Annotated in this window: 45 protein-coding genes, 1 tRNA gene and 10 pseudogenes (2 of these 56 running past the window's edge); 31 read left to right on the top strand and 25 right to left on the bottom strand. The window is 40.6% G+C overall.

Translation table 11 applies throughout. The annotated features are described in order from the left end of the window. Positions 1-290: the 3' portion of a TetR/AcrR family transcriptional regulator gene (locus XDD1_RS18400; RefSeq protein ID WP_052705658.1), read on the top strand. The gene continues 223 nt to the left of window position 1, outside the view; the window shows 290 of its 513 coding nt (coding positions 224-513); the start codon falls outside the window, past its left edge; the stop codon is at positions 288-290. A gap of 11 nt (positions 291-301) precedes the next feature. Further along, positions 302-1,327 (top strand): bis-aminopropyl spermidine synthase family protein, encoded by a 1,026-nt coding sequence (locus tag XDD1_RS07685; RefSeq protein WP_052705657.1) that lies wholly within the window; start codon positions 302-304, stop codon positions 1,325-1,327. Here XDD1_RS07685 and XDD1_RS18810 read toward each other — a convergent pair. Next, positions 1,310-2,293, bottom strand: a pseudogene (locus XDD1_RS18810) (IS30 family transposase). The gene XDD1_RS07685 and the pseudogene XDD1_RS18810 sit on opposite strands and share 18 nt — an antisense overlap. 132 nt (positions 2,294-2,425) lie before the next feature. Between XDD1_RS18810 and speD the strand changes: the two are divergent. Further along, positions 2,426-2,908, top strand: a complete 483-nt coding sequence (speD, locus tag XDD1_RS19175; RefSeq protein WP_052705655.1) for an adenosylmethionine decarboxylase — start codon at positions 2,426-2,428, stop codon at positions 2,906-2,908. 116 nt (positions 2,909-3,024) lie between these two features. Here the strand turns inward: speD and XDD1_RS07665 are convergent, their stop codons facing one another. Then, positions 3,025-3,528 carry a GNAT family N-acetyltransferase gene (locus tag XDD1_RS07665; RefSeq protein ID WP_045970093.1) on the bottom strand — a complete coding sequence of 168 codons (504 nt, stop codon included), beginning with the start codon at positions 3,526-3,528 and terminating at the stop codon, positions 3,025-3,027. Between the two features lie 142 nt (positions 3,529-3,670). Between XDD1_RS07665 and XDD1_RS07660 the strand changes: the two genes are divergently transcribed. After that, positions 3,671-4,054: a nuclear transport factor 2 family protein gene (locus XDD1_RS07660; protein ID WP_045970091.1), complete on the top strand. Its 384-nt coding sequence runs from the start codon at positions 3,671-3,673 to the stop codon at positions 4,052-4,054. Between the two features lie 57 nt (positions 4,055-4,111). Here XDD1_RS07660 and cycA read toward each other — a convergent pair whose 3' ends face one another. From cycA to XDD1_RS07645, 4 genes and pseudogenes are all read right to left on the bottom strand, one after another. Next, on the bottom strand, positions 4,112-5,518 hold the full coding sequence (gene cycA, locus XDD1_RS07655; RefSeq protein WP_045970090.1) for a D-serine/D-alanine/glycine transporter: 1,407 nt from the start codon (positions 5,516-5,518) through the stop codon (positions 4,112-4,114). A 194-nt stretch (positions 5,519-5,712) separates the two neighbouring features. Then, positions 5,713-5,814: pseudogene (locus XDD1_RS20360) on the bottom strand (tyrosine-type recombinase/integrase); the annotation flags it as partial. Between the two features lie 426 nt (positions 5,815-6,240). Then, positions 6,241-7,410 carry a serine hydrolase domain-containing protein gene (locus tag XDD1_RS07650; RefSeq protein ID WP_045970088.1) on the bottom strand — a complete coding sequence of 390 codons (1,170 nt, stop codon included), beginning with the start codon at positions 7,408-7,410 and terminating at the stop codon, positions 6,241-6,243. 41 nt (positions 7,411-7,451) lie between these two features. Then, positions 7,452-8,327, bottom strand: a complete 876-nt coding sequence (locus XDD1_RS07645) for a LysR family transcriptional regulator (RefSeq protein ID WP_167541627.1) — start codon at positions 8,325-8,327, stop codon at positions 7,452-7,454. 267 nt (positions 8,328-8,594) lie between these two features. On the opposite strand from XDD1_RS07645, the pseudogene XDD1_RS19390 reads away from it, so the two are divergent. From XDD1_RS19390 to XDD1_RS07625, 6 genes and pseudogenes are all read left to right on the top strand, one after another. Continuing rightward, a pseudogene (locus XDD1_RS19390) lies at positions 8,595-8,810 on the top strand (transposase); the annotation flags it as partial. Positions 8,811-9,545: 735 nt separating this feature from the next. Continuing rightward, positions 9,546-9,905 (top strand): HAD family hydrolase, encoded by a 360-nt coding sequence (locus tag XDD1_RS19170; RefSeq protein WP_084720972.1) that lies wholly within the window; start codon positions 9,546-9,548, stop codon positions 9,903-9,905. Between the two features lie 51 nt (positions 9,906-9,956). Continuing rightward, positions 9,957-10,946, top strand: a complete 990-nt coding sequence (locus XDD1_RS07635) for an aldo/keto reductase (protein ID WP_045970085.1) — start codon at positions 9,957-9,959, stop codon at positions 10,944-10,946. A 38-nt stretch (positions 10,947-10,984) separates the two neighbouring features. Further along, complete coding sequence (locus XDD1_RS07630) at positions 10,985-11,254, top strand: thiolase family protein (RefSeq protein ID WP_045970083.1); 270 nt, start codon at positions 10,985-10,987, stop codon at positions 11,252-11,254. Next, positions 11,233-11,280 (top strand): annotated as a pseudogene (locus XDD1_RS20355) (hypothetical protein); the annotation flags it as partial. The gene XDD1_RS07630 and the pseudogene XDD1_RS20355, both read left to right, overlap by 22 nt. A 9-nt stretch (positions 11,281-11,289) precedes the next feature. Beyond that, positions 11,290-11,494, top strand: a pseudogene (locus XDD1_RS07625) (IS481 family transposase); the annotation flags it as partial. Positions 11,495-11,552: 58 nt separating this feature from the next. Here the strand turns inward: XDD1_RS07625 and XDD1_RS07620 are convergent. After that, positions 11,553-12,093, bottom strand: a pseudogene (locus XDD1_RS07620) (tyrosine-type recombinase/integrase); the annotation flags it as partial. 476 nt (positions 12,094-12,569) lie between these two features. Between XDD1_RS07620 and XDD1_RS07615 the strand changes: the two are divergent. Next, the gene (locus XDD1_RS07615) at positions 12,570-14,183 is read left to right on the top strand and encodes an SIR2 family protein (RefSeq protein WP_045970079.1); all 1,614 of its coding nucleotides are present in this window, start codon (positions 12,570-12,572) and stop codon (positions 14,181-14,183) included. Between the two features lie 95 nt (positions 14,184-14,278). Here XDD1_RS07615 and XDD1_RS07610 read toward each other — a convergent pair whose 3' ends face one another. The 10 genes and pseudogenes from XDD1_RS07610 to XDD1_RS07570 all read right to left on the bottom strand — a co-directional run bounded on the left by XDD1_RS07610 (position 14,279) and on the right by XDD1_RS07570 (position 22,575). Beyond that, entirely contained in the window at positions 14,279-14,539 is a 261-nt protein-coding gene (locus XDD1_RS07610) for a helix-turn-helix domain-containing protein (protein ID WP_045973392.1), read from the bottom strand. A 275-nt stretch (positions 14,540-14,814) separates the two neighbouring features. Then, positions 14,815-16,476: a terminase large subunit gene (locus XDD1_RS07605; protein WP_045970077.1), complete on the bottom strand. Its 1,662-nt coding sequence runs from the start codon at positions 16,474-16,476 to the stop codon at positions 14,815-14,817. Next, positions 16,473-16,826 carry a phage terminase small subunit P27 family gene (locus tag XDD1_RS07600; RefSeq protein WP_045970075.1) on the bottom strand — a complete coding sequence of 118 codons (354 nt, stop codon included), beginning with the start codon at positions 16,824-16,826 and terminating at the stop codon, positions 16,473-16,475. The genes XDD1_RS07605 and XDD1_RS07600 overlap by 4 nt, the downstream gene beginning before the upstream one ends. A 123-nt stretch (positions 16,827-16,949) precedes the next feature. Beyond that, a pseudogene (locus XDD1_RS19745) lies at positions 16,950-17,355 on the bottom strand (HNH endonuclease); the annotation flags it as partial. Next, a pseudogene (locus XDD1_RS19740) lies at positions 17,332-17,889 on the bottom strand (phage major capsid protein); the annotation flags it as partial. The pseudogenes XDD1_RS19745 and XDD1_RS19740, both read right to left, overlap by 24 nt. Positions 17,890-18,015: 126 nt before the next feature. Next, positions 18,016-18,411: a DUF1240 domain-containing protein gene (locus XDD1_RS07585; RefSeq protein ID WP_045970071.1), complete on the bottom strand. Its 396-nt coding sequence runs from the start codon at positions 18,409-18,411 to the stop codon at positions 18,016-18,018. Beyond that, entirely contained in the window at positions 18,408-19,373 is a 966-nt protein-coding gene (locus XDD1_RS07580; RefSeq protein WP_084720970.1) for a hypothetical protein, read from the bottom strand. Before XDD1_RS07580 ends, XDD1_RS07585 begins: the two co-directional genes overlap by 4 nt. A gap of 560 nt (positions 19,374-19,933) precedes the next feature. After that, positions 19,934-22,101, bottom strand: a pseudogene (locus XDD1_RS07575) (primase-like DNA-binding domain-containing protein). Between the two features lie 90 nt (positions 22,102-22,191). Next, positions 22,192-22,302, bottom strand: a pseudogene (locus XDD1_RS19890) (Arm DNA-binding domain-containing protein); the annotation flags it as partial. Positions 22,303-22,487: 185 nt separating this feature from the next. Next, positions 22,488-22,575: transfer RNA gene (locus XDD1_RS07570), tRNA-Ser, on the bottom strand. A gap of 182 nt (positions 22,576-22,757) precedes the next feature. Between XDD1_RS07570 and tusE the strand changes: the two genes are divergently transcribed. After that, positions 22,758-23,087: a sulfurtransferase TusE gene (tusE, locus tag XDD1_RS07565; RefSeq protein ID WP_045973389.1), complete on the top strand. Its 330-nt coding sequence runs from the start codon at positions 22,758-22,760 to the stop codon at positions 23,085-23,087. A gap of 15 nt (positions 23,088-23,102) precedes the next feature. Here the strand turns inward: tusE and yccX are convergent, their stop codons facing one another. Continuing rightward, positions 23,103-23,381 (bottom strand): acylphosphatase, encoded by a 279-nt coding sequence (yccX, locus tag XDD1_RS07560; RefSeq protein ID WP_045970069.1) that lies wholly within the window; start codon positions 23,379-23,381, stop codon positions 23,103-23,105. A gap of 231 nt (positions 23,382-23,612) precedes the next feature. Between yccX and hspQ the strand changes: the two genes are divergently transcribed. Continuing rightward, a complete protein-coding gene (gene hspQ, locus XDD1_RS07555) occupies positions 23,613-23,933 on the top strand; it encodes a heat shock protein HspQ (protein ID WP_187651412.1) in 321 nt (106 codons plus the stop codon). Between the two features lie 68 nt (positions 23,934-24,001). Here hspQ and XDD1_RS07550 read toward each other — a convergent pair whose 3' ends face one another. Then, positions 24,002-24,415, bottom strand: a complete 414-nt coding sequence (locus XDD1_RS07550) for a CoA-binding protein (protein ID WP_045970067.1) — start codon at positions 24,413-24,415, stop codon at positions 24,002-24,004. A 53-nt stretch (positions 24,416-24,468) separates the two neighbouring features. Next, positions 24,469-26,541 (bottom strand): DNA helicase IV, encoded by a 2,073-nt coding sequence (gene helD, locus XDD1_RS07545; RefSeq protein WP_045970064.1) that lies wholly within the window; start codon positions 26,539-26,541, stop codon positions 24,469-24,471. Positions 26,542-26,607: 66 nt separating this feature from the next. Between helD and yccS the strand changes: the two genes are divergently transcribed. Continuing rightward, positions 26,608-28,776 carry a YccS family putative transporter gene (yccS, locus tag XDD1_RS07540; protein WP_045970062.1) on the top strand — a complete coding sequence of 723 codons (2,169 nt, stop codon included), beginning with the start codon at positions 26,608-26,610 and terminating at the stop codon, positions 28,774-28,776. 128 nt (positions 28,777-28,904) lie between these two features. Here the strand turns inward: yccS and XDD1_RS07535 are convergent, their stop codons facing one another. Further along, positions 28,905-30,095, bottom strand: coding sequence for an Ig-like domain-containing protein (locus XDD1_RS07535; protein WP_045970060.1), 1,191 nt, complete (start codon positions 30,093-30,095; stop codon positions 28,905-28,907). Positions 30,096-30,528: 433 nt separating this feature from the next. Between XDD1_RS07535 and XDD1_RS07530 the strand changes: the two genes are divergently transcribed. Continuing rightward, positions 30,529-32,037, top strand: a complete 1,509-nt coding sequence (locus tag XDD1_RS07530; RefSeq protein ID WP_045970058.1) for a hypothetical protein — start codon at positions 30,529-30,531, stop codon at positions 32,035-32,037. Positions 32,038-32,333: 296 nt separating this feature from the next. Then, positions 32,334-33,068 (top strand): Thoeris anti-defense Tad2 family protein, encoded by a 735-nt coding sequence (locus XDD1_RS07525; RefSeq protein ID WP_045970056.1) that lies wholly within the window; start codon positions 32,334-32,336, stop codon positions 33,066-33,068. Between the two features lie 19 nt (positions 33,069-33,087). Here the strand turns inward: XDD1_RS07525 and XDD1_RS20350 are convergent, their stop codons facing one another. Then, on the bottom strand, positions 33,088-33,324 hold the full coding sequence (locus tag XDD1_RS20350; protein WP_197541008.1) for a hypothetical protein: 237 nt from the start codon (positions 33,322-33,324) through the stop codon (positions 33,088-33,090). 336 nt (positions 33,325-33,660) lie between these two features. Between XDD1_RS20350 and XDD1_RS07515 the strand changes: the two genes are divergently transcribed. Further along, complete coding sequence (locus XDD1_RS07515; RefSeq protein WP_045970052.1) at positions 33,661-35,193, top strand: hypothetical protein; 1,533 nt, start codon at positions 33,661-33,663, stop codon at positions 35,191-35,193. Positions 35,194-35,397: 204 nt separating this feature from the next. Here the strand turns inward: XDD1_RS07515 and XDD1_RS07510 are convergent, their stop codons facing one another. Continuing rightward, a complete protein-coding gene (locus XDD1_RS07510) occupies positions 35,398-40,125 on the bottom strand; it encodes an autotransporter outer membrane beta-barrel domain-containing protein (protein WP_045970050.1) in 4,728 nt (1,575 codons plus the stop codon). A 343-nt stretch (positions 40,126-40,468) separates the two neighbouring features. Continuing rightward, complete coding sequence (locus XDD1_RS07505) at positions 40,469-41,191, bottom strand: Ig-like domain-containing protein (protein WP_052705652.1); 723 nt, start codon at positions 41,189-41,191, stop codon at positions 40,469-40,471. 626 nt (positions 41,192-41,817) lie between these two features. Here XDD1_RS07505 and XDD1_RS18390 point away from each other — a divergent pair. The 12 genes from XDD1_RS18390 (at position 41,818) to XDD1_RS18790 (ending at position 55,622) form a co-directional block, all read left to right on the top strand. After that, positions 41,818-42,588, top strand: a complete 771-nt coding sequence (locus tag XDD1_RS18390) for a Thoeris anti-defense Tad2 family protein (protein WP_052705651.1) — start codon at positions 41,818-41,820, stop codon at positions 42,586-42,588. 190 nt (positions 42,589-42,778) lie between these two features. Further along, positions 42,779-44,347, top strand: a complete 1,569-nt coding sequence (locus XDD1_RS07495) for a hypothetical protein (RefSeq protein WP_045970048.1) — start codon at positions 42,779-42,781, stop codon at positions 44,345-44,347. 403 nt (positions 44,348-44,750) lie between these two features. Next, positions 44,751-45,779 carry a radical SAM protein gene (locus XDD1_RS07490; protein WP_045970046.1) on the top strand — a complete coding sequence of 343 codons (1,029 nt, stop codon included), beginning with the start codon at positions 44,751-44,753 and terminating at the stop codon, positions 45,777-45,779. Between the two features lie 4 nt (positions 45,780-45,783). Next, a complete protein-coding gene (locus tag XDD1_RS07485; RefSeq protein ID WP_045970044.1) occupies positions 45,784-47,127 on the top strand; it encodes an ATP-grasp domain-containing protein in 1,344 nt (447 codons plus the stop codon). A 4-nt stretch (positions 47,128-47,131) separates the two neighbouring features. Next, a complete protein-coding gene (locus XDD1_RS07480; RefSeq protein WP_045970042.1) occupies positions 47,132-48,343 on the top strand; it encodes an MFS transporter in 1,212 nt (403 codons plus the stop codon). Between the two features lie 34 nt (positions 48,344-48,377). Next, on the top strand, positions 48,378-49,526 hold the full coding sequence (locus XDD1_RS07475; protein ID WP_045970040.1) for a DegT/DnrJ/EryC1/StrS family aminotransferase: 1,149 nt from the start codon (positions 48,378-48,380) through the stop codon (positions 49,524-49,526). Next, complete coding sequence (locus tag XDD1_RS07470) at positions 49,523-50,380, top strand: hypothetical protein (protein WP_045970038.1); 858 nt, start codon at positions 49,523-49,525, stop codon at positions 50,378-50,380. The genes XDD1_RS07475 and XDD1_RS07470 overlap by 4 nt, the downstream gene beginning before the upstream one ends. A gap of 31 nt (positions 50,381-50,411) precedes the next feature. Beyond that, entirely contained in the window at positions 50,412-51,797 is a 1,386-nt protein-coding gene (locus XDD1_RS07465) for an AAA family ATPase (RefSeq protein ID WP_045970036.1), read from the top strand. After that, positions 51,794-52,636 (top strand): hypothetical protein, encoded by an 843-nt coding sequence (locus XDD1_RS07460; protein ID WP_045970034.1) that lies wholly within the window; start codon positions 51,794-51,796, stop codon positions 52,634-52,636. Before XDD1_RS07465 ends, XDD1_RS07460 begins: the two co-directional genes overlap by 4 nt. A 1-nt stretch (position 52,637) precedes the next feature. After that, entirely contained in the window at positions 52,638-53,738 is a 1,101-nt protein-coding gene (locus XDD1_RS18385) for a GNAT family N-acetyltransferase (protein WP_052705650.1), read from the top strand. A gap of 9 nt (positions 53,739-53,747) precedes the next feature. Further along, the gene (locus tag XDD1_RS07450) at positions 53,748-54,971 is read left to right on the top strand and encodes a hypothetical protein (protein ID WP_045970032.1); all 1,224 of its coding nucleotides are present in this window, start codon (positions 53,748-53,750) and stop codon (positions 54,969-54,971) included. Positions 54,972-55,094: 123 nt separating this feature from the next. Then, the gene (locus tag XDD1_RS18790; RefSeq protein WP_084720968.1) at positions 55,095-55,622 is read left to right on the top strand and encodes a nucleoside 2-deoxyribosyltransferase; all 528 of its coding nucleotides are present in this window, start codon (positions 55,095-55,097) and stop codon (positions 55,620-55,622) included. A 56-nt stretch (positions 55,623-55,678) separates the two neighbouring features. On the opposite strand, the gene XDD1_RS07440 is transcribed toward XDD1_RS18790, so the two are convergent. Further along, positions 55,679-56,305, bottom strand: a complete 627-nt coding sequence (locus tag XDD1_RS07440) for a TfoX/Sxy family DNA transformation protein (RefSeq protein ID WP_045970030.1) — start codon at positions 56,303-56,305, stop codon at positions 55,679-55,681. Positions 56,306-56,558: 253 nt separating this feature from the next. Between XDD1_RS07440 and sulA the strand changes: the two genes are divergently transcribed. Continuing rightward, complete coding sequence (gene sulA, locus XDD1_RS07435; RefSeq protein ID WP_045970029.1) at positions 56,559-57,152, top strand: SOS-induced cell division inhibitor SulA; 594 nt, start codon at positions 56,559-56,561, stop codon at positions 57,150-57,152. A 372-nt stretch (positions 57,153-57,524) separates the two neighbouring features. Next, positions 57,525-57,671, top strand: the beginning of a protein-coding gene (gene ompA / locus XDD1_RS07430) for a porin OmpA (RefSeq protein WP_045970027.1). Its footprint extends 978 nt past the window's final position; the window shows 147 of its 1,125 coding nt (coding positions 1-147); the start codon lies at positions 57,525-57,527; the stop codon falls past the right edge of the window.

The following is a 57,671-nucleotide window of genomic DNA, read 5'->3' as shown; positions in this document are numbered from 1 at the left end:
ATTTAGAAAATGAGAAAAAAGCCCTATTGAATATTCGCAATACTATTCGAGTCGCTGGATATGAGTTTATGATCCAAGAATCACAAAAAGATGATAGCCATATAGCACGTGAGATATATCATTCCAATATTCGCATCATTATACAATTGACGGGTCTTGACCAAAAGCAAGCAGAACAAATCTTTCTGATTCTGGAAGGGCTCACGGTAATGGCTCTAACCGGCATTCTAACCATTGAATTGATCGACACTCATTTTAATTACCTTACTGAATTGGCCTTAAAAAAATAAAAGAGAGTTTTATGAATAATATTCTGTACCTTATAAAAGATAATATGACATTAACTCACTCTATTGAAGTATTAGAGAAGTTACTGATACATTTGTATTTAGATAAAAACATATCAAACAAATCCTTATCATTAAAAATTGGATTACCCATTCCTATTGTATCCGCCTTTAAGAAAGAATTAATAAAGTTCAATTTTGCTGATAACAAAGGTACTTTTAAATTAAATTCCACAGGAATTACCTATATAAAAAATCAACTTGGATATGAGACTGTTAATATAACTCAATATGCTTCATTATTAATAGCTGAGAATATGAAAGAATTTGAGGCCGAACTCATAACATTATTGAAGCCCATATACGAATGTCGTCCACAAGTCAATGTCATGTTAGATCAAGCTCATGCAACGCTAGAAACGTCAATACGCAGGGTAATGTTATTACTTAAGAACCCCTGTATATTTAAACAAAAGGTGTTGTTTTTAGGTGATGATGATTTGACTTCTTTAGCACTAATGATGGCACTCAAAAAATTGGGGCACTGTAATTCACCACATGTTTCTGTGAAAGACATCGATAAAGAATTATTGGATTTTATAAAATCCATATCAGAACAAAATGATTTCGTTATTAATACTGAGTACATAGATCTAAAAAATCCCAATGGATATAAAAAGCAATTTGATATTATTTTAACTGATCCTCCCTATACTTTGAGCGGGCTAAAGTTATTCTTATCACGTGCAATTAGTTTTGCTAAAAATGAGAATAGTGAAATATTATTATCATTTGGACAAAAAAGACCGGAACAACATCGTGAAATACAACGATTATTCCACGAACAAAACTTGCTCGTCAAGAATATTTATCCACAATTCAACCAATATCATGGTGGCAGTATTATCGGCAATGTCAGCGATCTCTATGTACTTTCTGTAACAGAGAACACATATTCAACAATTCCAGAAAACAGTGCTTACTCCAATAAAATATATACTGGAGAACCTTGGATTCGCATATTAAGCGCAACACCGTAATGAACGAAGTAAATGAGTTGGGGTTCCTGTAAATAACTCATTCGGTGTTTTATAATCTCGTGTCTTACGTGGTCGATTATTTAGTCGGTTTGCCACAAGGTTAACCTCCCGCTCTGATACCTTATTAAAATCGGTTCCTTTTGGGAAGTAATCTCTGATTAATCCATTTATGTTCTCATTTATCCCTCTTTCCCAAGGGGAATACGGATGAGCAAAATAAATTTTTGTCTCTAAATTTTTACCGATCCGTTCGTGTTCGGCAAATTCGAGTCCGTTATCAAAGGTAATTGTTTTAACTTTATGTTTTATCATCGATAAATGTCTTGTCGCCGCTTTGGCAACACCTTCTGCTGTTTTATCTTCAAGTTTAATGATGATCGTAAATAACGATTTTCGTTCAACTAAAGTCAATAAGGCACTTTTACGATCTTTGCCAACGATAGTATCCCCTTCCCAATCCCCAATACGCTGCTTTTTATCAACAATTTTTGGGCGCTAATCAATACTGACTCTGTTTTTAATTTTTCCTCGGGCCTCTGGGTTCTCTAGCGTTACCAATACGGTTTTTCGCTATCCAAGAATTTGCCATAAAACACCCCCATTTATTTTATTCTTTAAAATCAACCAAAAAATTTTTTCTGATGAAAAAGGATTTTCCTTCCCCTTTGAAATAACCCACAAACTGTTCCCGGAATAAAATCTTGCCAAAATTAACTTTTTTTTCCCCTTTTTTATTCCCTGGGGGGGTTTTTTTACGGCTTTTACCTTAGAATGACGGCGTTCTAATGCTTTACGCTGAGCTTGTTCAGGTTCATATTTCTCGGCTTCCCGGTTTCGTCTCAATTCCCGGCTAATTGTTGATGGGGCCCGATTAAGCGACGTTGCAATAAAACGTTGTGTAAAACCGGCTTCTTTTAAGCCGAAAATCTGGTATCTTTCTGTTTCGGTCAGTTGCGTATAGGCCATAGTGCATTTTCCTTTGGCGAGAAAGATGCCTACTATAGCAACTGACCGCCTTTCTTAGAAATTGCACTTACTATGCGAATCCAAGAACTTAATCCTCGTGTGAAATTTTATCAATGCAAATCATGTCATCATATGCTGACCATTGGATATGGAAAAAACATATTAACAATAGAGAAATTGATAGAAACGGGCTGTGATCAATGTGATGGAACAAAATTTCAATATCGGGGGCAAGAAAAGATTCATGTACCGACGAATAAACAATTTGAGACCAGACAACTTGGTACTCACATTGTACTAGAGATGAAACATTGTGATAGCAATAAATTAAAATCTATCGCTACAATTGAATCAATTATGCTTGATGTTGCCCAAAAATGTAAACTAAATATTGTCACTCATCATTTCCATGAATTTAAACCTTGGGGAGTCAGTGGTGTGATAATATTAGCAGAATCACATTTCACAATACATACATGGCCTGAATATCACTATGCAGCGCTTGATTTATTTATCTGTAATAAATTTAATCAACAAAATACCCTTATAACACAATTACAAACTCAACTAAATTCACAAGAATACGAATGCAAGATATTACAACGAGGATTCTAGCGCTTAAATAAGGACAAATTTCTTTTAACACAATCTAAAAAAGGAAGCAATCAAACCGATGCTTCCCCAATCCAATTTGCGACTATAAGCGCTAAAAACCATAAGTTCTAAAAACATCATGCAAGCCGGCTATTGATTAAAGCCATTCCCATCACATCACAATATTGACCGTTTCTTAATGACTGCATGCGCCTTATCCCTTCAGCTTCAAAACCAAATTTTTTATACAGGGCAATCGCTTTTTCATTATCAGCAAAAACTTCTAATTCAATTCTGATACAACCTAACCAATTGAATGCATAATCAATTGCAAAAGCCATCATCTTTGAACCAATGCCTTTACCAAAATAAGCCGCATCAACACCAATACCTATCCCCACTGTATGTCTGCATCTTGGATTAGCACGGGTAAATAGCCCTATTGTGCCGACAACCTTGCCATTGACTTCAGCTACAAAATCAATATCTCCTTGCGTTTTATTTAGCTTTAAACGTTCCCGCCACATTTCATTCGAAGGGCATGGGCGTTGTAACGTATTCGAGTAAACATCAGGGTGACTAAAAATTCGTTGGTAATGCTCTGCATCTTCTGGCTCAGTTGCCCTAATTATAATTTCCATACAGACCTCTTTTCAGCTTGACCCTTTTATAACTACCTGATAAAAAAAATAAATGTAAATAGCGTATTAAATATTTGTTTAACGTAATCACTCAACCTATCAGTGATGTTAGTTTATACTTTTTATTTTCTCTGGAGTTTATATGGTTCAGGAAAGCGTAGCTATCTTTGCATTACTCAAAAATCTTGAAGTGAGCCTTCATGGTAAAAAAAGAAATAATGCCGATTGGCTAAACATGGTATTACACGATGATTTTCTGGAAATCAGTAAATCAGGTTATGTTTATACTAAAAAGGATGTATTCGATGTATTAACCACAGAAATAAAAACTAATTTCCAGATTTTCTCGAAAGAATTTTCTATGACCTTTTTTGATGGGAATATTGCATTGCTCACTTATCAATCTTATGAAATAGATCGAACTGGCAACCCATTTAATCAAGCACTTCGTTCATCAATTTGGCAATTATCTTTAACCGATCAATGGCAACTGAGATTCCATCAAGGTACACTCATGCCTGTTTAAAATAAAAGAATGGCCCAGTATTTGAGCCATTACAGATTAATTGACGGAATTTTTTACTTAGCGAGCAAGGCGGATTTTACGCTTTTTCACAATCTGAAACCCAATCATAAGAATGATAAACCAAATGGGTGTGGCGATTAACGCTTGACGCGTATCTGGCTGTAAGGAGAGCAATACCAAGACAAAAGCAAAGAAAGCCAGGCATACCCAAGACATTACAACACCAAATGGCATCTTATATACCGAGGCCTGATGCAGCTCTGGGCGACGTTTTCTATAGGCCAGATAGGAACATAAAATCATGCTCCAAATAAACATAAATAGAATTGCAGAAACGGTTGTCACGAGAGTAAAAACTCGCATCACATCGGGGATAAAATAGATCAAAATGACGCCAAAAGAGAGGCACAGACAAGTAAAGATCAACCCTGATGCAGGAACCGAACGACGGGAAAGACGGCTAAATTGCTTTGGCGCGTCGCCTTCTTTCGCCAGACCAAACAACATCCGGCTGGTAGAGAAAACTCCGCTGTTGGCCGAAGATGCCGCAGAAGTCAGAACCACAAAGTTAACAATGCTGGCGGCAGCGGGTAATCCGATCAAGACAAACAATTTCACAAAAGGGCTTTTATCCGCACTGATGGCTCGCCACGGCGTGACCGACATAATGACAATCAGCGCCAACACATAAAACGTGATAATGCGGATTGGAATAGCATTAATCGCTTTTGGTAAGGATTTCATTGGGTTTTTAGTTTCCGCTGCGGCAGTTCCTACTAACTCAATACCCACAAAAGCAAATATCGCTATCTGGAACCCGGCAAAGAAGCCGCTTAACCCCATAGGGAACACCCCCCCATCATTCCAGACATTAGAAATGGCGGCAACATGCCCTGCCGGTGATTGAAAATTCATGCCAATCAAGATGCCCCCGGTCACGATCAAGGCAATAATGGCAATGATTTTGATCATGGCAAACCAAAACTCCAGTTCCCCAAACAGTTTTACGGTCGCAAGATTCAGAGTTAACAATACCAGCACACAAAGAAGCGAAGTTCCCCATTCTGGAAAGCCGGGTGTCCAATATCCAACATAAGCCGTGATAGCAACAATATCTGCTATGCCTGTAATTACCCAACAGAACCAATAAGTCCAGCCCACAAAAAAACCAGCCCACGGCCCCAGTAAATCCGCAGAGAAATCACTAAACGACTTATAATGCAAATTAGAAAGTAATAACTCTCCCATTGCCCGCATAACGAAAAACAGCATAAAACCTATGATCATATAAACAAAAATGATCGACGGCCCCGCAAGAGAGATAGTTTTACCTGATCCCATAAACAGGCCAGTACCAATGGCACCACCAATTGCGATTAACTGTATATGTCGGTTGGTGAGACTTCGCTTCAGATGCGAATCTCCCGTTTCAGGAGTGTGAGTGGCTTGTATTTTTTCTTCCATAGTTGTATCCAATTTATTCTCACAGCATGGCCTTAATACCCTCAAGCTGTGTTTAATTGAACATTGTGACATAGACAACCGAGGTATTAACAGAAGGATTTCACATGAAAAATAGAGTGGGCATAGTTCAATCAATCAGTTAGGAATTTATTGTTCTTATTTTATCCAATTAGTAAAAAAGTGGAAATAATACATTGACGAACTTTCTTTAATTTCTCCGTTGCGCACCATTTTTCCATTCTGGACAGAACTTCCACCAGCTCCGGCGGTTTGATTTCCGTTATCGGTCGATGACCACCTGTCTTTGCGCTGTTTGTATGATGTGTTCAATGATTTTGGTCACCGTCATGGAGGTGATATTCTCACTTCAACAATAAACAGGTGACATTATGCAAAAAACGTTTTAGTTCAGAATGTAAACTGGAAGCAGCGCGACTGGTGCTGGAACAAAGTTAGGAAAACATCCATTAACATGCTGAAAAATAATAAAAAATTAAGGTTAGTGTGAAAACCCAGCGCCAGAAAGCCGGATGGTATGATAAGCAGGACTCGATCCTTTTTTCTATGATTTTGTGTTTTAGGAACAAAAATTTCGCAAATTTAGGATCGAGTTTCTTTGATACTCCTACCATTTTGAAAAGCTATTTAGTGGAATATGAAAGCTCCTTCAAGAAAGTATCCGATTTTTCTTGAGCACAACACATTTCAGACGAATGTAAGCCTCAACAGATATGACGATAAATCTCATCTCTTAAGTTAATGGTTAAATCCCCCATCATTCCTTCATAGGCGGTATTAGTCAGAAGAACTACAGTAAGTTCGGTAATTGGGTCAATAAACCATGAGTGTCCATATACTCCTCCCCACGACAAAGTTCCTTTTTTCTGAGGAGTATTAGCAATATCTGGATCAACTAATAATGCTCCACCATAACCGAATCCCCATCCGGGTCCTAATGACATCGATCGTGAACTTATATGGGGTTGGAAAATACTGTCTCTGATTTCTTTTTTGATAAATGAATTACTATTCCTTAATGATTCTAAAATGACAGTAATAGCATCAATATCACCATACATCCCTGCACCACCCGATAAATATTCTTTTTTATTATAAGCACGGGATGGTGAAAATTTAATAAAACCACCAGTGTTGTCTGGGGATGGAATGCACATACTGTCATTGATCTGGCTTAACTCTGAACGGTCGTTAAAGTAAGGAATTGCGAGTTCCACATCAGATGGGCAAACAAAACCTAACTCATTAATATTTAGAGGTAAAGAAACTAATTCGTTAATGGCATCTTCGAGATTTTTATTTGTGACTTTCTCTATTACTGCACCAACAACATCTAAGCCTAAGGAATAGTTCCAGTCTTTACCAGGGAGAAACTTCAAATCGGCTTTGCTGAGAAGTTTTAGATTATCCTCCAATGACAGTCCTGAACAGTCAAGACCATCGGAAATTTTCAGATTACTATATTGGGAATTACTGGGTTCTTGAAAAGAATAGCTAAGCCCAGATGAATGGGTAATTAACTGGTGTAAATTTATTTCAGGCTGATTTCCATTTCTATCCTTAGGCGTGAAATATGGAAGCCAATTAGTTACCGGATCTTCCAGCTTAACTTCATCTGCTACAACTAACCGGAGCAGTGCAGCAGTTACGATTGGTTTGCTTATTGAAGATAAGCGAAATTTTGTTTCTGTCTTCATCGGCGCATGGCTTTTAAGACAAGATAAGCCATGCGCTTTACGATAGATAATATTGCCTTTATACGAAACCGTTGCTACAGCACCTGCCAACTTTTTTCTTGTAATCGACTCTAAAAAAATAGAGTCTAATTTATTCGTTAAATCTATAACTGAAAGTGAGGGAGATAAGTATTTCATTTTAATGTCCGTAATTAAGATGGCGATTGTTAAATATGAGTTTAGTTATTTATACTGGCATGAGCTCGATGAATGTCATTTATAAGATTTTCATGAGTAAAATCGATGTCTGAACGATAGATCATCTGGATTTTAATATTTAACTCTTCCGACTCTTTTTCAATGAGGGGTATGTAAGCCAAATTAGACCTTTCATTAAGCGTAATTGAATGAGGAACAATTGAAAATCCTTCACCAGCTGATATTAAAGACAATAAAATGTGGTTGTCACCGGGATCTTGCTTTCTTTTCATATTAAAACCTCTTGAAAGAAAATAATATTCACACTTGTCGTAGTATTCTTTGTTTTCATTTCTCTGGAACCAAAATAGATGTTCATTTTTAAGGTCAATCAGGCTTATTTCTTCTTTTGATGATAAAATATGGCTCTTAGATATCGCTACATACATTCTCTCTGTAGCTAAATGCAGTAACTTATAATCGAATTCAGGTATTGGGGATGGTGTTCCTATTATTGCCAAATCAAGTTTCTTTTTAGATACCAAATCGCTTAATTTTTTTGAATAACCATAAGTAAATGAGACAGCGTCGCTACCCAGTTTATCAGTTAAAAATTTTCTAATCTGGTTGAAGATATTTGGAGAGAGTACAGAAGTGAAGCCTATATGCCAATTGCTCTTCTCTCCTAGTGAGAAAGCATCCATTTTCTTCTGTATTTCGAGAAATTGATCTCTAAGTAGAGGGACTTCTTTATAAAACGCTATGCCTCGCTTGGTCAGTTGCACTCCTGCTTTTGATCGTGTGAACAGTGGTCCCCCAAGGATATTTTCGAGTTCTTTAATCTGGCGACTCAGAGGGGGTTGGGTCATATGTAATCGTTCAGCTGCAACGCGAAAACTACCGCAGTTTGCTGCCATTAGAAAGTATTCCATTTGGCGAAAAGTTGGCATTCCTCTCATAACTATCCTTTGCGTGTTTACAAAAATGTACACCACTAAGGAGAAGCATAAACTTATTTAATAGAAATAGCTATAACTCACAAATATGATATTTTTATGAATGGAAATTTTTTCCATAGAAAAATACGTATATATCTGGCCTCCAGAAGGATGGCTAAATTTTTGGACTCTTGCTAATCTTGGCTGATTGTTGGATCACATTAGTAACATGAAATACAGGTACCGGCAGAGTGGGATAGGATAATGTTATTAAAGCGTTTTATTCTCGAAACCATTAATGGTCAATTGAAACTCATTTCTCAAATAGAGCATTCTCACCACTGAAGTATAAAAGGATTTCTGTTAACTGTTTTATGTGGATTGATTGCTTACTGCGTTAAAGAAAAGAAACCGTCACTGAAAATTTTCTACTCAGAAGAAGATTTCCCAGTGACGACTTAAACGGAATTCGGGTTATAGTAAGCAACGTAACCATCCGTTAGCAGATAACTAGTATAATCTCCTAAAAAGTCGGCTACACTGCGCCCGCTGCGATGCACCCACATATAGGACTGATCTGAACCGGGCGCTCCGTTTCGTTGAGCACTTGTACCACTGTTTCATCCGAAACTGCATTTCAGCCTGATTTAAAGGATAAGACCATTATTTGTCTTTCCAACAACTATGGCTGTGTGATTGCTCAGCTCCGCTGAAGAAAAATCTTACCTTAAAATGAACTCTCTTTTTTTGGCATTGAACGCATCATAAAAAAACAAGTCACCGTTTTTTCCGTCAAATTATCCGTTGTATGCGGATTTTTCAAATCGGTTTATGTCCATGATGGTCAAAATCGTAACGTGTTCAAAAACTAACCCCCTTATCTTAATGTTACACTATAATGATTGAATAATAAGATTACTCACAGTGCCAGATAATATGATGATACTTTTTTGGTATCACATGAATTTATTATTTTCATGATGAGAATATTTATAAATAATATCCAAAAGAATTAGTCTTTCTCGTTTTTTAATAAAATTTCAAAGGATATTTATATGCGTTGTATGAGTAAGGATAGAAAGATTACGAATGGCCCAAGATTATTAGAACAGATCGTCGAGCATACTATCGTGCCCATTAGCAGGATAGCTAATAAGTGGGGACGTCCACGAGATAACTCGATTCCTGTAATAAGCAATCCGGTTCACTTATCGTTGCATCAATCCATGTAGTTGCAGGCATATAATAAACCCTATATCAGAATATCTTAACGTTACAAACATCATTTGTTCTGAGCAAAAGGAAATAACGCATTATTTTACCGGTGGAATTAAGAAGCCTATGATCGGTAAAAATAAAAAAGATGCTGTATTAGCATTTATAAGAGATAAGAGTGGAATTAAACCTGAGGAGTGCTACGCCTATGGGGATCATATATCTGATATTGGAATGCTTGAGGTCGTAGGCCATCCAACAATTGTTGACCACAATAAGGATGATTCAGATCCTTTCGTCAAATTAGCAAAAGAACGAAATTGGAATATTATCACTCCATAATTAAGTTTTTAAAAAAGATTTATTAACCATAATTGAAATAAGGAATTATTTATGAAAACTCGCATCTTAGGTAATAAAGGCCCTAAAGTTTCATCTATTGGACTTGGGTGCATGGGTATGAGTGAATTTTATGGTGCTACAAATGATAAGGAATCAATTTCAACGATTCACCATGCTATTGATCTGGGTATTAACTTCTTAGATACAGCTGATATGTATGGACCTTATATTAATGAAGAACTAATCGGTAAGGCCATCAATAAAGTCCGTGACAAAATTGTTCTGGCAACTAAATTTGGCATTATTCGCGAGCCAAACAATGTAACAGGTCGAGGCGTTAATGGTTCAAAAAATTATGTAAAACAATCGGTTGAAGGAAGCCTTCGCAGGCTGAATACTGATTATATCGATCTGTATTATTTGCACCGAGTGGATCCGCAGACGCCTATTGAAGAAACAGTCAGCGCTATGGCCGAGCTTGTCAAAGAGGGTAAAATTGGGTGTATTGGTTTGTCTGAGGTGTCAGCATCAACCCTGCACCGCGCACACAAAATTTATCCCGTTACCGCAGTTCAAAGCGAATATTCTCTCTGGACTCGTAATCCTGAAGATGAAATTATTGCGGCATGCAATGAACTAAATGTGAGTCTAGTCTCCTACAGCCCACTTGGCCGTGGCTTCCTTACCGGTTCATTAACAAATATCAATCAGCTTTCTGAAGATGATTATCGTCATACCAGCCCTCGTTTCCAGGGAGATAACTTCAACAAAAACCTTGCACTGGTCAACATTGTCAAAACACTCTCTCACCAAGTTGGATGCACACCGGCACAACTTGCACTTGCTTGGGTTCTTTCCCGAGGCGAGAACATTGTCCCTATTCCGGGCACCAAGCGTAGGAAATATCTTGAGGAAAATGTGAAAGCGGTAGACATAAATCTTCCACAAGGCGTGTTTGATGAACTCTCCAGTGCATTTTCACAAAATATGGCTATTGGCAATCGCTATCCAGATGCGACTCAAAGCCTTCTAAATGGTTAAGGATAATTACCCTTTCAATATATATGTAAATCAATCAGATGTCTCATTCTGTCAAATTTACGTCACCAAAATCTGTAGTGGTGGTAGGTGCAGCACGTACTCCAATTGGAAGCTTCAACGGAAGTCTTTCAAAAGTACCGGCTCATTCATTGGGTGCTGCCGCTATTAAAGCTGCGATTAAGCAGGCTCAAATTAGTGAACATGAAGTAGACAAAGTTGGTCTTCCAGAAAAGACTACCGCATATTTAGTCAATCAGCTTGCGGTTCGGGCTTACGTGCGATCATACTGGGCGTACAACAAATCCTGACTGATCAATCATCAATTGTTGTTGCGGGGAAACAGGAATCTATGTCGATGCCCCCGCAAACAAATGGTATCTGTGAACGCTTCCATAAAACGATTTTACAAGCGTTTTATCAGGTGACGTTCCGCAAGAAACTTTACGGTGACATGGACAGGCTGCAAAATGTGCTGTGGGCGAACGCCAATGGAAACGTTACTGGATGGAAAACGCATCTGGACAGAAAAAAATCTGAACCAGATTTAACCTGACAGACACCTGTATAAATAACCTGTAACTGTCAGGTCAGGTCTGAGCTAGTACACGTTATAATTGCGTATTTCCAAACCTCCCCACAGTGCTGGCGAACTTTTTTTTAATTTTTTCGCTCCACGCTTTTCCATTCCCGAAAGAACATCAAGTAATTCTAAGGGTTTTATATCCGCTATTGGTCTATTGCCAATATAAGGAAAGACATCATTCTCAAAAGCACTCATCATGTCATCCCGGTATCCTACTGACCATCTGTCTTTGCGCTTTTCATACTATTCACGAGTAATTTTCTCGAAAGTATTCTCTGACATAATAATACTTTCTCGTTTCTGCCTTTTTCTATCCTCAGAAGGGTTAATGCCATCGGCAACCATTGAACGATATTCAGCAGTTCGTCTTCTCGCCTCAGCCAAAGACACCTCTGGGTAAGTACCCAAAGAGATCATCTTTTGTTTACCCTCAAAACGGTAACGGAATCGCCAGCCTCTAGATCCGTCCGGCTCCACCAATAACCAAAGCCCATTTCCATCAGACAGCGTATAAAACTTCGCTTCTGGCTTGGCTCGCTTAATTGCCATGTCTGTTAGCTTCATCATTTCCCCCGTGTGTATAGGAAAAACTATACACAATTTCATGTCGCTTTCAGTAGATGCTAGGAGATATTAGGATACTTAAGATTATTGTTGGAGGAGGGAGCGATATTAAATACATAACCATTTAATATTTAACTAATTATTTTAATTAAAAAGTTAACATACCCCCAATTGTACCCCGTATTATTTGTTACCTAAATTCACCTTTCTGTGAGTTGCCCCCCACACCAGTAAAAATTTTCTCTTAGTTTGTCGTGACAGTATCATCATAGTGTTCATTGTTACAATTTATGATGGATACCATGAAAAAGTAAACTATATTTTACTGAAATAATAAAATTGGTTATCATATTTGAACATCTACATACCTCACAAATTAAGTAAGCTCCGATCAAAACACTAGAAAAAGTTATTTAGTATGCTTTATTATATACAGTATACCAGTGATCGGCTAATTTTTATGAAAAGGGTTTCAAATGTCAGACTCTATTTTTAACTTCAAAAATTACCCAATAGTATTTATTGGGTCAGGAATGTCTAAAAGATACTTGGAAAATTCTCCAACATGGCCTGACTTGCTGGAAGAATATTGGAATAAAATTAATAATAATGACCAGGGATTTTATAACTATTTATCAGAAATAAAGAATAAATATAAAGAGGATAACAATGACTCTGACTTAAATCACAAAGTATATTCCGAAGCGGCTACTTTCATTGAAAAAAAATTCAATGAATTATTTAACTCAGGGAAAATATCATTGGAAGGATTAACTTCAAAAAGAGTTTTTGATGAAGATATATCACCATTTAAATATTCTTTATGCCAGAGATTTAAACAAAATGATTTAAACAAAAATCTTAAAAAAGATGAATTTGAATCATTTAAGAAATTTTTAAAAAATGCAAAAATGCTTATTACAACAAATTACGATTCATTTATTGAAACACTTTTATTAGAACAAAATGTTGAGCCTAAAATGTATATAGGCAATGAAGGATTTTTTGATGATACCATTGGGTGGAGTGAATTATATAAGATCCACGGAGATATAGAACATCCTAATTCAATAGTAATTAATGGTCATGACTATGAAACATATGATAATAAATCTATACTAATTAGTGCAAAAATATTATCGAGCATGATAAAAAGCTCTATAATATTTATTGGGTATTCATTAACAGATAGAAATATAAAAAAATTACTGACTGATTTTTCTTCTCAACTTCCAAAAGAAGATAAAAGAAAATCTGCTGAAAGAATTGTTTTTATTGAATTTAAAAAAGATGAAATGGATATTATAAAAACACATAGGACAGATGATAAATCACAAATAACATATACATCTATAGAAACTGATAATTATAAAAAAATATATGATGAAATAAGTAACATAAATGAAGGATTGCCACCATATGATATCCTTAGATATCAAAGAGTAATAAAACAACTTATTCTAAATGAAGGGGAAAAAGGTAATTTAGGTAGTCTATTGGTCACTCCTTCTGATTTGGATGAATTAGAAAGACATGCTAATTCTGGTAAAAATTTAGTAGTTGCATTAGGTGATAAACAACTTGTTTACATTAGAGTTAAAGAAGTTGAATATTTAGAAGATTATATTTTTGAAAAAAATGAAATACCTAACAAATCAGCTATTGAATTTCTTATAGACTACCCTCCTCATGCGAGAACCCCTTTCTCTAAATTAATAAAATCCTGTGAATTAAAAAATATAAATATTTCAAAAAGAGAAATTGAAAAAATAGCAAAAAGAATAAAAGAACATGGAAAAATAGACAAACTAATCAAATCCGTCCATTTAGATAAAAAATATTCAAAGACTAACTTCAACTCAATTGAAGCTATCAAATCCGAGAACTTACTAAAAAACAAAGAACTATTAATTATAATAAAGAATATAAAATCAATAAATAAAGTTGAATTGAAAAAATATATCCAAGAAGAAGCCTTTGCATTATTTAAAAATGAAAATTTAAAATCAGACTTAAGAAAACTATTTTTAGCTTTTGACCTATTAATGTATGGAGATGTAAGTTTAGATTTACTAACACAAGATAACTGAGCTTATCTTAAATAAAAAAACACTCTCTAAATATAAATTAGTGGGGTGATTAGTCCCCCACAAGAAAATATCTGTTTAACTCAGGTTACCATTAGTTAATCGGATTTTTTTCTAGCCTCTCGCTCAATAAGCTGACCATACATATCAAAATACCGACTAGGCCAAATTTCAGAAGGATGTACTCCGAGATAGTTAGCAACGATCCATTCCCCTTTAGGCCAAGGGCGTGATAACACATTTGCTAATGTAGAAGAACTAAGTCCAGCTTCGCGGGAGACTGCGGCAAGAGTTGTACCACGCTTGCGTAATGCAGCAATAATATCAGCTTGATGCCAGTCATTTCTAACGTTGTTCATTTCTGCTACCCCTTCCATTAATTAATCATTGATGGTGGTGATTCAAGCAGGGTTAGCAGACCGGGATCAACTTCCGGCGAGACGTGAGTCTCCCCCGCCTGAATCACCATTGAAAAGGCGATAACAGGCACACTGGCAAGAAACTATCCTTACCAGTGGTTGATCTCAAGGCTGCTAAACCTTGACCATTGGATTTTGCCAATGGCGGGATTACTTTAATGAATTGGTTTATCAAATTCAATAAGCGAATCAGTAAAACCGCTTAACTTTTTGCGTTATATCCCATTAAACGCCTTAAGGCGCTGCTTCTGTTCATCCGACAGACTGAAAGCAAAGTCCTCGTGTTCACTCTGCCAAGTGCCAAAACTCATCAGGAACGCAATCGCCGGATCAATCTTGTTTGCGGATTTCTTCTTGTTCGGCTTGATATTAGCGTTCGCGTCGGTTTCCATCACCACATTGGACATTGCCCATGCGAGAACCGGATCGCTGTTATGACGAATCACCTTGCGGTTAACGAATACCTCAGCCGATTTAGCCACCGGGCTAAAGCGTAGATAGGTTTGCGGGAACGGCTCAACATCCAGCCCGGCACCTTGTAGCTGAGTTCTTAGGTGCGTGGCGTTCCATGTATCAAAGCCGACCAGCTTGATATCAAACTGTTGGCTGTCTTTGAGGATATCATCGCGGATACGGTCATAATCAATGCAGTCGCCTTGTGTGGTGCGTATCCAGCCCGCTTGCGCCCATTGCCGATAAATAGCCCGGTTCTTATTGGCCGGATTCTGTAACTGCGCTTCGGGCAGGTAATGGCGGGTCAGGAGTAACAGTTCATTCTCCACGGGGAAGGTGTAGCAAATGCTGGTAATATCCCCCGTTGACGACAAGTCTAATCCGGCGTAACACTCCAGCCCCTTGAGGTCGTTTTCATCATAATCAGTCTGGCAGGCTTGCCAAGCCCCTTCGCCCATCCACGGGGTTTCACCCTGACACCAGATATTAAAGCGTTTGGTTAGCATCTCTGTCCATTGTGACGGTATACCACGGGCTTTCTGGATGGTGTCATGCAATGCCTCACTGTCTACTGAGACATTCAGATTGGGATTGGCCTTAATCCAAAGTGCTTCATTATCAATCTCGTGCTCGTCGTCCAGCTCGTAGATCAGGGCAAACAGCGATTCATTTTGTTCTTCGCCGTCCAGTATCTGACAGCAATAATCATAGTGCTGCTTACAGGCCGAAATAACATTACTGCCCGCCGTAGTAATGGCAAACAGGAGTCCTTCGGGACGGGCACCCATGCCTAACTCAAGGGCGGAGTACACCGCGTTATCGGGGTGTAGATGATATTCATCGACAATCGCCAGACTGGGATTGGTGCCCTCAATCGTCGAGGCTTTGGCGGCCAGTGGTTTTAACAGGCTGTTGCTCTTCGTGTAAGTCACTTTATGTTGCTGGATAGATACCCGCTTTTTCAGGGGCTTAGATAACAGGCTCATCTGGCGGGCATCATCAAACACGATACGCGCCTGATCCCGGCTGACGGCGGCGGTGTAAATATCCTGCTGTCCCGGTTCCATCACCAGAAACCAGTTCGCCAGTATCGCGGCCACGGTGGATTTCGCATTTTTGCGCGGCACCTGAATATAAGCACTGCGGTATTTCCTGCTCCCCGTCGCCTTTACCTTGAAGCCGAACAGGTTAGCAAAGGCGAATTGCTGCCATGGTTCAAGCACAATGGGCTGACCGCGCAAGTGGCCTTTAACGTGTGGACAGAGACGGGAGAAACCAATAAAACGCTCCACAACCTCGCTATCAAACACATAAAACGGGTTATTCAGGTCGTTATAGTAGCGTTTCACCGCCTGTTTCAGACGCTGACAGGCCGGAATGGTGCCATTTTGGATATCAAGGGCGTACTGTTCCCATGCGTTCATAAGCGATCTAACTCGTCCTCAGCCTCCGTTTCCACCGGGTTTCTGCGCCGTGACACCGGGTCAAAGCCCAGCAGGGAGGACATTTTAATCATGATTTTTTCTGCATCCGCCTTGGCTTTTAATGACGGGTTACTGGTCGCCGCGCCGCGTGAACCTTCCACCGCAAACCCGCGCCGTTCAATGTCTTCAATGGCTTTACGGTAGATCGCATAATTGACGCAATACAGCTCTAAGTTGTTCCAGTCTGCCGGGCTGAGGTCGTCACGCTCATTTAACAGTTTCGCTTTCGATTTCCATTGCTCGGCGGCAATAGTGTTTAAGTAAACGGGGGGTTTAGGTGCCCTTGCCATAATGTTTTGATTCCTATAAAAATTACTGCTATCTAAAAAAGTGCCGCGCATAAAAATTTGAGGACGGCGGTGGTGCCACGAAAGGGGGTATTTGTCATTTTTGACTCCCCCACCCCAATCATTTCATTCTGCAACTAACCAGTCCCGACACTTTGCCGCCCGTTCTTCCCGTTCCCGATACTCACCGTTCTTGCGCTTCTGCTTGGTTACTGGGTCTTGGGTAAACGTCTTACTGTTATGGCAGCGATGACATATTGACTGGTGATTGAAGTCAGGCCAGAACAGTACATCGCTGTCACCGTCTATCGGGATAATGTGGTCAACAATGGTTGCCGGGGTGTAAATATTGGCTTTCAGGCAAATCACACATAAGGGATTAGCCTTAAGGTACATCAAGCGATATTTACCCCATTGATTGCTATAACCGCGTTGGGTTCGGGTGCCTCGCTGCTTATCCTGCATACGCCGGGCTTCCCGTTTGTGCTCATCACATCGGCCGGATTTTTACCCGCTGTTTGCAGCCGGGATAGGCGTAAATCGGGAACAGTTTAATGCTGACTTCTTCCATCTTCGGCGTAGCTGTCTCACCGCGTGCCTTACCCTCTTCCCCGTGTGCCACCGCTGCCCCACCGACTGAAACCAACTGTTTGTATTCGTTGCTGCGCGTAGTCTTGAGGGTACAGATCCGGCGCATAACCGACTCATCCGCCAATTGCTGCATAATCTGCCTGTTTAGCTCAGGAATAACGGTATAGCCGCCCTCGGACGGCACACCCGTAGACAAAGTACGGGTTTCACCAGTCACGATATAGTGGCGCAGTTCGTCGTTGCTGAGTTTTTCACTGGTCGGCTGGATCTTCGCCTGATGGCGTTCTTCATCAGCAATTGACTCATAGCGGGCAATTTCGGCGTTCAGTGCATCGGACTGGCTGCGCAGTTCGTCGAACTGTTTAGCTTCATCTTCGGTCAATGAGCGTTTTTCAGTTTCGGCCTTGGTGAGCAGGGAGCGCATTTGTTCAGTGAAGGTTGCCTTTTGCTGGCGTAATTCGAGTAGCTTTTTCATGGTGTTTTGTGGTTGGTTTTTATATGCTTTAAACACTATTTAACATCATGATAAACAATAAAAAAGCCCCTGAAATTCAGAGGCTAAACTTGCGAAAACATGAGGACAGAATATTTACAAACTTTTTCATTTACACAGTGATAAATCTTTTACATAGGTGGTTGGTGACATCCACGATAATTTATCGCATGTCAGATAACCATCACTTTTTAACTTATAATCAACATAAAAAGAGATAGGAAAACCAATTATAAATGATGCAATCATCAACCTACTAAGATATTTAACAACTATCTTGTTAAATTTAGGTAGTCTATCAAAGATAAAGAAAAAAACAGAGCCTGATAACGAATATAATAATAGAGGTGAAGACATAACAACCATGACAACAGTGCCAGAAAATCTTATTTCATCTTTCATTAATATTAATGAAATAGCATCGTCAATAATGAAAGCAACTATAAATGTCATTAACAACAATAATATTAGCACACCTAATGCTTTAAGGTATTTACTATTCACCTGAACCTTCCTAATCCATTAAAAAAATGCCGTAAATCCGCTTCCGGTGTTCTTGGTTTTTTCTTCATTTCTTCTTTTATGAGTGCTATTAATTTTTCACTTATCCCATATTGCTTATCAAGAGCATCTAAAATATAAGCCACTGCAAAACCAGCAAGTAAAACTATTCCCGCAACAGCAATTATACTGCCACCTAAAGCGGCTGTAGCAATTAAAGCTGAACCGACAGCCCAAGAGGCTGTCGCGATAATAGCAGTTTTAGCCATATCCATGGTTACATTTCCAAGAAAATCGGCTAGCGTATATTCATCCTTAAAAATACTTTCTATTACTCGATATCCAATAGAAAAAATGATGGAGAATCTAACTCCTTGAACAACGCTTGCATTAAGGCCCTGCTGCCCAATTCCCATTCCAAGCATTTGGGGATTTTGGGCACGATATCGTGTCCCCATGATACGACCTCGAAGACCTGCATGCCCTGATATGTGAATATACCTTTCCCCATTTTTTCCTACATGTTCTGCCGCTGTAATGCCTAAGCTCTTAAATTCTCGAACAACATCATGGAATCCACGTGAATCATAGATATTTCCTGCGTAGGTAGATATGGGATCAGTGACAGAAAATACACGCGCCATAGGATTTTTTTTCTTGTTTCCTACGTCCATACCTCTTGCAAATGCTTCTTCATAACTTAGGTGTTTTTCGTTCATACCTCTTGCAAATGCTTCTCCATGATTTGGACTTTGTGGACGGCGGGGACTGATATCCTCAATAATGCTTTGAGCTTCTGATAATGTGAGAACAAAGTGATACTGGGTATTATCCCTCAATACTTTTTCTAGACCAATAGCATCAAAAAATTCATGTTGAGGCTTTAGCTGATTAATTCCCACATTCCCCCTTAAAACATCCCCCATATAGCCATCCCAAGTAGGATTATATTTCTTATGTGTCATTCCTCAATTCTCCATAATATTCGTCATGAATAATTTCATTAATTACTATTAAGGCATGTAACAATCAAGTGATTTGTGTCACGATTTCCATATAGCATCAATTAAACAGGATATAACAGCAATACTTATCTATTCCAGCATGAATAAAAGATCACCAGCAAAATTGTGATTAATCTCTCTGCTTAAATAAAATCAGATAATTACCTAATTTAAATTTCAGATAGTATCCTAATAAAAAAACAAATTGATATACTAAATTTATCTTCTTAGATTCCTCCGGCTTTTATTTACCTGCCAGAAGATACCCCCCTGAAAATCTTTTTCATCTCCTCAGTTATGCACCCTCTGCACAATCCCCTGAAAGCCTTGCTACATCTGGGTTTGATGCAATTAATATGATATTCACTGACTGTATCATCTGTTCACCCATTTTTTACCCTAATGAAGAGAATGTAGAGTTGATGTATAGTTAAAAAAACAACTATACATCTATTATTTCCTTTTAAATACAGTAAGATATTTGAGTTGGTGTATGGAATGCAGACTTAAAGGCAAAAGTTTTATACAGGTAATTTAAAGTCTCGACATTCAGGCACTGACGGTAGCCATTCTTCGGCCTCTTCCGATAACTCGACGTTATAAGAGTAACCTTTCTTGGTTCGCACTTTCCGATACTCTTTCCGGTATTCCAGCATAATCTTAGGGATGGATTCACCAAACTTAGTCAGTGTCAGCGGACGTTCAAAGCCGTGCGCCTCCATAAAAGAAAGATAAGCATGATATAAATACATTCTCGGCGCTCGTGGGCTAATATTTTTATTACCCATCTTCATTCCAGTTGTATCATTGACAGACACCAGATAACCGCAAAAGCGATACAACGGATCAGAATTGCTTTTCACTGTTAATGCTTCGTTAGAATCGCGTTGCGCCTGTAGCAGTTTCTTAGCCTTATTTTGGTCGGCAAATTCGTTTAATAAGTGGCGTATAATCACCGGCAGTTCCCGACTGATTTTCTCCGGCAATTGTGGATCTTTCTCGGATTCCTTGACCGGAATATTAAACGGAAATATCACCCGCCGCCTTGCAATGCCGCCATTGCGCTCGGTAAAGCTCATGGGTTCGTTATTGGTGGCTAATACCACGGCTTTAATAACCGTTGAAAATTGCTTCTCGTATTTTCCGTCAATTTCAATCAGGTCGCCGCCGGTAATGGCTTTAATGCCCGCACCTTCACCGACATATTTAACCTGATCGGGCAACGTAATTAAACTCTTACCGACAAATTGATAACGGCCTCTCGCTTCATCCAGCGCTTTCATATTACCACTGGCAGTATTGTGTTCTCCCGCTAATAAGGTCGCAATATACGTAAAGATGCTTTTACCGCTGCCGCCTTCGCCTGTCACTTCAATAAAGAGCTGCCAGTCATAACGGTTTGCCAGAATCATAAACAAGGCGGCTTTGATGCGATTCATCTTGTTTTCATTCTGCCCTGCTGCATGGGATAACCAGCGATAAAAGTCAGGAGCATGATCCGACAAGTTCTCACCGAGAACGGGCTGGGTAAACTCAATGCCATTATGGTTCATGAGCCAATGTTCAGGTTGATGGGGAGTAAATTTCTGTGTAGTTAGCTCATACACGCCATTGCTGAACCCGATTAAATCCGACTGTTGTTCGCCAATGACCGGAATTTGTAATTTCATGGCGCAGATAGCGTTATTGATCCCGTTTGGGCTGTACGGGGTGTCGTGCTGGTCGAAGATTGCCACCATTGCGCGACGCAGCTCGTTATCTGACACAGTTTCCCATGTCGTGCCGTTATAGTGATAAACTGCTTCGCTTTCAGCATGTACCGCGATTTTTTTGTAATGCTCAACCAATAATGCCCCGCGTTGACTGGCGGCCATTTGTGCCAGATGGGGACTTTTTTTCTTATTTTCGTGGATCACGGCTGCTTCTGCGTTCACTGCCTTTTTCTCCCCCACCTGATATAGCCCGTGACTGAATGCCTGCTTTGCTGCCTCAATGCCGTGGTGCTGGCGATAGTCGTCCCAATCGGCTTTATACTCCGTGGGCGGTAGCGTTACCCAGCCATTAATCGCTTTGGCGGTCTTCTCTGCCGCTATCTTGCCGACGTTCTTCTTGGGTTTGCCGTTTTTGCCCAGCGCTCCCGGTTCATGCCAATCGTTATCGGCCGCAAGAATGATCTTCGCGTCTGGCCACCGTTCCCTGACCTGTTCGGCCACGTTAGGTAAGTTACCTTCATCCAGTGCCGCCAGTACCACACCCTCATGTAACTGACTGACCGTTAAGGCTGTTGCGTAACCCTCGGTAATGATGCACGTATCCGGTGTGCCGGTTATCTCAGATACGGGGATAACACTCCCCTTTTTCTGAGTGCCTGCAACAAGGCGTTTTTCACCGTTCGGCTTAATGGTTTGCGCACCGGTGATAGTGCCGTTCAGTGTTTGGGTGATCAGCAATAAAATCCCCTCTTTCAATAACCGTTGTTTGGGGCATTGCAGCCCCTTTTTCGCCAGATAGCCGGATTGCCCAAATGTGGCTCGAACCAAGAGCCTGTTCACTTTCTCGATTATTGAGGGAGTCTCTGATTTGGGAGCCTCTTTTCTGGCGGGCTTGGTTCCGGTAAGGGCAGAGCCAGTGCCCCCGAAACTAACTTAGCGGCTGCAAAGACTGTGATCCCTTTAACCCTTGCCACCAAATCCAGCCCGTCACCGTGATTGGGCTGGTCACACTGGCGACAATGCCAGTCGCCATTACCGTGATCCGCAAAGAATTACAATCAAGAGGTATAGAATCTAATTCTTGAACTAACCAACAAATACAAGCCGCCACCATCGGATAGCTTAAAATCTTTATCTTGGGGTTTTACTGTTTCAACTTGCCGGGCTGTTAGTTTCATGAGTCTAGCATCCTCGCAACTGTGGGGTATTTTTTAAAGGGGTACAAAAATATACCCCTATATATACCCCCTGATTGGGATACATTGCAATAGATGCTAGTAGACGACTATAGAGTGTAATTTGGGGATTTTCGTTGATTTTACTAAGAAAATTAGACTTGAAGAGACGTTGGGAGAAGTGTAACTGGCGGAGGAGGAGAGATTCGAACTCTCGGATGGTTTCCCATCGGCGGTTTTCAAGACCGCTGCCTTCAGCCGCTCGGCCACCCCTCCGCGATGTCGAGCACTATAAACATCACTATTCACAATGTAAAGTATTTATCGGCTCAACTGCCGTTAATTTACTCACAATACGGTCTGTTGGTCTACTTATTCAGCATCTTGGGTAATCTTTCTTGGGAATAATGGTTATTTTTGCTAAATTGCGGCCATCGTTATTGGATGGTAAAAAAGTTATGTTGGTATTTGAAGGTCGTGAAATCGAAACGGACGCACAAGGTTATCTAAAAAATTACCGTGATTGGCAAGAAGCCATGGCGCCTGTTATTGCCGGGCAAGAGGCTATCACGCTAACCGAACAGCATTGGGAAGTGATACGTTTTGTACGTGAATTCTATGAAGAATTTAATACTTCACCCGCTATTCGTATGTTAGTCAAAGCGATCTCGCAAAAATATGGTGAGGAAAAAGGCAATAGCCGTTACCTTTATCGCCTATTTCCTAAAGGGCCGGCAAAACAAGCAACTAAAATTGCCGGCCTTCCGAAACCCGTTAAATGTATTTGATCGATTCATCCGTCATTAGTGACGGATGCTAAAATCACTCATCTCTTCTGCTTGACAAAGCTGAGATCTAAAATGTTCTATTTTGGCACTCGGTGGCCCGCCCTGCTCCAGCCAATGTGTTAACATTTTGATTTGCGCATCATTGCCACTCGCGACAATTTTAACACTTCCGTCATCCCTATTGCGGACATATCCCACCAGCTTGTTTTTCTTTGCCCAACGGTAAGTATGATAGCGGAACCCCACTCCCTGTACTCTTCCGTAGACATAAATAGTCACGCTGTATTTAGTCATCGTTACATTCCCCCCAGATAAGATGGTAAGCACTTTAAAAACGCTAATCCCACTTTTGATATTGTATTTTATATACGCAACAGCTAACCTGAAATTGTGAGGTGGCGGTCACATGTCATCTTGGCTTCAAAAATCATGCAGAAATTCCGGCTACCGCTACCGGATGTACGCTTGAAATTTACCTTACTGTCCCTATATAAGAGTCATTGCAAAGTTTCTTTGGAGGTGACTATGATGATCGCCAGCAAATTCGGTATCGGCCAGCAAGTACGACATAGGTTGCTGGGTTATTTGGGTGTTATTGTCGATATTGATGCAGAATATTCTTTAGAGCAACCGCAGGAAAATGATATTGCATCTAATGCGACTTTACGTTCTGCGCCGTGGTATCACGTTGTAATGGAAGATGATGATGGACAACCTATCCATACTTATTTGGCAGAAGCTCAATTGACTTACGAAACATCGGATGAGCATCCGGAGCAATCTTCTCTGGATGAGTTGGCCGAATCTATCCGCAGTCAATTGCAAGCTCCGCGACTACGAAATTAAGTGCTGTTATTACCATTATCCAAATCATAACAGTAAGGTGGTGAATCATTCACCCATCGCCGCCTTATTCACTTTTCCAGCCCCAAGCGTGGGATTTCAATTTTAGGACAACGATCCATCACAACGTCCAGTCCTGCGTTTTCTGCCAATACTTTGGCTTCTTCATTGATAACGCCTTGTTGTAACCAAAGCACTTTCGCGCCAATGGCGATAGCTTCCTGCGCAACGCCATAGACGGCTTCCGCATTGCGAAAGACATCAACCATATCAACAGGCTGTTGAATATCAGATAATTGGCTCACAACAGGCTGATTTAATAAAGTTTGTCCCGCCAGTTTAGGGCTGACAGGAATAACGTTATATCCCTGATCCAATAAATATTTCATCACCTTATAACTTGGGCGATGCGTTTTCTCGCTCGCTCCGACTAACGCAATGGTTTTAACTTTTCCCAGTATATCGGCCATATATTGCTCTTTCATTTAACCTCCCATATCCCCTGTGTCAGGTATCTTGTAACTTGCGTTTTTTACGCTTACGGTTTGCGTTGAATCGGAACGCCCAATTGCGCCAATTGATGAATAAAAATTGATGGATTTTTCGGCTCCTGCATTAACCAAACCTGCTTTTTTGCCCGCGTCAATGCGACGTATAAAAGACGACGTTCTTGTGCATCAGGGTAATCCTCAGGTGGCGGCAATAAAACCTGTTCCATCACGGAGCCTCTTTCTGGTGCCGGAAAACCATCTTCGCCCTGCTGCAATCCCAAAATAATGACATAATCCGCTTGCTGCCCTTTAGCGGCGTGAATGGTCATAAATTCAATTTTCAAATTTGGCCAGCGAGTCGGCGCTTTTTTCAATAATTCGGGTTTGAGATAGTGATAACGCGCCAATAATAAGATAGTTTCCTGCTTGGTAACATAACCACTCATTTTATTCAGCAATGTTTCCAACTGCTCTTGCGGTAAAATCACAACCGATTTTTTATTCCCTTTGGTCTGGCTATTGAGTGGTTTCTTTAATTGATAAGGATTTTGTTGGATAAATTGGTTAGCTATTTCTCCAATACGGTCATTGAAACGATAAGTTGTATCCAATATACATTTCACTCCGTTGCCAAAATAAGTTGAAAATACCGTCGTTAACGTTAATTCAGCCCCACTAAAACGATAGATTGCCTGATAATCATCTCCCACCGCAAAGAGATGGGTTCGCTTATTTTGTGCTTTCAATGCGGTTAATAATTTCATTCTCAAGGGGGAAATATCCTGAAATTCATCCACCAGAATATGTTTCCATGGGCTGATAAACCGATCTTTCTGTAAGATATTCACCGCTTGATGGACTAAACCAGCAAAATCGATTACCCCTTCCGATTTCAATGCGGATTTCCAGGCTTTCAGCAACGGTGCCATAAGCCGCAGATGTTTCTGCAATATATCGCTATAAGCAGCAGGCGCCTGTTCAATCATCTCTTTTTGACTGCCGCCTTGCATACGTATTAGCGCCAGCCAACGTTCCAGATGGACCGATAAGCGCGTCGTCAATGACTCATCATGCCAATATTCACCTTCGGGTAATGGCCAATCTAATTCTTCGCTCAACCATTCTCGCCAGCCTTTAGCCCGGGCTTTTTTTTCTTTGCACTGTTTTTGCCATTCCTGAATAAGAAAATCACGGCGTTTTTGGATATCAGTTTCCAGCTCGCTAATTTTCGGTGACTTATTGCTGCCTCGCTGAATAATATGCAATGCCAAGGTCTGAAATGTGTTGGCTTTTATTTCTTTTGTTGCCAAATGAGCCTGAATACGTTTATTCATTTTATCGGCGGCCTGACGATCAAAAGCCAGCAATAAAATTTGTTCAGGCAGGGCTTGTTGGCGTAACAATAACCATCCCGCGCGCGCCACCAACACAGCGGTTTTGCCACTGCCCGCCCCCGCCAAGATCAAAATATGTTGTTCACCATTCATCACGGCCTGACACTGGGAACGATTCAGTGGCGACGTTTTTGTTCCTATTGGTTGGAAAAATGTCTGGAAAAATTGTCCATGTTGCACCAGCATGCGATCTTCCCATTGCTGATTCAGGGTGTGAATTATTTTCCCCCCCTTCTCTAACCAATCCAGACAAATCTGATAATTGCCACGACAATGTTCAAATTGCGCAATTCGTTGTAATGGCAAAGGCAAAGCCTGAAAGGTTTCCTCGATTTGTTGCCGCACAGAAGCTAAATCTTCGCTTTTCAACCAACGGTTTTGTTGTTTGATTTTATCTATTTTATTGACTTGAGCCGCCAAAACACCCGCGCTGACATCACTCATCTCGCGGCTCCATTTTTGCCATTCCTTTAATAAGTCATGGTAAAAATGTTGTGTTTGCTGCCATTCCGTGCCGTGCAGACGAACCACTTTGCCTTCTGGTAATTCAAATTCCAGTTCCCCCCAAACAATCCCTCGCTTACACTGAATAGCAATTAATTGATTAAAGGGAATAAGGTACCGGTGTTTGTCACCGCTGACTTCAATACCCGCATTAAGCAAACGCACCCGATTATAAGGGTGTTGAGCAAAACGTTGGCCAATTTGTGTTGATTTTAGTTCCATTGTCGTGGCACCGTACCTGAAAATTATTGAACTACTTCATCACGTAAATGTTGTTAGGGGTATTTTGTGCGAACGGTTTTATCCAGCTCCCGCCATTTTCTGTATCACAGTCACATCCTTTATTATATCCGTATATTCATTGCACTAACAGGAACCACGCTTATTCCCTGGCTATTAGGAGAAGATCTTAAAATAACGATTCCGTTGCTGCTGGGAGTCGTTGCGGCCGCATTAACCGATCTGGATGACCGTCTGGTTGGACGCCTGCGCAACCTCATCATTACTTTAATTTCGTTCTTTGTTGCTTCCGCGTCTATTACCCTGCTGTTTCCATATCCGTGGCTTTTTATGCCCGGTTTAGCCCTGTCCACGTGCGGCTTTATCCTGCTTGGTGCCTTGGGACAACGTTACGCGACCATCGCTTTTGGGGCTTTGCTTATTGCCATTTATACCATGTTGGGTTCGTCAATCTTCCCTCTCTGGTATCAACAACCTTTATTACTGCTTACCGGAGCAATCTGGTATAACTTGCTGACATTAATCGGCCATCTATTATTTCCTATTCGTCCCTTGCAGGAAAATCTGGCACGCTGTTACCAGCAACTTTCAGCCTATCTCTATGCGAAAACCAGCCTGTTTGATCCCGACTCGGAGGCTGAGGAATATAAACACGCGGTGTTTGATGTTGCGATGGCGAACAGTGCGTTAGTCACCACGCTCAATCAGGCCAAGAGTTCGTTGTTAAGCCGCTTAAGGGGTGATAGGGGGCAACGGGGTACGCGCCATACGTTGCATTATTATTTTGTTGCCCAAGATATCCATGAACGCGCCAGTTCATCCCATATTCAGTATCAGAAACTGAGAGAAGTGTTGCGCCACAGCGATGTTATGTTCCGCGTTCAGCGGTTACTTTCCATGCAGGCGAGGGCATGTGAGCAAGTTTCACAATCGATTATCCTGCGTGAGCAATATCAACATAATCCACGGTTTGAAAACGCATTCAGCTATCTTGAAAGCTCTATTGAGCGTTTAAAAAGTAAGCAAGGCACGGATACTAAGATAATGGCATTGGATAATTTATTGAAAAACTTACGTGCCATTGATGCCCAATTAACCGGATTAGGTTCGGATCAAGATCTTCTTTCTCAAAATATCCCTGCAAAAGATAAACAAGAAGAGACCCAGTTATCCGAGGAAGCGCTCACTGGCTGGCGGGATATCGGGTTTAGGATCAAAAGTAACCTGACACCCAAATCGGCCCTGTTCCGCCATGCGATCCGCATGTCCGCCCTGCTGTGTACCGGCTATGCGATTATTCAGCTATTTGATTTACAGCACGGTTATTGGATTTTGCTAACCAGTTTATTTGTCTGCCAGCCAAACTATAGCGCCACCCGCCGCCGTCTGGCCCTGCGTGTTATTGGCACACTGGCGGGGATTTTAATTGGCCTGCCAATTCTCTTCTTTGTCCCTGCTATTGAAGGTCAATTAGTGTTGATTGTTATTTCCGGCCTGCTGTTCTTTGCCTTTCGTAATAGCCAATATGCCCATGCCACGCTATTTATCACGTTACTGGTATTACTGAGTTTCAATTTATTAGGCGAAGGGTTTGAAGTGGCATTGCCGAGAATTATCGATACCTTAATCGGTTGTGGCATTGCCTTACTGGCCGTCAGTTTCATCTGGCCGGATTGGAAGTTCCGTCAATTACCTCAGGTAATTACCCGGACAATGGGAGCCAATTGCCGCTATTTGGGTGCGATTTTAAGGCAATACCACCAAGGCAAAAGCAATAGCCTGAATTATCGCATCGCCCGCCGTGACGCCCATAATTGTGACGCTGAACTGGCATCCGTGATCTCAAATATGGCATCAGAGCCAAAAAACGATCGTATTTCCCAAGAAGCCGCTTTCCGTTTACTGTGCCTTAATCACACCATGTTAAGTTATATTTCTGCCTTAGGCGCCCATCGCGATAAACTCAATGATCCTGCCATTTTGGAAATCCTGAATCATGCCATCTGCTATGTTGAATCTGCCTTAAAACAAGGCCAGATAAATGATGATAGATGGCAAGCCGAGGTGAATCATTTACTGGAGAAAATCAATCTGGCACCTTCTGAAAGTCACAATAAAATTCAGTTGATATTGCAACAAATAGGATTACTGATTGAGCTGTTACCGGAATTGATTTGCTTGAAAAAACAGATTAGTGAGCAAGAGCCACATAAATAAACTTTCTTCAGGGGCGATCCCGCCCCTGATAAAATTGTTTCTTCAATAAATTAATAAATACCGTTGAAAAACATGATTAAATCAGTAAAAAAACAGGCTCAAAATTTTGGATTCTGTTTTTTTATTACTTAAATTTCTTCTTGCGTACAGAGGAGAGTATCACTATCTGTTGTGGATTTAGTTGACAGATCCTTAAGGCTAAACCCAACATAAGAAGTGCCACCATTACGATTATCAATCACCTTGACAACTTGCTCCGGAGACAATCCTGTACCATTTAACTGTGGCCAATCCCGCAGATTGGGATACTCTCTCAATAGCGGTCTAATCTGACTCGGCGGTGTGCCAGGTTCTGTCCACAAATCCGTCAACATCACTGACTTATACTTGAGGTTATTTACAGTATCAATCGCCTGCTTCTCGCATACTCTATTTGCGCCAGTGTCAGTCGAGTTTGGTATAGCGATAAAAGAGCGCTGCATATTCATTGTATAAGTGTAGGCAGCCATTGCCCCTGTGTGGATATTAGTTACAGTCGTTCTGATCTTTGATGGTTCTCCCCACGCGATTAGGTCGATTTTGAATTTCTTACCTTCGACTCCGTATTGATAGATAGCATTACTTCCTGAGAGTACCTCACTACTGGCTGTTTCAGTGCCGTAAGTAAAAAGAGGCTCTTCTTTCTTAAGCCGTATTTCTCCAAGTATACTATCTATCCTGTTATTAGGTTCCTGCTGACTTTCCGTAAAGAAGGCATCAACCCCTGAAATTCCTGCATCATACGGTATATCCCATTTCCCATTCACCTCTTCACCATAAAAACTGTACACATACAATCCAGCAGGCTGATCCTGTGGTATAAAGTTCACAGCAGTGTCAGCCATATTTTCTTGTTTGTCATCTTTCGTTACAACTTCTAGCTTGACCTTGACATTATTAACACCGACAAAACTGGCCAATTTTGCAGTTAAGTATCCATCTTTATCCGTGGTCAGGCTTTGATCGCCGAAAAACAGTTTACCTTCCCCTTGCAACTTGTCGTAAGCATAATTGTTGTCACTGGCATCAACCACGCTCCAAATCACCTTATCTTCATCAAAGGACAGATGGGGTATAGCTTTACCACTGGCAGCATCGGTCACTTTTACCCTATAGGCATAAGCCTGTTTTCCATCGCCATAAAGATCTTGACTAGCCGATGTGACTTCAATCTCTCCAAGATTAATGGCAGCAGAGACGTGCATTGATATCAATAGCAAAAACAAAAAACCGATGTAAGGCAACAATCGAATGAATCTATTATTAATATATGTGTTCATATAAAGCTCCTCGTGTAATATTTTATATTCCAGTACCCATAAGAATAAAAAATTAATCTTTCTGAGCACTTAAGACACATTAAACGACTTATTACCAACGAGGTAATGAATTTTTGTTATTGTGTGATAATAAAAAGTTATCGGTTGGTTAAAACAATAAACACAACATCCAACTCATCTCTTTTATTGATAATTAATTAAACAAAATACGAGTAAAAGAATTAATTCATATTAACTTTAGCATTTAATTGTTTTTTTATTAAAGGCATTGCCGTTATTAATTATACGTGAGATTCTGGCCGCGAATCATAAAAAGCAATATCCAATGGATATGTTAAGTGACAATACCATATAAGTAAATATATCGATCAGTTATAGTTTTTTCTAAACATAAATAATCCTAACAAACTCATATTTTGAAAGGAGTAATATCATGACTGCAAAAATTGAGACACTTCCTGCAACCAACGCTAGTATTATCAAAGGCCAACCCTTTAGTGTGGTTGTCACAGTGAGTGGTGAGACATCTTTTAGAGCGAATACAGAAATAGATATCGTTAGTTCAACCGGTGTACATTTGATAAAAAAATTCCCAGGTGTAGTTGTTAAAACTGATTTTATCCAACAAATGGTATTTCTTGCGGACGATACGACTAGTGATTACAAAATCTCGTTTGCTGCGAAAACAGCAAGCAAGCCAAATGGTTCGGTAGACTATAAACCTGTCGATAATCCCCATCTGGATCCAGCGACTTGCTTACTCACAGGTTCTTCGTCTTATCTGTACGACCCAAATCCCGTTAGCTTATCAGGTGCGGCTCCCACACCAAGCAATCCATTCATTCAAGTGTCAATCAATCCGAAGATCATTGGCGGGGGTCCAATTTCGGAATATTATGATATTCAGCTTCGTGCAACGGCACCTGTGCGGATATTCAGGATGGACGATTCTGAAATTTTATCTTATAAAACTGATCTTGAAAATCAGTACTACGATTATCTGATTGATAAGCCATCAACAGAAGCTGTTAATCTGAAAATATACGCCACTCAAGGAATCGATCAATTCGTCGGGCTTGAAACAATATTTAGCAAGATGGAGTTTAACCAAAAACAAACTATATTCATTGCTACTTCTCCAATTACTACATCCGCCGACTTTGCTCCGCCGAGCATTCAGGAAACCTATCAATCTTCTACTTTAACCAGGCCAGATAAGCCCAATTATTTCCATTTCATGGTTCCTCAGAATAATAACTTATCTCCCGGTAACTTCTTAATCGGATTTGTAACAAATGATGATGAAAATATTTATAAAAAAGAATTGATATTCAGTGAATTGGAGGCTGCTGAAGATTCATATTTTAAATTTAAAGTTGATTACAACGCTATGTATGACGGGCTCAACTTTATCAGCTATGTTACTCTTGACAACACGGGCAACCCCGTTGGATCCGAACCCAGCTATATAGATTATAAGAGCGGCGGCAATAATGGCCCTGATCCCGATGACCCAAACCGGACTCTGGTTGCTCCGGAGGTATATGATCAGTGGGGTCGATATATTGGTATACATCAGGCAGTCAATATCAACAGTGTCGGAAAGAAAGGAATTGAAGTCTGGCTGCCAGTCGCCACTCATGATCCAAATAAGCTCGCCGTGGGTGATTCCATTACGATTAAAGCCTATATTTCATACAGTGTTGATATGAGAAATCCAGTGCGTCAATTGCCCATCATTGCTATTTATAATTACGTTTTAAAACAGAATGATATAGATAATGGTTATTATAAGCATACCATTGAAGCCGATAAACTTATGGATTATGACACAGCAAAAGGAGCCTATGAAGGTTCTATTTCTATAGAATATAGTCGCCTTACCCAAAACCAGAAATCACAACTTTTCACCAGAGGATTCGACACATACGTACCTGAATAACCAAAGTATCTAACATGCTAATAATTACTGTTATTAGCATGTCTCCTTTTATCAGAAGCATGTAATACCCATTGCTCGAACAACATACGAGCAAGAGAAATATTATATTTTCTTGGATTCGCATAACATAATAAGTGCAACATTGTTAATCTGGAAGTAAACAGACGCTCACTCCCTTAAATTAGGCTTAATCGTCTATTTTAAGATAAATATATCTGACCTAAGTAATATTAACTAGCTGTTTATTAGTAGGATAAAATGACCTTGTACTTTAACCAATAACAAGTGAGGGATTTATGTCTAAAATTAATAAGCTAGATAACACTGACTTGAATTGTCCATTCAATCCAGACCAATACAAAAAAAAGGTTGATGTTGAAGTTGATGGCGTACCACCCATTGGTTCTCTTCCGTGGGCACTAATTCAGGTGTATTTAGGGAAGGTGGTGAGTCGTAGCAGCTGGGATGACTCAAACGAATATATACAGCTTACCACTAAAAGTGACGGCAGTGCCCCTGTCCATATTGAGAAGCATGATCAGCAGAGCTTTCCGTATGATTGGGAACCAACACCAGAAGACTTGATATCATGTGATTGGCAGTTGGTGAAGATAGAACCAAAGCCAGTTGGATGCATGCTGTCTTTTGATCTTAAGATAGGAACAGCCCAATATAATAGCGGCAGGGATCAAGATTGGGGATATGCCCAAGGCTCTTATGGTACTCTGACTAACTTCCAAAGCACTATAGGCATCCGAATTATCGAAATGTTCCGCTTATTTGACCCGCTCATTGATAATTCTCAGGAAATAGACCTGAGTGTTGACACCCAAAATCAACCGGACTTATATAGAAAGAATCTTGAAGTAATGGTTGATGGTTCAACTTATCATCTCGGTGCTAGCAGGAATAGTACTGCAAATACAATTACAACTGATTTCGTCTATGAGCTTGGTGACGCAAAAAAACTAGGTGACCTAATGAAACAAAACCTAGATAAAACATTGCGTTTTTGTTTCAACTGGAAATAACCCAAATCTACGCTCATATTCAAGCCCCGCGAGTTGCGAGGCTTTTTCGATCAACCAGCGTGACCAGATAAGCATTCTGACTGCATATCGTATCCCCTTCAAAATCGCCGACGCGCGCCCGTTTATCCGCAATAGCAGGACGTTGGCTGATATCCACCCGATTCGGAATGTGGCTCTTGCCTGCCTTACGTTTACCGCCTTTCCAGCGTGTTTTACCAATACGGGGCAATCGTTTGTAAAGAGAACCTATTGCCAACGAGGTAATGAATTTTTGTTATTGTGTGATAATAAAAAGTTATCTGTTGGTTAACACAATAAATACAATATCAAACTCATCTCTTTTATTGATAATTAATTAAACAAAATACGAGTAAGAGAATTAATTTATATTAACTTTAGCATTTAATTGTTTTTTTTATCAAAGGCATTGCCGTTATTAATTATACGTGCAATTCTGATTGCCAATCATAAAAATTAATATCCAATGGATATGTTAAGTGACAATGCCACATAAGTAAATATATCGATCAGTTATAGTTTTTTCTAAACATAAATAGTCCTAACAAACTTATATTTTGAAAGGAGTAATATCATGGCTGCAAAAATTGAGATACTTCCTGCAACCAACGCTAGTATTATCAAAGGACAACCATTTAGTGTGGTTGTCACAGTGAGTGGTGAGACATCTTTTAGTGCGAATACAGAAATAGATATTGTTAGTTCAACAGGTGTACATTTGATAAAGAAATTCCCGGGTGCAGTTGTTAGAAATAATTTTATCCAACAAATGGTATTTCTTGCGGACGATACTACTAGTGATTACAAAATCTCGTTTACTGCGAAAACAGCAAGCAAGCCAAATGGATCGGTAGACTATAAACCTGTCGACAATCCAGATCTAAAACCGGATACTTGTGTACTGAGAGTATCGTCGGCTTATCTATACGACCGAAATCCGGTAGACTTCTCTGGTAATCCCCCCACAACAAACAATCCATTCATTTCGGCGTCAATTAACCCGGTGATAAGAGGAGGTAGTCCAATTTCAAACTATGATATTCCGCTTCGTACAACAGGTCCCCTGCGAATATTCACAGAGGACATGGTTGAAATCCCACCTTATGAGATTGATCAAGAAAACCTGTATTATTATTACCTGCTCAATAAACCATCAACCACTGCTGTTAACTTAAAAATATACGCCACTAAAAATATCAGCCAATTCGTCAGTATTGATACGATATTCAGCAATATCGAATACAATCAAACACAAATCATATTTGCTAACACTAGTCCGATTGATATATCCAGCAACTTTGAGCCTCCAGCCATTGAGGAAACATATTCGTCCTCTACTTTAACAAAGCCGGATCAAGCGGATGAGTTCCATTTCATGGTTCTTAGCTACGAAGGAGCTAAATCCGGTGATTTCATCATCGGATTTGTGACGGACAATGACAAAGATATTTATAAAAAACAGTTGTGCGTTGGGCAGCTAGAGATTGAAGAAAACGGATATTATAAATTTAAAGCCTCTTATGACGACATGTACAATGGCGATAATTTTATCAGCTATATCGCTCTTAACCAAAAAGGCAACCCAGCAGGTTCCAAACTTAATTACATAAATTATGATAATGGTGACATGAATGGTCCAAGTGCTAATGACAAGCACCGAACTCTTCTTGCTCCGGAGGTATATGACCAGTGGGGACGATATATTAGCAAACATGAACCCATTAATATCTATAGCATCGGCACAAAAGGGCTTGAGGTTAGATTGCCATCCGACCCTCATGATCTGGAGCATACAATTACCTCAGGTGACATGATCACGATTAAAGTCTATATCTCACACTATGTCGATATCTACCCTCAAAAAGCACGTCCTTTGCCGATTGTGGTTGTTGAAAATCACATCGTGCAATCAGCAGAAATAACAAATGGCTATTATAAGGTTACCATCACGCCCGATAAACTGATGGGGTATGACTCAGCAGATGGTTATGATGTGGCAGTATTCACGATAGACTACAGCCGTCTTGCCCAGAACCAGAAATCGAAAATTTTCACCAGAAGCTTCGGTACAGTAGCACCAGGAGAAAGAGGAGATTCGGTAGAGTAATGCCCTGACCAGAATAGGTGACTGCTATTTGACGGTCACCTTCATTAAGATAATAGCGGCACAATCGAATACAATAATTTTTTTATCTGTCTAACTGGGTGGTCTCTCTATCACATCGGGTAACCGCCCGCTTTTTAATCAACAAAGATCTCTGAAATTCTTTACCGTGGGATAATACCCACGGTTTTTTAGTTAATTCCAGCATTACCAAGTCGCTTTTAGACCAATTTTTGCGCTTAGCTCGTAGCTGTCGGCAAAATTATTCAGGCTGGTATTAACTGAAGTCTGACCATAGACGAAAGAATTATTATCATTCCAACTGTAGGAACCACCGACACCGCTCTCCGCCCACGTGCGGTCATTCCCAGCGTGGAAGGTAACATCAGCAACATCAACCGTGTCATTACGCCCCAAAAGCTCCTGACGAATGTTGAAAAGACCGTAAAGATTTGCGGCTTTTCCATCCTTATTCTGCTCATCACGCCATTTTTGACGATAATCTATCGTCGTGCCTAAGCGAAGTTTCATGCTCTCGCTTTGGTCAAAGCGGATTTTGGTTCCAAACGTGTCATGGAAATCATTCATCTTGACAGAAGAGAAAGCGAGCTGCGCTTGCGGAGTCAGTGACCATTCCGGCGTCAAGTCAAATTGTTGTCCTGCTTCCAGGCTTAGCGCATATCCCAGCGCGGACTTATTATCTCCCAAATGCCGGCTGGCCGTCTTTGAATTCAGGTCATTGCCAAAGTAGGTCACCTGAGCCAATCCATCCAAATAAAATTGATTATTGCCGTGCCACGTGCTTGTCGTGCCTAGCGTATAACCATTTGCCCGAATATTACCTTCACCATGCACAGAACCTACATTAGCATTAACATTCGAATATTGCAGGAAACCACCGCCAGTGACTGAACCTTGGTTATTTTCATAAAAACGTTTGTCCATGCCAACCTGAGCACGGACCATGTTGTAGGTGATCGCATCCGCACCGGATGTCGAGACATGTGGCGACAATTTACCGTATGAGGCGGTCATTCGCCCCCATGCCCCATTGCTTGTACTCTCGTCTGTGCTGCCCTCGCCAGCACTGCTTCTGAACTCATCTTTGCCAAGTCTTTGCGCCTTACGCCCCTCGGTTCGGTCACGCAAAGTTTCTGGTGTATTCAACGTCTGCAACACCCGGCCATAAGCCTCATAAACGCTAACACCAGCATGATAAAGTCGCGGCGGTTCTGGTTTGGGCTTGGGTTCTGGTTTAGGATCTGGCTTGGGTTCCGGACTGGTCAGTGACGAACGCAGATACCAGCTTCCATCCGTATTGTCCGTGCCATTCTTATAAAGACGATAAGCATAGGCACCAGCGACAACGGCCGGCTCTCCCTTATAGCGATAGTCACCTGCCAAACTGAAAGTGCCGTCCGATGTCCCTTGCACTTCGACAACCTTGATACCTTCCTTCGTCGGTGCACCGTTCCCAGCAACATTTTTAATCGCGAGGTGAGTTGTACCAGATGTGCTGCCGTTCACCACAAGCCTGTCAGTCTTTGAGTTATCGCCTTCCAACACGGTCGATAAATTCACCATCCCGTTATTGCCGCTATAATTACCCGTGATCGTCAGTGTACGCCCTACGGCTTTGTCATCTCCGCCAGCCAAGACGGTGCCACTGTTATTCAACGCGGAAACTGTCGCATTAAATCCGCCCATATCCAGCGTACCGTGCTCCCCGACAGTATGGGATGAAACGGCGCTGAAAGCTCCCTCTGCCCCTTGGCGAAGCGTCCCCCCCTGTACTTCTGTCGTACCTGCATAGGTGTTCACGCCTGTCAGGAGGGTTGTTCCGCTACCGGCCTGCACCAATTGCCCTTGTCCTTTTAAGGAACCAGAAAATTTCATTTGATCGGCACGGTTGAAGACAAGTTTCCCTTCACTGCCTATGGCGACATCACCGGAAATACTGCCTTGGATGCCACCGTCACCAACCTGAAGGACACCCCGTGTCACTTTCGTGCCCCCCGTGTAGCCATTCTTACCTTTTAAAATTAACGTTCCGTAATCTGTGGTCTCAAGCGTTGCCGAACCCGTCAGGTCTGATTCAATCGTCGCAACCCAGCCCGCTTTTGACTTATTTCCCGTTCCAACGCGAATTTTGGCACTGCCTCCTTGATCATTTTCTAAGACCAGAGAAGCCCCCGTGATTTTGTAACCATCAGAGCTAAACTGCATACCATTTACCGTGACATTGCCGCCGCTATCATCTACCTGCACCGTTCCCGCTGTACCAGCGAAAATGGCAAACTGATCGGTATTTTTCCAACTGGCATTGAATTGCCCAGTTTTTGACGTCCAGTTATGATTTCCACCGACCTGCCAAACACCATCGCCACCATCAATGGTGCCATTGTTATATTTGCGGGGATCACCCCCATCCCAATAGTTCAGGAGCATCCCGCCCGTATTGGTGAGATAAACCTCCTTACCTCTATTCGTATCGAGAGAGAGCGAATCCGGTTTTCCACCCGTGAATGTCATTCCATTATTTTTTAAGGTGCCGCCATAATTGAAAATATCGTATTCACCCACAGCGAAACCACTAAGTTCTGTGACATTAAGCGTTCCTGCCAGTGTCAGATCGCCATGCACATTAAACAATGCAGACGCAGGGGCATTCTCCGCCCCAAGCGAAATATCCACATTTGCGCCACTGCTGAGGATCAGATCATGGCCAAATGTCAGAGCATTACCGCGTTTGCCGGTAAGATGACCGCCACTTTCAATCGTTGTCTTACCGCCAATGATGCCGGTACCATCAACAGTTCCCCCATTTTTAACATTGAGGGTCGACGCTGTTGTGCCTAGCTTACCGTCAACAGCAAGCGTTCCGCCTTCAACCGATGTTGATCCTGTGAAGGCCGAGGAATCCGAATTCAGCATTGTGATGCCGGAGCCAATCTTGTCGATATGACCATTTGCGGAAATAGCACCGTCAAAGCTGCGGGTTCCATTCGGATTGAACGTCAGGGTACCGCTGTTTAAAATAGCGCTCTTGGCAAGGTTTCCACCCGTGCCGCCATTGCCGAGTTGCAACGTGGCACCCTTGCCAATGGTCGTCTGGCCTGAATAGGTGCTGTCACCGGTCACGATGGCTTTCCCTCCGGTGACTTCCAACGTCCCCGCTCCGCTTATTTCACCACCAAGGGTAACCTCACTGTTAGCCGCACCGGCAACAATTACTGCGCCCTGATTATCAATGCCGGAAAGTGAGAGTTTGCCGATTGTGGTGCCATCGCCAAACCGCAGTTTGCCTGATGTCACGGTAATCGGTTTACCCGTAGCCACATTACCGGTCAGGGTCAAATCACCCGTTCCCTGTTGGCGAAGCGTGCCGATACCTTCAATATCAGCCGCAAAAGTGGTGGGAGCCGTGTGGTCAAAAGCCAGTACGCCATCCTGCCCGATGGTCACCTTGGCCGTTTTATCAATACTTCCCGTCGTCCCGTTATCGCCGAGTTGCAAGGTACCCGATTCGATTTTTGTCTCACCGGTATAAGTGTTAGCGCCTGTCAAAATGGTTGTGCCACTACCTATTTGATGAACAGAACCTGCTCCGTTTATATTGTGTTGATAGGTCGCCTTATCGCTACGGTTAAAATAGAGGTCTCCCTGATTATCAATGTCACCGGAAAGGCGGCCTGTTGTCTGCCCGTCCCCCAAACGTAACGCACTTCCCGATAATACTTTAACAGCCCCGACATCCATATCGTGAGTAAATGTCAGATCCAGAGATCCTTTACTTCCAATGATAACCTGTGAATCTTTGGTGCCGTGAACATCACCATTGAGGGTTGCCTTTGAGCCAGACATAGAAAGAGTGGCACCGCCAAGCTCCACATTGCCGTTAATCGTGCCGGCATTATCAATACCGTTGGTAATGGTTCCCTGATTATGGATAGAAAATTTATCTCCTTGTATCACGCCACCATCCAAATTCATTATGGTATCAACCACGCCTTTATCGTCGATATCAATGCCATTTTGCTTTCCATATATCGTAGAAGCGTTGGTAATCTGTTTAATTTTGGACGACTTGCCAGATGTATCTTGCCCAGTGACCTGAATAGCATCCTGATCAGCCGTGATCCCTTTACCCCCAGGCTGATTATTGAGCGTGTCGAGGTATCCGCCATTGGTAATAACAATGCCATGATTGGGTCCGGTCACAGTTCCATCATTATTAAAAATGCCGACCTGACCGCCACCTTGAATATAGATCGTTCCATCATCTGGAAAACTGTCCTCAGATGTCAGCGTCCCATGGTTATTAAGCGTGTTAAGTTCTGCCATTTGGACAGATATCCCATCAATCGATCCTCCCTTCCGATTAATGATGGTCTCTATTTTCCCTTTACCGCTATTCTGCATCCCATAACTGAGTAAGATTGACTGAACTGCGTCAGAAGCATTTTCTGGTTTGATGACGCCATCATTATCTAACGTTCCTATATGACCAGAAACCCATATGGCTCCTGAATTTCCACTTATGCTTCCATGATTAAGCAGCTTTCCAACGGAACCGCTATAAGTTACGGTAACGCCACCACTTCCTTGCAATATTCCATTATTCTCAATGCTATCGACTGAAATCACCGGATCCAGATCTTGGTTACTGCCAACATTAACCGCACTGTATTTCAAGTTGTAGCTATCTGAGTGATCCTTATCCACCCCTTGGGGGACATCAATAGATGCCCTTTTCTCGATAATCAGATTTTCGCCAGCTGATACGTTATAGGGTTGGGTCTGATTATCGCAAATAGTGGTCGTCGTACCTGAAGAGCCGCATGATGAAGCCGCTACTGCATGAACACTGATTCCTGGGAAAAATAAAGCCACTCTAAGGGCTATTGGCAATATCGCTTTTCGATATATTTTCATAAGTGGAACCCTAAACAACCTGAGTTTCGTTTAAAAAGGGAGTTAACGTGCCCAAGGCACAACCGACGTTTTTATCAACTAAAAACAAAATGGTGGAGACCAACAGGCTCTCATTTACTTTAGAAGAGCTTTACAGAAACGTCGACAATTCCAGCCCAATATGAGCACCAACAAGAGTAAGCTCAAGATGTGCGAATTCATTGGCGAAGACAAAAACAGGTAATGACATCAACGTGTTGATTTGTATGAGACTCCCTTACTCCGCAAGGAGTAAGGGAATAAGGGAGTGATCTACGATTTTGAGATATCCATATTTATCTGTAATCATTGATGCTGGGTTCAACTAATTTTTAGCACTAAAATAGACTTGAACCTTATCTCGCATTCCTATTGATGATACTAATATTGGAACAAGACCGTCAGTATCTGATGTCACACAAAAAACAACCTGCCCCTTCTGATCGGCAACACCAGAAGACGGAATAACACGAGCATGAGGGTCATTAGTGACAAAGTTTATTAACGCACCGGGTACCGGCTTATTTTCTCCATCTAAGGCCGTGATGAGTACCACATTCGGTGTGCGATTATCAGCCGGCATACCATTTGTCAAAAACTTTACCTCCAAATCGTTTATCATCGGCAGCGGTGGGGAATCTGACTTTTTAATTGTGACATGGGTACTTTCAGATTGAGTTATATTCCCTACCAAGTCGGTGACAGTATAGAAAACATCATAACTACCGATAGGAATAGTAGAAAAAGGGATGGATATTTGATACGTTGGATCCTCGATATTTTCATCTGCAATTAAAAATGGTGCTGATGATAGATAGGGATTTAGATGCACAATAATTTGGTACCCAACCCGAACTTTTTCATACCTTTGTATTTTGACGAACAATTCATCTTGGTCTAATTCAGATTCATCAATAACACCCTGATAGCTTTGTGGTAAATAAGGCGCAATAAGATCGTTTGTCTTTATAGACATATAATCACCTCTACAAATAATCCGCTTGATAAACATTAGAAAACCCTCTGGGAAAGTGAGTTTTCCAGCCATTACATTATTCTTTTCAACATGTAAAATTTATTGGTATTTACAAGCTAAGGTTACATCTCAAAAAATAAGTGTCAATAAATGCACATGAAAAGACATTTATATATTGTTTTATTTGATGACACTAATATAAGCATCATTCCTTACTCTGTTCTTGATTTAAAAATAGTATAACCTTTCGCCTTTTTTGCACATCAGTCTCGCTAAGTGTTGGCGTAAGCTCAGGTTGTGTTATTCTGCAGGCTACCTGTAACATTTACTGACATTCGCATAACATAATAAGTGCAATATTGTTAATCTGGAAGTAAACAGACTCTCATCCCCTTAAATTAGACTTAATCATCTATTTTAATATAGATAAATATTTTATTACTGTTTTCGAAAGTATAGCATTTGTTGTGCAGCCTACCCCGTACGGTTTTTTCATTAGCAGTAAACTTTGAACTTACACCTAAACCGATACCCATTGCTTCGAATAATCAGATCTTATAACACATAACCATATTTTAATGCGTATTAACGACTATATGGCCCCGTTCTATTGAAGCAAAAATCTAACCTAAGTAATATTAACTGGCTGTTTATTAGTAGGATAAAATGACCTTTAACCAATAACAAGTGAGGGATTTATGTCTGAAATTAATAAGCTGGATAATACTGCATGTCCGTTTAATCCGGAGCAATACAAAAAGAAGGTTGATGTTGAAGTTGATGGCGTACCACCCATTGGTTCTCTTCCGTGGGCACTAATTCAGGTGTATTTGGGGAAGGTGGTGAGTCGTAGCAGTTGGGATGCCTCAAACGAATATATACAGCTTACCACTAAAAGTGACGGCAGTGCCCCTGTCCATATTGAGAAACATGATCAGCAGAGTTTTCCGTATGATTGGGAACCAACACCAGAAGACTTGATGGCTTGTGATTGGAAATTGTTAGCGTCAGTGCGTCCAGAAAGTACCATGCTGTCTTTTGATCTTAAAATTGGGACTAGCAAATATAGAATTGATCAGAGTCAAAACCAAAGCCAAGATTGGGGATATTTGAGCCAGAAAGATAATACCGATGGTGAATCTAATTTTGGAATTTTGACCAACCTCCAAAGCAACATAGGTATTGAAAATATTTCAAAATTCATTCTATATGAACCCAATGCAGGTAGTTTTGGTTCAATAATATTATCTTTTGAAAGTAACCACCCAAATATATTAGGATTACTTAATAAGAATCTTCAAATAACAGTTGATGGCTCAACTTATAATCTTCGAGCTCTTCCGGCTGAAATAGATGGTTCTGATGGTTCATATGACATTTTCTATACGGTTGGTGACGCGCAAAAATTCGGCTCTCTGCTACAAAGCCAAGTAGAAAATACACTTCATTTTGGCTTCAACTGGCAATAAATACTCCAAATCTACATTATAAATTCAAGGCCACATATCTTCTTCGTGGCCTTAATAAGGTGGTTACACTCACCTTATTTTTCAATATTATATTGATAATAAAAATATGCGAAAACACAGTAATTATTACTATGGTAAAACAGAAACAGTTGATAATTAATGATCATGAAAATTTATGGAGAAAATAATAATGACATCTAATAAAATCACAACGTCAGTGAAGTCGGGTTCAGATCTGGTGATAGGAGAAGAGTTTGTCCTCGATATCATTTTAACGTCTGATGCACCTATATCTAGTGAAGCAAGTGTTGATCTGACAAATCTTTCTGGCATAGCACTGCATAGAAATATTCCTTCAATAGTTTTGTCTGATAATAATAGAAAAGGAATTATTTCTGTTGAATTACATGTTGATCAGGATCTCGTTGAAAACGATCAAATTCAATTCGATATTGAGCCTAATTCAGACGCTACAGGCTTTGGAAAAACAACTATTTTTTATTACGCCAGAACGGTTGATATCGCCTCTGTGCAATTGGCTGTCGGTGGTGATTATTTAGATATGCCGACTGATATAAATATCCCACCAAGTGGAAGATATTTTGTGAAGGTGAGTACAGTAAAAACCGCAATCACAAATCAGGATGGCACAACCAAATTATCAGGGACACCCGTTAATGTACTTGATACAACTGACAGAAATTTTGATAAAGTTGATTTTTATCATGCTGATAAAAAAACGAAAATTCCTATTAGAAAGATTGGCAGTAAAAGGGGGTTCATCATTTACACAGATCCTCAGGGTAAATTAATTTTTTATATCTATGCCAAACAGGAAAGTACCGTTGTTCTTACTCTGTATTCGCAGGTATTTGGTGCAACAGGCGAAATTTCGGCCGATAAAACGTTATACATAGTGGACAGTAATCAAAAGAATAGCAATTCAGTAGCTTCGTTACCTGCACCTGTTATTGTCGAAGAAAATAATGGAGTTTTACATGCCGATAGTGGTTCTTCAACATTTTCTGTTATTATACCACCATATGATAATTCATCAGGTAGTGATACGATATTTTTCTTTATTAATGGGAAAATGATCGATAACCCTCATCGCCTATTAGACCCTGATCGCCTTGGAACACCTTTTATAAATTTGCCTTATAGTATTTTCTCTGGAAATAATAAAAAGGTTAATTTTTACTATAGTGTTATTAAAGAAAATGCGGATAGATTAGTTTCAGACTCTCTCGGGTTTACATACATAAAAGATGTTCCTCCTGCGGATAACGTTTACGAAAAATGTCAAGTTTATTCCAGTTTCGGAACGAAAGAAAGCGACTTAATTACTGAAAGTGATATTGTAAATTGTAAGGCTATTTCTAATTATAAAAACAATATCGATCACGCTGGGTTATTTGTTAAGATTATTGGAACAAATGATCCTAACGACAAGACTAAAATACCTTTAGATAGTGAAGTTACGTTGAGTTTGCATATTAAATCCAAACAAAAAAGGTTAGATAAATACTTTAGTCCTGTGAAAATGCCAACTACAGCAGGTCATGATGGTATCACTAATTATGTAATAATTGGCATCCCTCAAATCTATCTTGCAGGTAATGATTCATTTAATGAGCACGATCACGGAAAAATTGATTTTTCTTATAGTGTGAATGTAGATGGAACTAAAATGATCAGTCAAGAATGGAAAGGGCAAATTGATACTGTTCCACCTTGGGATAGTTTAGACTGTGAATAATACAAGTAGCTAATTCACCATCACTTAAATTATGAAAATTCCTTACTCCGCAAGGAGTAAGGAAGTGATCTACGATTTTGAAATTCCCATATTCATCTGTAATCATTAATTGGATCGTATCGAGGTTTGAACTAATCTAACACTAAAATAATGCTCAATCTTACCTTGTGTACTCGCTACCTGTAACATTTACTGATAACATAAAGTTTCCCCACCAATACCTTTTCGTTTGTGATGATATTTACAAATATTAATATCACCAGCCCTCATTTTTGATATTGACCATATGTAAAACTGCTGTAGAGTCGCAAATCTATAAAAATAAAAACCAATTATATTCATTTTAATTTTTATTAATAATAAGAATTATCACTTTTGGATTTATAATCACGTGGAAAATAATATGGAAGAGACAATTGCTATTGCGAAATACCCTATCGGTCTGGACCCGGAAAGGCTGTTTGCCGTACCTAAACTTAACTATGCGTTTATCCGTATCAATAATATTTGTAATGCACGTTGCGAATTTTGCGATGTCTGGCAAACCGCCCAAATTGATGCACACAAACAAATAGACATGGTTAAACTCTGGCAAGAGCTGGAGGCGCTTTCACCACAGGAAGTTAATATTCATGGGGGTGAAGCCTTTTTATCAAAAGATTTTCTGGCTATTCTGGATGGTAATAAAAATACACCGATTTCCATTACCACCAATGGAACAGCGTTATCAAAAAAGATCTTCAATCGGATACAAAATAAAAGCCATCTTGTCAGAAAATTTTATATTTCTATTGACCATGTCGAACCTGAAAAAAATGGGGAATCACGTGGCATTCGTTGGTTAACAAATAACCTTTATGATGCAATGAAATATATTAAACAGGAAATACCATCTTCGATTATTGTTGTCAACCATGTGGTGACTTCACTAAATTATGACACTATTGATAAGTTTTTGCTTAAAATGGCTGAATTGGGTGTTGATGGTGTTAATTTGATCCCGATTAAAGATTATCCTCTGCTGTTTTTAAATACAGTACAAATTAAATTATTTATGCAGAAAATAACTACCCTGCTGGAAAATAAACAGATTTCACGCCATTTATTTATGGATGCCAATTACGAAATTTTCGGCCGCAATGAAGACGATTATTCCCGCGCCGAAATAGGGAATTATAACGCTTCCAGTAAAAAAGCCTGTGCGATCCCACTGACAACATTATTCATTGATGCCGTAACAGGAAATGTTTACCCTTGCGATACGACGATGTACCGACCCAATCCTGATCAATATATTATGGGCAATGTTCTGGAGCATTCACTGCATGATATTTGGCATGGCGATAAGTTCTCACTGTTTCGCAAAAAAATGTATCCCGTCATCACCTGCGATTGTATTAAAGGCTGTGATCCTGCCAATAGATTAAGGTAAAACGATGTCTCTAGAAATTCATATCAATAATCAGGTGAGTTTTCATTGCGGGCAGCCGACGATTTTCTGTCTGCCGGATATCCAAGACAGTGAACGCTTTATTCAATTATGCTATCAACATAATGTAAATATGATTCTGTTGATTAAGAGAAAATGGCTGGATTCAACGGACTGTTCTTTAGCATTGGCCTATTTAGTGATTGATGATCCGTTGGTTAACCATGCCGATAAAAAAATAATCGAGGCGCTGAAACAGGTCAAAAAAAACCTGTCAATGATTACCGCTCCCATTCACATCGACTATTTTATGGCTTTTTCTGAGCTACATGTTGAATTGATGGCGACTGTGGCAGCGCATATTAACCATGATACCCATCTTATTGAGGTTGCCCGATCATTTAGAGATAAGTGGATAATGCGCAAGATTGCCAATGAACAGGGGCTTTATTGTCCAAAATTCACGCTGGCGTCAGAAATGCTCATCTCCCCTGAACATTTTGAGGCGTTTACCGAATCAGTCGAGAATGCCGCCAAACACAAAGGCAACCAAGCCGGTTTTATTGTCAAACCCCGCTCATTTTGGGGATCGATGGGTGTTACCGCCTATTCAGACCGCACTTCTTTGCTCTGTGCATTGCAGGCTCTTGATGCCCCGGAAGCGTATCTGGTTGAAGAAAAAATCCAAGGCCAGTTACTGCATGTTGATACCGCCGTCTTCCGGCATAAGATACTCTATCAAGGCATCGGTGTTTACGCTTGTTCATTGCTCCCTGCCGACCAAACCGAACCCGGCCATTTTATGTGGCATACCATGCTGCCGGATTCTCCAGACAGCCATAAGCTGTTTGAATTTAACCGGCGGGTATTGCAGGCATTCAACCTCGAATACGGTTTTACCCATACTGAGATTTTTATTGAAGAAAATACCAATAATCTGATACTTTGCGAAACCGCATCGCGTCCGCCCGGACTCAGGCTATTCGATCTTCATGCACAAGCCAATCATAAACATGCCTTTGATGTCTTTATCAAAGCGTTGATTTCCCCGGCTTCGATTGGTAACGTGCCTTCTCTCGCCACAGGGCATGCCGATCCCCATTGTATTGGCATGATCATTTTTAATCCCCCGATGGGAAAGGTAGACGCCATAACACCCATAAAAGAAATTATTGATGAACACGTTATTGAATGGGAACAATATGCGCAAACCGGCAGTTATTTCTCCAACACCCATTATACTGAAAAAATGGGCTATATTATTTGCTCTGCTAAAAGTGAATATACCTGTCTGCAATATTTAGAAAATTATAAAGATAAATTTCATTATACAACCCTAAAAAAAGATTAATACGATGATAAGAAGTTTGTTTCTCATTTCTTTAATTATTAATGGTGTTGGCTCAAGTATTCTTGCTGTCGGATACCCCTATATATTATTATCTGATAGTACACCAATGACCTACTATTATGCCAATATGGGTATCATATTTTTATTTACCTCTATGGGTGCTTTGTTATGGGGTTATAAAATCGATTATGCCACAGATATTTGGCAGTTTCGTATTGTTATATTGTTGATTGAAATCTTTAGCACCTTATTATTATTGATATTGTTAGTGAGTAAAATCGCATTTCCGCCTATTATGCTACTTTTATTTATTGCCATATTAGAATTTCTTTTTGCCTATGAAATTCCGTGGTCACGTGTTGCCTGGCATGAACTTAATGACTGGGCAGAGCAACAAGGTGGTAAACATTTAAATGTCTCTCTCTATATTGTTATTGCCACTTCGCTTATTTCCGCCCTCGGCCCCGGCTTGGGTGCTTTACTGGGGATTACACAAGGGATAGATACGATTGTGGCGATCAAATTATTTTCCCTGCTCCCTTATTTCTATATCTGCTATCTTATGATGAAAATGCAGGTAAAACGTACAGCAGCACAAAGATCTCAATTAACTGGTGGGCTACGTTCTGTATTTCAACAGCGCTATTATAAAACTTTGGCCATTGCTGTTGTCTTTACCATTTTCGCTAATGCGTTTCTGATGGTGGCACTGCCTGTTGTTGTCATGGAAAGTTTGGCGAATAAAAGTTATGGGCTGGTCACCCTGTTCTATTTACTTAGTGCCCTGATCCCGATTTTCTGTACAACCTTACTCAATAAAACCCGCGTTAATAGCCGTATCCAGCGTTATCCCATTACAATATTTATTAGTTTGTTTATTTTTGGCATTCTGTTTTTTCAACTACATACATTTTATGCAAAATCCTTTTTCTATTTGCTCTATAACATTGCAATAATTTATTTTAATGTATTAATTACCAACACCATTTATCAAAAAGGGTTGGAAATGCAACAAGGCCGGTTATTTTCTTTATTTCAGGTCACAATGAATTTCTCATTCCCAATAGCGGCAATCACCGTATCCATTGCACCTGACTCCAGCCAATATTTTTTACCGGTGGTTGGTTTCTCTCTATTTTTACTGATTGCAATCGCTGTTTACTTCATCATTCAAATAAATAAAGTCCCTGCTCCGGTGCATCATTGGCGCAGGTGATATTAATAAGTCTATTCGTTATTAGGATAATAATATGTCATATCTTAGACCTTTTCTCGGTAACACCAAAATTGCTGATAATGTACAAATCCGCTTGCAAACTGTCCTTGATAATAAAGCGGTGTTCAGGTATGCCACAGAGAGCCAATATTGCTTTCAGGCAGAAACGTTATTACAAAATATCCTGCATACCCAACACACCATGCTAATCACCAATGGGACTGTTGCGCTTAAGGCTGCGCTGCTTGGGCTCAGACCTAAAATAGGGCAATGGGTGCTCATTCCTTCTATTTCATTTATCGCGACGGCCAATGCTGTATTGAGTTGTGGATTAATTCCTATTCTTGTTGATGTCGATAACAATGGCATGATGTGCCCAAAAGCGCTAAAACGCACATTAAATCAAATGGAAACAAAACCTCTGGCGGTCATTGCCGTTCATTTGGAAGGGACTCCCGCTTCAATTGCTGAAATCGCCCAAATTTGCCAACAATATCATGTGTACCTGATTGAAGACTGCGCACAAGCGATGGGAGTGAAATACCAACATCAGCCTGTCGGTACGTTTGGTGAGTATGGTTGTTTCAGTTTTCAGGCCAATAAATTAATCAGCAGCGGTGAAGGCGGTTTACTGATTGCCAAAAATCATCCTCTGTTTATCAATGCCTGCATGATGACTGACCACGGCGCGGAACGTACCGCAGAAGGCTATCCAGATTGGAGCAAAAGTATTGGTTTTGGTGACAACAATAAGTTCAACGAAATACAAGCTACCTTGCTGATTGACCAATTGGAGAATATCGAACAGTTTCGCACCTTATTAATCAAACGTTATCAAGAAATCCTGCAATATTTGCCTACAGATTGGGTGATTCCACGCCCGGAAGGGACGATCCCCGTCTCTGTCTGGCTAAAACGCAGCAAATTGCCCGCCGAACGTTCCAATTCAACCCTGCTATATGATTGGAAAGCCTGGGATTTGGCTAATCACCCGATTATAAAAAATCAACTTTCACCCTACTCTGACCATTTCCCCTGGAGCCTGCACCCAGCTCCGCTCCCTGTACCCGCCTTAACGAAGCACCCTGCGATTGTGGCGGATCGCATTTGTCTGCCCGTGCCTATTGATAACGCAATTTATGAAAATGTCTTACAGTGGGTAATGGGAGGAAAGCCAGCATGATATTGGACAATGACTTTTTCACCCAACTTGGCAATCATAATCAGCCAGTCCAATCTGTGTTGGGAGGCTCTTGTATCTGTTACGCTAAAGGCGTCCCCGCCCGGCTTTCTCTACAGGATTTGATCGATTCCCTGCTACCGGCAATCATCGCTTCACAACACAATGCGCCGGTTTATCTCTATTTTCAGTCTCATGAAGCGCTCATGATGGCCGATTTATTGCATTTTGATCCTGAACAGGCCAACCATACGGTAATGAGGGAGTGGCTGGAAGCCGGCATTATTTATACGTTGGAACAACTGAATATGCCTTTACCTCCCATTTATTGGATAGACACCTCTGAGGATAAAATCCGCCAGCATATTGATCATTGGGTTCCCCATATCAAGACGGTTTTGCCACCATCAAGGCTATATGGCCTTTATGCCCAAAAACCGGATGCCACTTATCCGCAGGGAACCGATGAAGAGCAAATGATGCTGGAGGTGTATTACCGCAATATTAGCCTTTATACCCCCGAATTTCTCAACGCGGCCCTTAGTATTCCCCCACAACAAGCCTTGTTTGTGGAAAATACTACGCAACAAAAAGCCATCCAGATTTACTCTCATGCGCTTGGACAAAATTGCAACCTATGGCTTTACCCTCCGGCACCCAATACTCAAGGTAAAGAAATGTGTTTGGGTAATAGCAATCATAAAATCGAATTGCGTCTGACTGACAAACAGATCATCCATCGTGCCGCTAAAATAGGTCATGATGATTACTATCAGGCTATCTTTAACCCACATTCTATTGTCGATATTATGCAGGGTTGGCAAGCCAAGGTTTTGGACAATAAACGTTTTGAGTAATAAACGTTTTAAGTAATAAAGGTATTGGGCGATGAAGCATAAGACCGTTGTGGTTATTAGGGGAACACCGGCAAGTGGCAAATCCACTACGTGTCACCAATTGAAAGAAGCCATGTTGGCACAGGGGTTAACGGTATCCTATTTACCGTGGGATACCTTTCACCATTTCGTTGAACCACGATCATACCTGACGCAAAAAATTATTCTGGAAGATACCTTGCGACTCTTAAAGGTGGCTGATGATTGCCTTGATGCCGGTAGTGATCTGATTATTCTGGATGGCGTATTTATTTATCCCGAAGAGATTGACGCTATTCATGGCCTGTTTAGCCGAAAAAATGTCCGCATTCTACATTATCGGCTGGTTGCACAGGAAGCAACACTGATTACCCGTAATCAGGAACGCGCGATCGACGATCGTTTGCCTGCTTCCCGGATCAGAGAAGTCGCTCAGGATAGTTTGTGGAATGACACGTTACCTGATGAAATTTTGCTGGATAGCGCGAAATATTCGACAGACAGAATTGTGGCACGGATAAGCCAGGTGATTATGCAGCAATCTGCGCCAGTTAACGGTTTCGCTAATCCAACCGCTTCCCATTTATGGCGTCTGGGAACGGCGCTGCGTTACCCGGAACTTAAGCGTTTTAAGCATATTGATCTGGTCTGGCAAGAAGGCCACCAGCAGTGGCAAAGCAATACTTTCTTTGATTTTACTTTTACGGCGAAAGAAGAAACAGAATTGCTCGCTTTTTTACAGCAGCAATCCCAATCCATTGTATTTAACTATTTGAATGCTGAATCCCATGCCTACCGCTATTTACATCATTTAGCGCAGCAGCATGGATTACAGTGCCATGCAGAGAGCCAATGGTTAGCTCCCGTTGTCAACATCCCGCCGCAAACAACCGTCACTGACTTTTTGCTCCAACATTCGACACGATTAAAACGCAGCCTGAAAAAAGCGCATAGCTACAATACCGTCACTCGTTACAGCACCTCAGGGCAAATTGAGCAACTCTGGCAAGATGCCTTATATGTCGATGCCAGAAGCTGGAAAACCACTCAGCACAGTGATATGCGCAGCCTGAACCGTGAAGATCTCCAGTATCTCCCCGGCCTGTTAGCCAAAAGTCACCAATACCATTTGGCTGTCACTTATGATGATACGGGTACACCCGGTGCCTGGTCATTGATGCTAAATGACGGTGCGGGTCAATGGTATGCCGCTAAATGGGGTTGCAGTTATCAAGGCCGGGAAAGCCTGATGGGAATTCATTGTCTGATGGATCATCTCGAGATGCTTTACTGCCCTTACACTGGCCTTCAGATTGATCTCTGGGGCAGAAACAGTGAATTCTATGACCAATTAGCCAACCGGTATATTGAACGGCTTCATCTCAGGATCACACCATGATAGCTGACCGCAATAACCCGTTTTCGGAAAATATCATTCACTATGGTGACTCGGTACGGGATCTTTTCCGTGCAGATCTTCAGGCTATTGCACCTCAAGGTAACTGCCTGATGCCGGAGTGGATATGTCAGAGTATGGTTGAATCCGCTTATGCCGCTCATTGGCAGCCACTTTTCTATCCCGTTCTGCCGCCGGAACAGGCCAGCGTGGTTTTGCAAGCAGATATCCAAGCTATGCTGGACATGCTAAAAATCCTGCCACAACCTTGTGCCGTACTTCTCGCCCACCCTTTAGGTTATATCGATCCGGGATATACAGCATTTTTGCAGCAAAAGCGGAACACTTCCCATGCGCATCTGTTTCTGGATCTTTCCCAAGGCTATGGCAGGAAAGATTGCCTACAGGAGATCCTGCATGTTGATGCTGCCTATTATTCTTTCAACGGCAATAAACTTATCCGTACTGGCGGGGCATTACGCCTTCGCTTAACAAACAGGGAGATGATTTCCCCCTTGGTCAGAAATATTTTCACGGCTTTTTATACTGCTGCCGAAGAAAAATTTGCGGCATTGAGAGATCAGCTAAAATTTCATGCCATTGAAGATGATATTCACCATGCCTCACTGTACGCGGCTTATCAATCAAGTCCCTACCGCACGGTATTGGATTGGGAGAAATGCTCTCCTTCTGTGCAAACATTGCTTAAACATCAGGGACTGGTGCAGCCATTACTCGCTGAACCCCGGCAAGAAAAAGGGCTTTCCAACGAAAATTATCACCAATGGTGTGAGAAAGTCATGTTGATGTTCAGTTCACCCAGAGTTGAATGGAGTCAGTAAAATGTTAGAACTCAAACAAGTTACCCCTCAATCTCCCTTGTGGGATTCATTTCTTCATCTTTATGGCGAATATTTTCAGCGCCATTGGCCGGACGTTTTTGGGGATCTGTCAGAAGAAGAGATAGCAAAAGAGAACCATGTGGCCCTTGAACAACGCATCCTGCAAGGTGACAGGGGGCTGTTTTTGTTACTGAATACCGGGCAATTGGCGGGATTAGCCAATGTATATCTTGAGCGGGAAGAACTTGAACGAGAAGAAAAAGTCACCCTGAATATTGCTGAATTTTATATCAGGGATGAATACCAGCGCCAAAAGCTAGGTCATGGATTATGGCACGCCATGTTGCAATGGGGGCGTCGCCACGGCGCCACTCAGGTTCATCTGGAAACCGATGTCGGTAAAAATGCCAATTGTTTTTGGCAATCCCTTGGGCTTTCGAGCCATCAAGTCGATGAACGCATGCATTATAATGGCCCCATCCCTCCCCTAAAGATACTGTGGATCAGGCATGGACAAATTATTCCATTGGATCATCTGGATTATTGCCCTGAAGATAACATCATCGCCCTTGATGATACTTCCATCAAACAGGCTAAAGACATCGGTATCCGAATACTGGGGAAACTGCCGTGGCAAACGATTTACACTTCACCTCAACGCCGGGCACTGGAAACTGCCCACGCACTCAGTTCGGCCAATCAATCTTGTTTATTACAAGAAACGCAGGCACTTTGTGAGTTCTTCCCGCAAGAGCTTATTGGCATGAAACTGGCAGATATCCCACGTCGTTATGGTGAGGATTATGCCCATCGTTTGCTCTATACCCCCCTTGATTTGCCTTTCAAAAATTCAGAACAGGTAACGGATGCCGCCAACAGAATTCATCGTTTTATCATGCAAGTGGGTGATGAGCTTTCAATGTCTTCCATGCGAATGATTGTCTCCCATCAAAATTTGCACAATATTTTCCTGGCTCATTTAATGACACGCGATCTCAATCTTTCCGGGCGATGGCATCTTAATCATCTTCATGGCAGTACTTTTTTATATTGTCCTTATACTAAACAATTTGATATAGAAAATGTAAATATTCCTTTATGAGAACATAACATGTTGAAAAATGCTCCCTATATTATATTTGACGCTGATCCATTCTGTTTTGGCCCGATCTCCACCACATTAAATGTGGTGGAGAAATTAAAGCGTCGAAATAAATTCATATCAGGTACTAAATTTATTTTGTTAGGTACACTCACTTCTTCGCAATTAGGCCAAAAATCCGGCTTATTTGATGCCATTTATGAATGTGATACCACTTCTGTTAGCGAGCTTTCACGCTACGCTGAACTTATTTCAGGTGCAGACTTGTATATCAGCAATACTAACCCTAATTCGATTAATTTCGTCTCGAAACTTGATACCACCATTATCTATATCGATACGCTATTTTGGATGTGGGATAATCTTCAGGTCGATCTGCACCAAACCGAGAAAACATTTATTCAGAATTTTCACGGAATAGAACGCAATATTGAACGATTCCAAGATAAGCTCGGCACTTATCAAGTAATACCCCCAATTCTTCATAGCTCCCTGCAACAATATATGATGGATGAACGTATGACAGATGACCATCCACCAGAAGGCGTGTTAATTACACTGGGGGGGATTGATACCGTCTATGCCGATACCACCGATTTTTATTACCATTTTCTGAAAGAACTATTGTCTATTCCTTATTTGCAACAGGAAACCAAGATTACTATTGCGGGTGGAGGCAAAACGATCGTCAACCTGGCAGAAATGTTTGCCAAAACACATCCTCATATTGATATTGGCTGTTTTGCAAGGCAGGATTTTCTGCACAAATTACATCGTGCCCATAAAGTATTAGCCAATCCTGGTCTTACAACATTTTATGAGTGTGTCGCTCTTAATAAAGATGTTTTTTTCTTACCACCACAAAATTATAGTCAGCAATTACAATTAGACGTTTATCTACAACATTATTATAGTCATGAACACGGTTTTTTATGGCAATCAGAATATGGTTACCCTGATATTCCTCTATACTTGCCAGAGAAAGAGGGGTTAGCGTTAATTAAAAAATGTAATGACTTATTTATTAATACCCCCACAGAAAGAAAACGAGCGATGGATATGATCAGCCAATTCCTTGCAAAGGAAAAAAACAACATCAATTTTTGTCACGATATTTTCCAAAGCGACATTTCCGAAAATGACATGATTCAAAAAAGTGCAGATGACATTATTGTTGATTATATTGAAAATAGGTTTTCCAAGCAAAAATTGAAAGATGGCAGCATAATCTAAATATAACACAATAATGAAAAGTATAATTTATTCAAATAATAGCCTGATGATATTTGTATAAAAACAAATCATTATTACCTACTCTGATAAACACAAGATCTTATTTCCATAAGAGGTAACCCTATGTCTATGTTATTTTCTAATCTTAAAGTTTTTATTGGCGGCCCTATTCAACATGCATTAAGACTCAGGGTATTAGACAATAATTTACAAGTTCACATTAAATCTGCTATTTGCCAATTGGAATCACTCGGTACAGAAGTTTTTTCAGCCCATCGTACAGAGCAATTTGGCGGAACAACACACTTATATACACCAGAGGAAGTTTCCCAACGGGATCGCCAATGGATGGAGCAGTGTGATATTTTTGTTGCCATTTTGCCCGTCTGCCCACAACAAAAACAACTCATCAGGACGGACGGCACCCATATCGAATTAGGCTGGGCTTCCGCCTTAAACCGTCCGATTATACTGGTCACCGAACACCCCTTTAATCACTCTGCCAGCCATTTACTAAAAGGGTTATCCGCTATTGCTCAGGTTCATCATATTTCGCTGAATGATTTTGCACATGATCCGGCAATATTAAGCCATGCAATTCAATCTATAGCAGAAAAGCACGTTACCCAAAAAACTTCAATCCCTGCATAAGATATTGCATGAATTTAGAAAATAGGGGCACCACGCCCCTATTCACCCATTTTCATTCATGATGAATAAGGATCTGAATGATGGTGAACCAATTCACTGTGCCAGCTAATTAATTCGTCACGCAATTTTTCGGGTAATACCGCAACATGACATCCTTCTATTGCCCCTGCCAAAGCAAATAACAAATTGATGTTGGTTTTTTTCCTCTGTTGCTGGAGTTTGAGGTAAGCCGCTTTTGCACCCACAATTCGTAATTCTTCTACTTTAGAGATACCCACTTTCCATAATTGCCTCTCTAAAGCGATCCCTAAATTAGGGAGATCTTTAAGCCTAATCGGTATTTTCTGTCTATCAATGATCTCTTTCATACTGTATTGATAGGCTAAATTTACATATTCGGATAACTGTTTTTGATTCTGCCAAAGTGATTCACTAACACGATAATACCGTAAAGTCACAGGTATTCCTCTTTTTGAGTAAATAAATTTCTCCATTCCCCTGGCCTTAAATAATACTTCGACGTGACTATTACCTCGTAAATAAAACTCTCCATCAGAACTGATAGCAAATAAAATCCCATCGATTAGCAACCCAATGCCCCCAAATTGAGATTTTTTCTTGATTTTGCCCAGTGCAGATACGCCATGTTGCAATTGAGCAAAACGATCTCCGGATAACAACATTTTTATCGCTCCATGAATCACATTCCAACGCAATGGTTGATCATGCTTGTTATTAATAAAATAGATAACAAGAACAACTAATTAAAACCATACGCAATCTATTTCCAACTGCCAATCGTTAAGTCAGGAAAATGCTAATTTCTGTAAATTTTTGCGAAGCGCTTTGAAAAAAAGGGACTTGCTTTTAATCAAATAGCGTTATACTGTATAAATATACAGCTTATCATAACAGCGACCTGTGGCGAGGAACATTATGAGCATCCGAACAGCGTGGAAATATCTCTCTGAGAAAAGAACAACAGCAGCCGGCACAACAGAGCACGAACATAAAACAGACAAAACAAGGGTTGGGATGACCGTGAAAAGAGTCTCTTTTGTAGAGCCACCCCAATACATTTCACATCCGATAAACCCGATAAAAGGTGTAGTTAGTGAGCTGATCTACAGTGAACATCATGCTGTCATTAATCACATTCTTCTTCCTTTATTACGTCAATCAGGAAAAGAAGAGCGATGGTTACTTTGGGTAAATCCTAATAAGAAATTAAGCCGTCGGTGGTTAATGGAGGCCAACCTGCCCCTAAATAAAGTTGTCCAACTCAGTCAAATTTGCCCTATCGCTTCGGTGAGTGCTATGGAAAAAGCGCTGGCGAGTGGTAATTACAGTATTGTATTAGGTTGGTTACCCGAATTATCAGAATATCAATTCAATACGCTACAAATCGCTGCGCAAAAAGGAATTACACTTGGCTTTATTATGCGCCCACAAAATTTATTACCTCAATTTTCACAAACAAAATTGCCAAAAACAAATAGGCTACAAATTCACTCTAATTACTATCATTAATTAAAATCATCATTAACCAATATTAGGATTAGTCTTAATATTTTTTATAAAAAATGAACTATTCATTGAGAATCATTATTGTTTGTAATGAAAATCACTATATTAATAATGTAAAAATTGTAAATGTTCGTCAAAAATACTTATTTTATGTCAGTCTAAAATTAAAAATTTTGTGCCATGTGTCACAGTGTACTTGTAACTTTTTAACTTCGTTGTAGACTTTACACAGTTTAGGGAGTTGTGCTTACCGCTCTTATATTTCAGAACAGATCTTCTGATTAAAGCATGGTTACCTAACAGAACATTTTAACCAGTGGCTAACAATAAGGCTTTTAAAGCCAATTGCCTATTTGGATGATAACGAGGCGTACAATGAAAAAGACAGCTATCGCAGTAGCAATGGCAGTGGCAGCTTTCGCAACTGCTGCTCAAGCAGCTCCAAAGGACAACACTTGGTATACCGGTGCTAAGCTGGGTTGGTCTCAATACCATGACGTAAATTTCTACGGCAATGGTTAT

Source organism: Xenorhabdus doucetiae (assembly GCF_000968195.1).
GTDB classification, from domain to species: Bacteria; Pseudomonadota; Gammaproteobacteria; order Enterobacterales; family Enterobacteriaceae; genus Xenorhabdus; species Xenorhabdus doucetiae.
Note: the sequence above shows the minus strand (reverse complement) of the source record. Positions and strands in the feature narration are given on the sequence as shown.

Coding starts and splice junctions, on each gene's coding strand:
- XDD1_RS07685 (WP_052705657.1), top strand. CDS start 302: ATGAATAATATTCTGTACCTTATAAAAGATAATATGACATTAACTCAC.
- speD (WP_052705655.1), top strand. CDS start 2,426: ATGCTGACCATTGGATATGGAAAAAACATATTAACAATAGAGAAATTG.
- XDD1_RS07665 (WP_045970093.1), bottom strand. CDS start 3,528: ATGGAAATTATAATTAGGGCAACTGAGCCAGAAGATGCAGAGCATTAC.
- XDD1_RS07660 (WP_045970091.1), top strand. CDS start 3,671: ATGGTTCAGGAAAGCGTAGCTATCTTTGCATTACTCAAAAATCTTGAA.
- cycA (WP_045970090.1), bottom strand. CDS start 5,518: ATGGAAGAAAAAATACAAGCCACTCACACTCCTGAAACGGGAGATTCG.
- XDD1_RS07650 (WP_045970088.1), bottom strand. CDS start 7,410: ATGAAATACTTATCTCCCTCACTTTCAGTTATAGATTTAACGAATAAA.
- XDD1_RS07645 (WP_167541627.1), bottom strand. CDS start 8,327: ATGGCAGCAAACTGCGGTAGTTTTCGCGTTGCAGCTGAACGATTACAT.
- XDD1_RS07635 (WP_045970085.1), top strand. CDS start 9,957: ATGAAAACTCGCATCTTAGGTAATAAAGGCCCTAAAGTTTCATCTATT.
- XDD1_RS07630 (WP_045970083.1), top strand. CDS start 10,985: ATGTCTCATTCTGTCAAATTTACGTCACCAAAATCTGTAGTGGTGGTA.
- XDD1_RS07615 (WP_045970079.1), top strand. CDS start 12,570: ATGTCAGACTCTATTTTTAACTTCAAAAATTACCCAATAGTATTTATT.
- XDD1_RS07610 (WP_045973392.1), bottom strand. CDS start 14,539: ATGAACAACGTTAGAAATGACTGGCATCAAGCTGATATTATTGCTGCA.
- XDD1_RS07605 (WP_045970077.1), bottom strand. CDS start 16,476: ATGAACGCATGGGAACAGTACGCCCTTGATATCCAAAATGGCACCATT.
- XDD1_RS07600 (WP_045970075.1), bottom strand. CDS start 16,826: ATGGCAAGGGCACCTAAACCCCCCGTTTACTTAAACACTATTGCCGCC.
- XDD1_RS07580 (WP_084720970.1), bottom strand. CDS start 19,373: ATGACACATAAGAAATATAATCCTACTTGGGATGGCTATATGGGGGAT.
- tusE (WP_045973389.1), top strand. CDS start 22,758: ATGTTGGTATTTGAAGGTCGTGAAATCGAAACGGACGCACAAGGTTAT.
- yccX (WP_045970069.1), bottom strand. CDS start 23,381: ATGACTAAATACAGCGTGACTATTTATGTCTACGGAAGAGTACAGGGA.
- hspQ (WP_187651412.1), top strand. CDS start 23,613: ATGATGATCGCCAGCAAATTCGGTATCGGCCAGCAAGTACGACATAGG.
- XDD1_RS07550 (WP_045970067.1), bottom strand. CDS start 24,415: ATGAAAGAGCAATATATGGCCGATATACTGGGAAAAGTTAAAACCATT.
- helD (WP_045970064.1), bottom strand. CDS start 26,541: ATGGAACTAAAATCAACACAAATTGGCCAACGTTTTGCTCAACACCCT.
- XDD1_RS07535 (WP_045970060.1), bottom strand. CDS start 30,095: ATGAACACATATATTAATAATAGATTCATTCGATTGTTGCCTTACATC.
- XDD1_RS07530 (WP_045970058.1), top strand. CDS start 30,529: ATGACTGCAAAAATTGAGACACTTCCTGCAACCAACGCTAGTATTATC.
- XDD1_RS07525 (WP_045970056.1), top strand. CDS start 32,334: ATGTCTAAAATTAATAAGCTAGATAACACTGACTTGAATTGTCCATTC.
- XDD1_RS07515 (WP_045970052.1), top strand. CDS start 33,661: ATGGCTGCAAAAATTGAGATACTTCCTGCAACCAACGCTAGTATTATC.
- XDD1_RS07510 (WP_045970050.1), bottom strand. CDS start 40,125: ATGAAAATATATCGAAAAGCGATATTGCCAATAGCCCTTAGAGTGGCT.
- XDD1_RS07505 (WP_052705652.1), bottom strand. CDS start 41,191: ATGGCTGGAAAACTCACTTTCCCAGAGGGTTTTCTAATGTTTATCAAG.
- XDD1_RS18390 (WP_052705651.1), top strand. CDS start 41,818: ATGTCTGAAATTAATAAGCTGGATAATACTGCATGTCCGTTTAATCCG.
- XDD1_RS07495 (WP_045970048.1), top strand. CDS start 42,779: ATGACATCTAATAAAATCACAACGTCAGTGAAGTCGGGTTCAGATCTG.
- XDD1_RS07490 (WP_045970046.1), top strand. CDS start 44,751: ATGGAAGAGACAATTGCTATTGCGAAATACCCTATCGGTCTGGACCCG.
- XDD1_RS07485 (WP_045970044.1), top strand. CDS start 45,784: ATGTCTCTAGAAATTCATATCAATAATCAGGTGAGTTTTCATTGCGGG.
- XDD1_RS07480 (WP_045970042.1), top strand. CDS start 47,132: ATGATAAGAAGTTTGTTTCTCATTTCTTTAATTATTAATGGTGTTGGC.
- XDD1_RS07475 (WP_045970040.1), top strand. CDS start 48,378: ATGTCATATCTTAGACCTTTTCTCGGTAACACCAAAATTGCTGATAAT.
- XDD1_RS07470 (WP_045970038.1), top strand. CDS start 49,523: ATGATATTGGACAATGACTTTTTCACCCAACTTGGCAATCATAATCAG.
- XDD1_RS07465 (WP_045970036.1), top strand. CDS start 50,412: ATGAAGCATAAGACCGTTGTGGTTATTAGGGGAACACCGGCAAGTGGC.
- XDD1_RS07460 (WP_045970034.1), top strand. CDS start 51,794: ATGATAGCTGACCGCAATAACCCGTTTTCGGAAAATATCATTCACTAT.
- XDD1_RS18385 (WP_052705650.1), top strand. CDS start 52,638: ATGTTAGAACTCAAACAAGTTACCCCTCAATCTCCCTTGTGGGATTCA.
- XDD1_RS07450 (WP_045970032.1), top strand. CDS start 53,748: ATGTTGAAAAATGCTCCCTATATTATATTTGACGCTGATCCATTCTGT.
- XDD1_RS18790 (WP_084720968.1), top strand. CDS start 55,095: ATGTCTATGTTATTTTCTAATCTTAAAGTTTTTATTGGCGGCCCTATT.
- XDD1_RS07440 (WP_045970030.1), bottom strand. CDS start 56,305: ATGTTGTTATCCGGAGATCGTTTTGCTCAATTGCAACATGGCGTATCT.
- sulA (WP_045970029.1), top strand. CDS start 56,559: ATGAGCATCCGAACAGCGTGGAAATATCTCTCTGAGAAAAGAACAACA.